The 54,473-nt window shown below is 62.2% G+C and carries 58 protein-coding genes, 2 tRNA genes and 1 pseudogene (1 of these 61 running past the window's edge); 19 read left to right on the top strand and 42 right to left on the bottom strand.

The window, feature by feature from the left end; all coding sequences use genetic code 11:
* Positions 1 to 990, bottom strand: the 5' portion of a protein-coding gene (locus tag KZO25_RS09315) for an enoyl-CoA hydratase/isomerase family protein (RefSeq protein ID WP_223136735.1). The gene continues 165 nt to the left of window position 1, outside the view; 990 of the gene's 1,155 nt are visible here — the first part of the coding sequence; its start codon is at positions 988 to 990; its stop codon lies off the left edge, out of view.
* A 48-nt stretch (positions 991 to 1,038) separates the two neighbouring features.
* Positions 1,039 to 2,205, bottom strand: a complete 1,167-nt coding sequence (locus tag KZO25_RS09310; RefSeq protein WP_223136734.1) for an acyl-CoA dehydrogenase family protein — start codon at positions 2,203 to 2,205, stop codon at positions 1,039 to 1,041.
* Between the two features lie 261 nt (positions 2,206 to 2,466).
* On the opposite strand from KZO25_RS09310, the gene KZO25_RS09305 reads away from it, so the two are divergent.
* Both KZO25_RS09305 and KZO25_RS09300 read left to right on the top strand, forming a co-directional pair.
* Entirely contained in the window at positions 2,467 to 2,907 is a 441-nt protein-coding gene (locus KZO25_RS09305; RefSeq protein ID WP_223136733.1) for a MerR family transcriptional regulator, read from the top strand.
* A 116-nt stretch (positions 2,908 to 3,023) separates the two neighbouring features.
* Positions 3,024 to 4,727 carry an AMP-binding protein gene (locus KZO25_RS09300; RefSeq protein WP_223136732.1) on the top strand — a complete coding sequence of 568 codons (1,704 nt, stop codon included), beginning with the start codon at positions 3,024 to 3,026 and terminating at the stop codon, positions 4,725 to 4,727.
* A 334-nt stretch (positions 4,728 to 5,061) separates the two neighbouring features.
* On the opposite strand, the gene KZO25_RS09295 is transcribed toward KZO25_RS09300, so the two are convergent.
* The 4 genes from KZO25_RS09295 to KZO25_RS09280 form a co-directional block, all read right to left on the bottom strand.
* Positions 5,062 to 5,640, bottom strand: a complete 579-nt coding sequence (locus KZO25_RS09295; protein ID WP_114478911.1) for a hypoxanthine-guanine phosphoribosyltransferase — start codon at positions 5,638 to 5,640, stop codon at positions 5,062 to 5,064.
* Between the two features lie 53 nt (positions 5,641 to 5,693).
* Positions 5,694 to 6,707, bottom strand: coding sequence for a beta-N-acetylhexosaminidase (gene nagZ, locus KZO25_RS09290; RefSeq protein WP_066448435.1), 1,014 nt, complete (start codon positions 6,705 to 6,707; stop codon positions 5,694 to 5,696).
* Positions 6,708 to 6,795: 88 nt separating this feature from the next.
* The gene (locus KZO25_RS09285) at positions 6,796 to 7,314 is read right to left on the bottom strand and encodes a L,D-transpeptidase (RefSeq protein WP_223136731.1); all 519 of its coding nucleotides are present in this window, start codon (positions 7,312 to 7,314) and stop codon (positions 6,796 to 6,798) included.
* Between the two features lies 1 nt (position 7,315).
* The gene (locus KZO25_RS09280; RefSeq protein WP_066448439.1) at positions 7,316 to 7,981 is read right to left on the bottom strand and encodes a TetR/AcrR family transcriptional regulator; all 666 of its coding nucleotides are present in this window, start codon (positions 7,979 to 7,981) and stop codon (positions 7,316 to 7,318) included.
* Positions 7,982 to 8,175: 194 nt separating this feature from the next.
* Between KZO25_RS09280 and lexA the strand changes: the two genes are divergently transcribed.
* On the top strand, positions 8,176 to 8,820 hold the full coding sequence (lexA, locus tag KZO25_RS09275) for a transcriptional repressor LexA (protein WP_066448442.1): 645 nt from the start codon (positions 8,176 to 8,178) through the stop codon (positions 8,818 to 8,820).
* 40 nt (positions 8,821 to 8,860) lie between these two features.
* On the top strand, positions 8,861 to 9,916 hold the full coding sequence (dinB, locus tag KZO25_RS09270; RefSeq protein ID WP_223136730.1) for a DNA polymerase IV: 1,056 nt from the start codon (positions 8,861 to 8,863) through the stop codon (positions 9,914 to 9,916).
* 87 nt (positions 9,917 to 10,003) lie between these two features.
* Here the strand turns inward: dinB and KZO25_RS09265 are convergent, their stop codons facing one another.
* A complete protein-coding gene (locus KZO25_RS09265; RefSeq protein WP_223136729.1) occupies positions 10,004 to 10,675 on the bottom strand; it encodes an energy-coupling factor ABC transporter permease in 672 nt (223 codons plus the stop codon).
* Positions 10,676 to 10,696: 21 nt separating this feature from the next.
* Entirely contained in the window at positions 10,697 to 11,551 is an 855-nt protein-coding gene (gene purU / locus KZO25_RS09260; protein ID WP_066448448.1) for a formyltetrahydrofolate deformylase, read from the bottom strand.
* 248 nt (positions 11,552 to 11,799) lie between these two features.
* On the opposite strand from purU, the gene KZO25_RS09255 reads away from it, so the two are divergent.
* The gene (locus KZO25_RS09255) at positions 11,800 to 13,392 is read left to right on the top strand and encodes a ribonuclease J (RefSeq protein WP_223136728.1); all 1,593 of its coding nucleotides are present in this window, start codon (positions 11,800 to 11,802) and stop codon (positions 13,390 to 13,392) included.
* 116 nt (positions 13,393 to 13,508) lie between these two features.
* Here KZO25_RS09255 and KZO25_RS09250 read toward each other — a convergent pair whose 3' ends face one another.
* The 7 genes from KZO25_RS09250 to mobA form a co-directional block, all read right to left on the bottom strand.
* A complete protein-coding gene (locus KZO25_RS09250; RefSeq protein WP_066448452.1) occupies positions 13,509 to 13,802 on the bottom strand; it encodes an H-NS family nucleoid-associated regulatory protein in 294 nt (97 codons plus the stop codon).
* Between the two features lie 150 nt (positions 13,803 to 13,952).
* Positions 13,953 to 14,951: a GTP 3',8-cyclase MoaA gene (gene moaA, locus KZO25_RS09245; protein ID WP_223136727.1), complete on the bottom strand. Its 999-nt coding sequence runs from the start codon at positions 14,949 to 14,951 to the stop codon at positions 13,953 to 13,955.
* Positions 14,935 to 15,417 (bottom strand): molybdopterin synthase catalytic subunit MoaE, encoded by a 483-nt coding sequence (gene moaE, locus KZO25_RS09240; RefSeq protein WP_223136726.1) that lies wholly within the window; start codon positions 15,415 to 15,417, stop codon positions 14,935 to 14,937. Before moaE ends, moaA begins: the two co-directional genes overlap by 17 nt.
* A 1-nt stretch (position 15,418) precedes the next feature.
* Positions 15,419 to 16,246, bottom strand: coding sequence for a cyclic pyranopterin monophosphate synthase MoaC (gene moaC, locus KZO25_RS09235; RefSeq protein WP_066448457.1), 828 nt, complete (start codon positions 16,244 to 16,246; stop codon positions 15,419 to 15,421).
* Entirely contained in the window at positions 16,243 to 17,514 is a 1,272-nt protein-coding gene (gene glp, locus KZO25_RS09230; RefSeq protein ID WP_223136725.1) for a gephyrin-like molybdotransferase Glp, read from the bottom strand. The genes moaC and glp overlap by 4 nt, the downstream gene beginning before the upstream one ends.
* Positions 17,511 to 18,092, bottom strand: coding sequence for a molybdopterin-guanine dinucleotide biosynthesis protein B (gene mobB, locus KZO25_RS09225; RefSeq protein WP_223136724.1), 582 nt, complete (start codon positions 18,090 to 18,092; stop codon positions 17,511 to 17,513). Before mobB ends, glp begins: the two co-directional genes overlap by 4 nt.
* Positions 18,089 to 18,694, bottom strand: a complete 606-nt coding sequence (gene mobA, locus KZO25_RS09220; protein WP_223136723.1) for a molybdenum cofactor guanylyltransferase MobA — start codon at positions 18,692 to 18,694, stop codon at positions 18,089 to 18,091. Before mobA ends, mobB begins: the two co-directional genes overlap by 4 nt.
* Before the next feature lie 179 nt (positions 18,695 to 18,873).
* On the opposite strand from mobA, the gene KZO25_RS09215 reads away from it, so the two are divergent.
* On the top strand, positions 18,874 to 19,458 hold the full coding sequence (locus tag KZO25_RS09215; RefSeq protein WP_410505383.1) for a cupin domain-containing protein: 585 nt from the start codon (positions 18,874 to 18,876) through the stop codon (positions 19,456 to 19,458).
* On the opposite strand, the gene KZO25_RS09210 is transcribed toward KZO25_RS09215, so the two are convergent.
* The 8 genes from KZO25_RS09210 to KZO25_RS09175 form a co-directional block, all read right to left on the bottom strand.
* On the bottom strand, positions 19,455 to 19,616 hold the full coding sequence (locus KZO25_RS09210; protein WP_223136722.1) for a hypothetical protein: 162 nt from the start codon (positions 19,614 to 19,616) through the stop codon (positions 19,455 to 19,457). The two genes, KZO25_RS09215 and KZO25_RS09210, sit on opposite strands and share 4 nt — an antisense overlap.
* 13 nt (positions 19,617 to 19,629) lie before the next feature.
* Entirely contained in the window at positions 19,630 to 20,874 is a 1,245-nt protein-coding gene (locus KZO25_RS09205; protein ID WP_066448470.1) for a uracil-xanthine permease family protein, read from the bottom strand.
* A gap of 287 nt (positions 20,875 to 21,161) precedes the next feature.
* Positions 21,162 to 21,791, bottom strand: coding sequence for a uracil phosphoribosyltransferase (upp, locus tag KZO25_RS09200; RefSeq protein ID WP_066448473.1), 630 nt, complete (start codon positions 21,789 to 21,791; stop codon positions 21,162 to 21,164).
* 63 nt (positions 21,792 to 21,854) lie between these two features.
* On the bottom strand, positions 21,855 to 22,550 hold the full coding sequence (gene ung / locus KZO25_RS09195; protein ID WP_223136721.1) for a uracil-DNA glycosylase: 696 nt from the start codon (positions 22,548 to 22,550) through the stop codon (positions 21,855 to 21,857).
* 3 nt (positions 22,551 to 22,553) lie between these two features.
* Positions 22,554 to 23,030 (bottom strand): xanthine phosphoribosyltransferase, encoded by a 477-nt coding sequence (gene gpt, locus KZO25_RS09190; protein ID WP_066448477.1) that lies wholly within the window; start codon positions 23,028 to 23,030, stop codon positions 22,554 to 22,556.
* 7 nt (positions 23,031 to 23,037) lie between these two features.
* Positions 23,038 to 23,583, bottom strand: coding sequence for an adenine phosphoribosyltransferase (locus KZO25_RS09185; protein ID WP_066448480.1), 546 nt, complete (start codon positions 23,581 to 23,583; stop codon positions 23,038 to 23,040).
* Between the two features lie 24 nt (positions 23,584 to 23,607).
* Positions 23,608 to 24,912, bottom strand: a complete 1,305-nt coding sequence (locus KZO25_RS09180) for an NCS2 family permease (protein WP_066448483.1) — start codon at positions 24,910 to 24,912, stop codon at positions 23,608 to 23,610.
* Between the two features lie 232 nt (positions 24,913 to 25,144).
* Positions 25,145 to 25,774, bottom strand: coding sequence for a riboflavin synthase subunit alpha (locus KZO25_RS09175; protein ID WP_223136720.1), 630 nt, complete (start codon positions 25,772 to 25,774; stop codon positions 25,145 to 25,147).
* Between the two features lie 425 nt (positions 25,775 to 26,199).
* Between KZO25_RS09175 and KZO25_RS09170 the strand changes: the two genes are divergently transcribed.
* From KZO25_RS09170 to KZO25_RS09155, 4 genes are all read left to right on the top strand, one after another.
* Positions 26,200 to 27,273 carry a methionine ABC transporter ATP-binding protein gene (locus KZO25_RS09170; protein WP_223136719.1) on the top strand — a complete coding sequence of 358 codons (1,074 nt, stop codon included), beginning with the start codon at positions 26,200 to 26,202 and terminating at the stop codon, positions 27,271 to 27,273.
* On the top strand, positions 27,254 to 27,907 hold the full coding sequence (locus tag KZO25_RS09165; protein WP_066448489.1) for a methionine ABC transporter permease: 654 nt from the start codon (positions 27,254 to 27,256) through the stop codon (positions 27,905 to 27,907). Before KZO25_RS09170 ends, KZO25_RS09165 begins: the two co-directional genes overlap by 20 nt.
* A gap of 25 nt (positions 27,908 to 27,932) precedes the next feature.
* The gene (locus tag KZO25_RS09160; RefSeq protein ID WP_223136718.1) at positions 27,933 to 28,748 is read left to right on the top strand and encodes a MetQ/NlpA family ABC transporter substrate-binding protein; all 816 of its coding nucleotides are present in this window, start codon (positions 27,933 to 27,935) and stop codon (positions 28,746 to 28,748) included.
* Positions 28,749 to 28,864: 116 nt separating this feature from the next.
* Positions 28,865 to 29,323 carry a GAF domain-containing protein gene (locus tag KZO25_RS09155; RefSeq protein WP_223136717.1) on the top strand — a complete coding sequence of 153 codons (459 nt, stop codon included), beginning with the start codon at positions 28,865 to 28,867 and terminating at the stop codon, positions 29,321 to 29,323.
* A gap of 382 nt (positions 29,324 to 29,705) precedes the next feature.
* Here the strand turns inward: KZO25_RS09155 and KZO25_RS09150 are convergent.
* The 3 genes from KZO25_RS09150 to glpK all read right to left on the bottom strand — a co-directional run bounded on the left by KZO25_RS09150 (position 29,706) and on the right by glpK (position 31,443).
* A tRNA-Val gene (locus tag KZO25_RS09150) sits at positions 29,706 to 29,782 on the bottom strand.
* Positions 29,783 to 29,806: 24 nt separating this feature from the next.
* Positions 29,807 to 29,883 (bottom strand) — tRNA-Val (locus tag KZO25_RS09145).
* A 72-nt stretch (positions 29,884 to 29,955) separates the two neighbouring features.
* Positions 29,956 to 31,443, bottom strand: coding sequence for a glycerol kinase GlpK (gene glpK, locus KZO25_RS09140; protein ID WP_223136746.1), 1,488 nt, complete (start codon positions 31,441 to 31,443; stop codon positions 29,956 to 29,958).
* A 148-nt stretch (positions 31,444 to 31,591) separates the two neighbouring features.
* Between glpK and KZO25_RS09135 the strand changes: the two genes are divergently transcribed.
* A complete protein-coding gene (locus KZO25_RS09135; RefSeq protein ID WP_223136716.1) occupies positions 31,592 to 32,350 on the top strand; it encodes a DeoR/GlpR family transcriptional regulator in 759 nt (252 codons plus the stop codon).
* A gap of 175 nt (positions 32,351 to 32,525) precedes the next feature.
* Positions 32,526 to 34,028 carry a glycerol-3-phosphate dehydrogenase gene (gene glpD, locus KZO25_RS09130; RefSeq protein ID WP_223136715.1) on the top strand — a complete coding sequence of 501 codons (1,503 nt, stop codon included), beginning with the start codon at positions 32,526 to 32,528 and terminating at the stop codon, positions 34,026 to 34,028.
* A 14-nt stretch (positions 34,029 to 34,042) separates the two neighbouring features.
* Here the strand turns inward: glpD and KZO25_RS09125 are convergent, their stop codons facing one another.
* Positions 34,043 to 35,422 (bottom strand): class II fumarate hydratase, encoded by a 1,380-nt coding sequence (locus KZO25_RS09125; RefSeq protein ID WP_223136714.1) that lies wholly within the window; start codon positions 35,420 to 35,422, stop codon positions 34,043 to 34,045.
* Positions 35,423 to 35,838: 416 nt separating this feature from the next.
* Here KZO25_RS09125 and KZO25_RS09120 point away from each other — a divergent pair, with 416 nt between their 5' ends.
* Entirely contained in the window at positions 35,839 to 36,372 is a 534-nt protein-coding gene (locus KZO25_RS09120; protein WP_223136713.1) for a hypothetical protein, read from the top strand.
* Here KZO25_RS09120 and KZO25_RS09115 read toward each other — a convergent pair.
* On the bottom strand, positions 36,364 to 37,020 hold the full coding sequence (locus tag KZO25_RS09115) for a helix-turn-helix domain-containing protein (protein ID WP_223136712.1): 657 nt from the start codon (positions 37,018 to 37,020) through the stop codon (positions 36,364 to 36,366). The two genes, KZO25_RS09120 and KZO25_RS09115, sit on opposite strands and share 9 nt — an antisense overlap.
* A 194-nt stretch (positions 37,021 to 37,214) precedes the next feature.
* Here KZO25_RS09115 and KZO25_RS09110 point away from each other — a divergent pair, with 194 nt between their 5' ends.
* The 3 genes from KZO25_RS09110 to KZO25_RS09100 all read left to right on the top strand — a co-directional run bounded on the left by KZO25_RS09110 (position 37,215) and on the right by KZO25_RS09100 (position 39,573).
* Positions 37,215 to 38,390: a GGDEF domain-containing protein gene (locus tag KZO25_RS09110; RefSeq protein WP_223136711.1), complete on the top strand. Its 1,176-nt coding sequence runs from the start codon at positions 37,215 to 37,217 to the stop codon at positions 38,388 to 38,390.
* Positions 38,391 to 38,495: 105 nt separating this feature from the next.
* Positions 38,496 to 38,876 carry a phasin family protein gene (locus KZO25_RS09105; protein WP_410505381.1) on the top strand — a complete coding sequence of 127 codons (381 nt, stop codon included), beginning with the start codon at positions 38,496 to 38,498 and terminating at the stop codon, positions 38,874 to 38,876.
* 163 nt (positions 38,877 to 39,039) lie between these two features.
* Positions 39,040 to 39,573 (top strand): carboxypeptidase-like regulatory domain-containing protein, encoded by a 534-nt coding sequence (locus tag KZO25_RS09100; RefSeq protein WP_223136710.1) that lies wholly within the window; start codon positions 39,040 to 39,042, stop codon positions 39,571 to 39,573.
* 12 nt (positions 39,574 to 39,585) lie between these two features.
* On the opposite strand, the gene hda is transcribed toward KZO25_RS09100, so the two are convergent.
* On the bottom strand, positions 39,586 to 40,287 hold the full coding sequence (hda, locus tag KZO25_RS09095; RefSeq protein ID WP_223136709.1) for a DnaA regulatory inactivator Hda: 702 nt from the start codon (positions 40,285 to 40,287) through the stop codon (positions 39,586 to 39,588).
* Positions 40,284 to 41,360 carry an AI-2E family transporter gene (locus tag KZO25_RS09090; protein ID WP_066446669.1) on the bottom strand — a complete coding sequence of 359 codons (1,077 nt, stop codon included), beginning with the start codon at positions 41,358 to 41,360 and terminating at the stop codon, positions 40,284 to 40,286. The genes hda and KZO25_RS09090 overlap by 4 nt, the downstream gene beginning before the upstream one ends.
* Before the next feature lie 176 nt (positions 41,361 to 41,536).
* On the opposite strand from KZO25_RS09090, the gene purM reads away from it, so the two are divergent.
* Together purM and purN are read left to right on the top strand one after the other, a co-directional pair.
* Complete coding sequence (gene purM / locus KZO25_RS09085; RefSeq protein WP_223136708.1) at positions 41,537 to 42,613, top strand: phosphoribosylformylglycinamidine cyclo-ligase; 1,077 nt, start codon at positions 41,537 to 41,539, stop codon at positions 42,611 to 42,613.
* Positions 42,610 to 43,368, top strand: a complete 759-nt coding sequence (purN, locus tag KZO25_RS09080) for a phosphoribosylglycinamide formyltransferase (RefSeq protein ID WP_223136707.1) — start codon at positions 42,610 to 42,612, stop codon at positions 43,366 to 43,368. Before purM ends, purN begins: the two co-directional genes overlap by 4 nt.
* A gap of 197 nt (positions 43,369 to 43,565) precedes the next feature.
* Here the strand turns inward: purN and dcd are convergent, their stop codons facing one another.
* The 7 genes and pseudogenes from dcd to KZO25_RS09045 all read right to left on the bottom strand — a co-directional run bounded on the left by dcd (position 43,566) and on the right by KZO25_RS09045 (position 48,963).
* Complete coding sequence (dcd, locus tag KZO25_RS09075; protein ID WP_223136706.1) at positions 43,566 to 44,132, bottom strand: dCTP deaminase; 567 nt, start codon at positions 44,130 to 44,132, stop codon at positions 43,566 to 43,568.
* Between the two features lie 97 nt (positions 44,133 to 44,229).
* A pseudogene (gene apbC / locus KZO25_RS09070) lies at positions 44,230 to 45,042 on the bottom strand (iron-sulfur cluster carrier protein ApbC); the annotation flags it as partial.
* Positions 45,043 to 45,176: 134 nt separating this feature from the next.
* Complete coding sequence (locus KZO25_RS09065; protein ID WP_223136704.1) at positions 45,177 to 46,271, bottom strand: hypothetical protein; 1,095 nt, start codon at positions 46,269 to 46,271, stop codon at positions 45,177 to 45,179.
* A 113-nt stretch (positions 46,272 to 46,384) separates the two neighbouring features.
* On the bottom strand, positions 46,385 to 47,137 hold the full coding sequence (locus KZO25_RS09060; protein WP_223136703.1) for an RNA pseudouridine synthase: 753 nt from the start codon (positions 47,135 to 47,137) through the stop codon (positions 46,385 to 46,387).
* Between the two features lie 52 nt (positions 47,138 to 47,189).
* Positions 47,190 to 47,603, bottom strand: coding sequence for an alternative ribosome rescue aminoacyl-tRNA hydrolase ArfB (arfB, locus tag KZO25_RS09055; protein ID WP_066446644.1), 414 nt, complete (start codon positions 47,601 to 47,603; stop codon positions 47,190 to 47,192).
* Positions 47,604 to 47,678: 75 nt separating this feature from the next.
* The gene (locus KZO25_RS09050; RefSeq protein ID WP_223136702.1) at positions 47,679 to 48,275 is read right to left on the bottom strand and encodes a hypothetical protein; all 597 of its coding nucleotides are present in this window, start codon (positions 48,273 to 48,275) and stop codon (positions 47,679 to 47,681) included.
* A gap of 13 nt (positions 48,276 to 48,288) precedes the next feature.
* Positions 48,289 to 48,963 carry a hypothetical protein gene (locus tag KZO25_RS09045; RefSeq protein ID WP_223136701.1) on the bottom strand — a complete coding sequence of 225 codons (675 nt, stop codon included), beginning with the start codon at positions 48,961 to 48,963 and terminating at the stop codon, positions 48,289 to 48,291.
* 157 nt (positions 48,964 to 49,120) lie between these two features.
* On the opposite strand from KZO25_RS09045, the gene KZO25_RS09040 reads away from it, so the two are divergent.
* Positions 49,121 to 50,164 carry a serine hydrolase domain-containing protein gene (locus KZO25_RS09040; protein WP_262488925.1) on the top strand — a complete coding sequence of 348 codons (1,044 nt, stop codon included), beginning with the start codon at positions 49,121 to 49,123 and terminating at the stop codon, positions 50,162 to 50,164.
* A 10-nt stretch (positions 50,165 to 50,174) separates the two neighbouring features.
* On the opposite strand, the gene KZO25_RS09035 is transcribed toward KZO25_RS09040, so the two are convergent.
* The 5 genes from KZO25_RS09035 to KZO25_RS09015 are packed head-to-tail and all read right to left on the bottom strand — an operon-like array spanning position 50,175 to position 54,450.
* Positions 50,175 to 51,575 (bottom strand): glycosyltransferase family 2 protein, encoded by a 1,401-nt coding sequence (locus tag KZO25_RS09035; RefSeq protein WP_223136700.1) that lies wholly within the window; start codon positions 51,573 to 51,575, stop codon positions 50,175 to 50,177.
* Positions 51,576 to 51,589: 14 nt separating this feature from the next.
* A complete protein-coding gene (locus KZO25_RS09030) occupies positions 51,590 to 52,765 on the bottom strand; it encodes a HEAT repeat domain-containing protein (protein WP_223136699.1) in 1,176 nt (391 codons plus the stop codon).
* Positions 52,722 to 53,504 carry a YaiO family outer membrane beta-barrel protein gene (locus KZO25_RS09025; protein ID WP_223136698.1) on the bottom strand — a complete coding sequence of 261 codons (783 nt, stop codon included), beginning with the start codon at positions 53,502 to 53,504 and terminating at the stop codon, positions 52,722 to 52,724. The genes KZO25_RS09030 and KZO25_RS09025 overlap by 44 nt, the downstream gene beginning before the upstream one ends.
* The gene (locus KZO25_RS09020) at positions 53,504 to 53,893 is read right to left on the bottom strand and encodes a response regulator transcription factor (protein WP_066446626.1); all 390 of its coding nucleotides are present in this window, start codon (positions 53,891 to 53,893) and stop codon (positions 53,504 to 53,506) included. The genes KZO25_RS09025 and KZO25_RS09020 overlap by 1 nt, the downstream gene beginning before the upstream one ends.
* Positions 53,890 to 54,450 carry a sensor histidine kinase gene (locus KZO25_RS09015; RefSeq protein WP_223136697.1) on the bottom strand — a complete coding sequence of 187 codons (561 nt, stop codon included), beginning with the start codon at positions 54,448 to 54,450 and terminating at the stop codon, positions 53,890 to 53,892. Before KZO25_RS09015 ends, KZO25_RS09020 begins: the two co-directional genes overlap by 4 nt.
* Positions 54,451 to 54,473 lie beyond the last annotated feature (23 nt).

Genomic DNA, 54,473 nt, shown 5'->3' with positions numbered 1-54,473 from the left:
AGCGACATCTCCCTGCCGACAGCACTGAACCGACAAATTCAGCTCGTCGCGGAAGGCGTCGGCCAGGCTGGTATGACGATGGCGATCCAGCATCAGCCAGACCAGATGCGCGGTCAGCGGGCTGCCGGCCTCGAGCCGCGCACGGTTGGCCGCAAGCCAGGCATCGTCACGGGTATCGCGGAGGATCTGCTTCACGGCGGAAGGTGCATCGACCTGCCCTACCAACGTCTGGATATAGTCGAGATGGGGCCATACCTGCGCCTGGGGTGCCTGGGCGCGCTCTTCAATAGCGTCGACTGCCGCTTGCACGCCAGCGCGCAGATCCCGTGGGGTTCGCGCGCCGTAATCGGCTTCGCCCAGGGCTTCGAGCAGAGTTTCCCGCCGTTCGCGGGGAACAAAGTAGTCGGCCATGCCCAGATCCAGCGCGTCACGGGCGTTCAACTGGGCGCCGGTGATACCCAGGTAGGTGCCGACACCGGGTGGCATGCGATTGAGAAACCAGCTGGCGCCGATATCGGGATAGAGGCCGATGGTGATCTCGGGCATGGCGATACGCGTGGTTTCGGTCACGATCCGGTGCGAAGCACCGGCCGTCAGCCCCAGGCCGCCGCCCATGATGATGCCGTCTCCCCAAAGCAGGATCGGCTTGGGATAGGTGTGAATCCGGTAGTCGAGGCGATATTCCGTGGTGAAGTAGGTTTCAGCGAAGACGCTATCGCGCCGTGAACCACGGTTTTCGCCTTCTTCGGTCATGGAGCGATACAGCGCGACCACATCACCGCCGGCGCAGAAGGCCTTCTCACCCGCCCCTTCGAGCCAAACAGCCACGATGCTGCGATCCACCGCCCAGGCGGCGAGCTTGGCCATGAGCTGCTGCGCCATTGTCAGCGTCAGGGCATTGAGTGATTTCGGCGCGTTGAGGGTGGCAACACCAATCCGCCCACCGTCCCTTGTCGGGCGCTCGTCAAAGATGACCGCAAGTTCCGTCATGCAACTGCTCTCCTGATTGTTCTACGTAGCCTTACTCAATGCCTCGTCTTACTGCAGCGCTTCGATGACGCCATCCGCCAGCAGTCGACGGGCCACGATGACCCGCATGATTTCGTTGGTGCCCTCGAGAATCTGATGCACCCGGGTGTCGCGTACCATGCGCTCCAGCGGGAACTCCCTGAGATACCCGTAACCGCCGTGGAGCTGAAGGGCATCATTGCAGACATTGAAACCCATGTCGGTAGCGAACCGCTTGGCCATGGCGCAATGGGCGGTGGCGTCGGGGTCGCTGTTGTCGAGCCGCCATGCCGCCTGACGCACCATCAGCCTCGCCGCCATCAATTCGGTAGCCATGTCGGCAAGCTTGAACTGCAGCGCCTGGAAACTCGACAGCTCACGACCGAACTGCTTGCGATCGGCCATGTAGTCACGCGAGAGAGTCAACGCATGCTGTGCGGCACCCAGTGAACAGCTGGCAATATTGAGCCTTCCTCCGTCAAGCCCCTTCATGGCCAGCTTGAAGCCTTCGCCTTCCTCTCCCAGGCGATTGCCGACCGGCACCCGGACGCCATCGAAACTGACCAGGCGTGTCGGCTGGCTCTTCCAGCCCATCTTCTCTTCGTTCTTGCCGTATTCGATGCCCGCCGCATCGGCCGGAACGAGGATTGCGGAAACACCGCCCGCCCCACTGTCGGGTCCACCGGTCCGCGCCATGACGATGAGGACATCGTTGGCCCCGGCCCCTGATATGAACATCTTGGAGCCGCTGATGACATAGTCATCGCCGTCCCGTACCGCTTTCGTGCGCAGGCTGGCTGCGTCCGAGCCTGACCCCGGTTCAGTGAGGCAGTAGCAGCCCAGGCACTCACCGCTTACCAGTCGGTCCACCCAGCTTTCACGCAGCGCCTCGCTGCCCCAACTGGCAACCATCCAGGCAACCATGTTGTGGATGGTAAGATAGGCGGTAGTCGAGATGCAGCCCTGGGAGAGCTGCTCGAAGATCAGCGAGGCATCCAGGCGGGACAACCCCAATCCGCCCCGCTCTTCGGGGATATAGATACCGAGGAAACCCGCCTCACCGGCGCGTCGAATGACCTCGACCGGGAAGTGCGAAGTGGCGTCCCATTCGGCGGCGTGATCGGCCAGTTCGGCCCTGCTGAAGTCGGCGGCCGCTTGAACGAGCGCCTTCTGGTCATCGGTCAGGGAGAAATCCATCGAGGTGTCCTCATGTATCGACTGAATGGTACGACCGAGATGTTCGATCCAGGTAGTGGTAGCTGATCGATCGCCGGATTGCCATGGGTGGGAAACACCCTGTTGCGCGAGCCTGATGGCAACCAACCTAGCACTTGCTAGGTTTTATCGCATACATCCCTTGGTCTACAAGCACTTTACGTTAACGTCAACGTCGTCTAGTGTTGCGGTTAAGTGGAGGGAAACCGCTAGACGGCCCACCAAGTCACAGGAAAGGTAGCAATGAGCACAGCCGAACCGGAAGCCACCACTGTAATCAATGGCAGTCTGCCGCAGCAGCGCCGCACCTACTCCATCGGTGAACTAGCCCGCATGTTCGAGGTGACGCCGCGCACAATCCGGTTCTACGAGCAGGAAGGCCTGCTGGCCCCTGAGCGCCGGGGGCAGACACGGATCTATCATGAAAAGGATCGCGTGCGACTCAAGCTGACATTGCGAGGCAAGCGGCTTGGATTTTCGCTGGCCGAGATACGCGAAGTCATCGAGATGTATGACGCCATGCCGGATGGAAACGCACGCCAGCTCAAGCGCCTCCTGGAGATACTGGCTGACAAGCGCACCAACATGGAGCGACAGCTCGAGGATATCAGACTGATGCAACGAGAGCTCGATGACGTGGAGATGCGGGCCCGCGACGTCCTCAAGCGCCTGGACCAGCAGTGATTCTGCCCGCCGGTCTTCCGGTGTTGCCCTGCAAACAGGCATCGACACCACCAGGCTGCTGCCAGCTCTTGTGCCAGTTTTACATTTAATCTTGCAACAACAAGACGGGTAACACGATGACACGCCAACACTCACAGAATCGCGTTCAGAACAGCTACGTCAGCGGTATCAGCGATACTCCGCTGAAGGGACAGACCATCGGCGACTGTTTTGACGAGACAGTGGCACGCTTCCCCGATGGCGACGCCCTGCTCAGCCTGCACCAGGGCCTGCGCTATACCTGGACGGAGCTACAGCAAGCGGTGGATGAGGCGGCCCGTGCCCTGCTGGCATTGGGCGTGGTAAAAGGCGACCGTGTGGGCATCTGGTCACCCAACTGCGCCGAGTGGACCATCACTCAGTTCGCCACCGCCAAGATCGGCGCGGTGCTGGTCAACATCAACCCCAGCTATCGTACCCACGAGCTGGAATATGCCCTCAAGCAGTCGGGCGCGTCGACGCTGGTACTGCAGGGGAAATTCAAGTCTTCCGACTACGTGGCAACGCTGGCTGAGCTGGCGCCTGAGATACGAGACGCCGCACCTGACACCTTCAGTTGCGCCAGCCTTCCGGAGCTCAAGCGGGTCGTCTGCCTCGACGCGGACCTCGCCCTGCCCGGCATGCTCACCTGGCAGGGCATGCTTGGTCATGCCGACCAGGTCTCCGCCGAGCGCCTGGCGGAAGTACAAGGCACCCTGCAGTTCGACGACCCGATCAATATCCAATATACCTCCGGCACCACCGGGGCTCCGAAGGGCGCCACCCTCTCCCACCACAACATCCTCAATAACGGTTTCTTTGTTGCTCGCACCATGGGCTTTACCGAGAAGGACCGCCTGGTGATCCCGGTGCCGCTTTACCACTGTTTCGGCATGGTGATGGGCAACCTGGGCTGCGTGACCCATGGTGCCACCATGATCTACCCGGGTGACGGCTTCGACCCCGAGGCGACGCTGAAGGCGGTTTCCGAGGAGAAGGCCACGGCACTCTACGGCGTGCCCACCATGTTCATCGCCGAGTTGGAGCACGCCAACTTTGCTCAGTACGACCTCTCGACGCTGCGCACCGGGATCATGGCCGGGTCCATCTGTCCCATTGAGGTGATGCGCCAGGTCATCGACAAGATGAACATGGAAGACGTCACCATCTGCTATGGCATGACCGAGACCAGCCCGGTCAGCTTCCAGACCCAGACCGATGCGCCGCTGGATAAGCGCGTGACCACCGTGGGCACTATCCACCCGCATCTTGAGGTCAAGCTTGTCAGTCCCGAAACCGGCGCCGTGGTACCTCGCGGTGAGACCGGTGAGCTCTGCACCCGCGGCTATAGCGTGATGCTGGGCTATTGGGAGAACGAGGAAGCCACCGACAAGTCGATCGACGCGGCCGGCTGGATGCACACCGGCGATCTGGCCACCATGGACGAAGAGGGCTATGTGGCCATCGTCGGGCGCATCAAGGACATGATCATACGCGGCGGCGAGAACATCTACCCCCGCGAGATCGAGGACTTCCTCTACACCCACCCGGCTATCTCCGACGTCCAGGTCATCGGCGTGCCCGACGAGAAATACGGCGAGGAAGTAATGGCCTGGGTCAAGTTGAGCGAAGGCCAGCAGCTGACCGGCGACGAGCTGAAGGAATTCTGCAAGGGCAAGATCGCCCACTATAAGGTCCCGCGCTACGTGAAGTTCGTCGATGAGTTCCCGATGACCGTCACCGGCAAAATCCAGAAGTTCAAGATGCGCGAAGAGGCCACCCACGAGCTGGGGCTGGCGTGATCGGATAGTCGCTCTTGGTGCCGATGCTGGCTATTGTTATCAGCGTCGGCAGCCTCCGCCAAGGCGCCTGCCGGCGCCAGTCGCGACGCGGAGTCGGAGCGCCGAACCGAGCGCTCCAACAGCTGTTCTTTCATGCCACGGCGGTCACTGCCGAGGCGCCTGGCGGCGCCAGTCGCGACGCGGAGTCGGAGCGCCGAACCGAGCGCTCCAACAGCTGTTCTTTCATGCCACGGCAGCCTCCGCCAAGGCGCCTCGCGGCGCCAGTCGCGACGCGGAGCCGGAGCGCCGAACCGAGCGCTCCAACAGCGATTCTCTCTATCAACGACCCCCTTCCCTACAGCCCCTTGGGTGCGAAGATTCCCGGGGCGTTGCGCCAGTATCCCTTGTAGTCCATGCCGAAGCCGAAGACGTAGCGGTCAACGACTTCCAGGCCGCAGTAGTCGGCGCGCAGGTCGGGCACGGCCTTGCGGTCGTGGCGCTTGTCGACCAGTACCGCCGTCGAAATGCTCTTGGCGCCGGCCTTGTGGCAGTAATCGAGGATGGCGGCAAGCGTGGTGCCTTCATCGAGGATGTCGTCGACGATCACGACGTGACGGTCGGCCATGGGCACTTCCGGCGAGACGCGCCAGAACAGGTCGCCACCACGGATACCACCGCGATAGCGCGTGGCATGCAGGTAGTCGACTTCCAGCGGAAAGCCCAGGCGAGTCAGAAGATGGCCGGTGGTGATCAAGCCACCGTTCATCACGCAGTAGAAGACCGGCAGCTTGTCGCCCAGATCAGCGGTGATCTGCTCCGCCATGCGATCGAGAGCAACTTCGACCTCCTCTTGCGTGATCAGGCAGTCGGCGCTCTCCATGACATCGCGCATGGTGGTCAGGGACTGGTGGAAATCGGGATCGAGTTTGGGCATTGGGAGCTCATGTCGCTGAAGGGTAATCGGTAATCGGGACGGGACGTGATCGTTCAGTCCTGGGCCATGGCTTCGAGGCGGGCGTGAACACGACGCCAGCGCCCCAGCGCTTCCAGGGCTTCAGGCTCCGGACGAGCCCGGCCATAGCGTAGCCGGGTCGCTGGTCGTATGGTGCGCCCCTGGCAGGCGTCAAGCACCTCCAGGGCGGCAGCGCGGTCGTTGCACACCAGCACCATGTCACAGCCGGCGTCCAGCGCTGCCTGGGCACGCTCATAGGGGCCGCCGGCATATCCGGCCCCGGCCATGCCGAGGTCATCGGAGAAGATCGTGCCCTTGAAGCCGAGCGATTCACGCAGCAGCCCCAGCCAGCTGTTGGAGAAGCCGGCGGGACGGGCATCGAAGGCGCTGTAGATGACATGGGCAGGCATGACGCCGTCGAGCCGACAGGCCAGGTCGGCGAAGGGCACCAGGTCATGGCCGCGGATGACATCGATGGGCCTGTCGTCGACGGGCAGTTCCAGATGCGAATCGGCAGCGACGCCTCCGTGGCCGGGGAAATGCTTGCCGACGGCCGCCATGCCGGCTTCATGCAGGCCGGCGACGAAGGCTTCGGCCATGGCGGAAACCGCGAGCGGATCGCTGGAAAAGCTGCGGTCCCCGATCACACTGGAGATGCCACCGTCGACATCGAGTACCGGTGCAAAACTGAGGTCGAGTCCACAGGCGGCCATCTCCATGCCCAGGAGCCAACCGGTATCGAGGCACAGTCTCAGGGTGACTTCCGGTGCTGCAACATAGTCGCGGCCAATCCGTCCCATGGAGGGAATCCGGGTAACGCCTTGACGCAGACGTTGCACCCGCCCCCCTTCCTGGTCGACGGTCAACAGCAACTCAGGGCGCAACTGTCGTATGGTGTTACAGAGGGAGCGAACCTGGCGGGCATCCTCGATATTGCGAGAAAAGAGAATCACCCCGCCCACCTCGGGACGAAGCAGTAGCCTGCGCTCGTCGTCGCTCAGCTGCGTGCCTTCCAGATCCAGCATCACCGGGCCGAGGGTCTGCGTCATGATCGGATTCCTTGGGCTAGAAGGAGGCTGATTCTAGACCAAAGTTGGTCGAGGTGACAGCCATGCGCAAGGGCTTGATGCTCAGCCTTCAGTCATGCAGCCACACGGGCGTCCCGGGAGGGGCCAGGGAAAAGAGATGCAGCAGCGACGACGTGCTCAGGCGGATGCATCCATGGGAGCGCGGCACGCCCATTGGCTGGTCGGGTGGCGTGCCGTGAAAGTAGATATAGCGCCGCTGGCTGTCGACCTCGCCCCCGCGGTTGAACCCCCGCTCCAGCCCGCAGAGCCAGATGATGCGGGTGAGAATCCAGTCGCGATGGGGGTGTGCTTCGGCCAGTGCCGGGGAAAATCGCTCCCCGGTGGGCCGCCGACCTCTGAAGACCGTGCCCGTGGGCAGCCCATCACCGATGGCAGCTCGCACATAGTGCCACCCCAGCGGAGTGCAGCCGCTGCCCTCCTGCTGACCGGTTCCAGCCAGGGCGGTAGAGACGGCCCACTCTGCCTGAGGCCTTGATCCCTGCCAGTGGACCAGACACTGATTCGCGACATCGACTTCCAGCCAGGTGCCCGTTGCCGGTGGCAGCTCGGTCAGGCGCGGTGTCCGCATATCAGCTCGCCTCGGCCTTCGGCATGGGGGGTGGCGGAAGCGGTGCGTTCATGGCAGCCACCACCACCGGCCGCAAGCGGCGGATGAGGTCGCGCACGGAAACATGTTCCTGATAATCCTTTTCAGCGATATCACGCAGCGCATCCAGCCCTGAGAGGGTGAAGATCACGGTGCCAAGCACGAAGTGCAGGCGCCAGAAACGCTCGGAATCGGGCAGGTCGGGTGTTGCCAGCCGGACAAGGTCAGTGAAACGCGAGAACACGCTGCCGTACTCATCCTGAATGTAGCGTCGCAGATGCCCCTGGGCCTGGCTATAGGCAAGCCCCAGCAGCTTCATGAACACCTTGAGGCTGTGGCGTTCGCCAGGCACCTCAAGGACGGTACGCGCCATGGTTTCCAGCAGGACTTCCAGTGGAATGACGCCACCGGCATGCTGCGCTTCCAGCTCATCCAGGGCATGGTGGAAGCGCACGGTGAAAGGATCCAGATAGCGGGCGAACACCGCCTGAATCAGCGATTTCTTCGAGCCGAAATGGTAGTTCACAGCGGCCAGGTTGACTCGCGCCTTGCTGGTGATGGTCCTCAAGGAAGTTTCTGCAAAGCCACGTTCTGCGAACAGGACTTCGGCAGTATCGAGGATGCGTGTGACGGTGTCGGTTTGAGCCATTATCTTGATCCCGCTGGAAACGCGTGTTTAAAACATTACAAAAGTCTACGTGATTTCAGCGTTTCGCTCAAATTAATTGACAAGCATCTGTTTGAAACGTGCCATACCACTCGCTAGCCACAGGCCTTTTTACTGGATAGACTTCCATGCTGTATACTTGAACAATACTCAAGGCACCGCTACCCGGAGGTCGCATGTCACGCCCCCTCACCTCACGCCAGCAGAACGTCTACGACTTCATTGTCAAGACAATGAACGAGTTCGGCTACCCGCCGACCCGTGCCGAAATCGCCCGCGCCCTGGGCTTCCGTTCCCCCAACGCGGCCGAGGAGCACCTGCGGGCCCTGGAGCGCAAGGGCGTCATCCGGGTCATCCGTGGTACGTCCCGGGGTATTCGCCTGCCGGCGCAGGACGCCGAGCCGGTCGGGGGCGAACCTGCCGTGGAGGGCTTGCCGATCATTGGCGAGGTAGCAGCCGGCAGCCCTATCCTTGCCGCGGAGCACATCGATCGCTACTGCCCCCTGCCCCCTGAATTCTTCACTCCCCGTGCCGACTATCTGCTGAAGGTCCGCGGCCTCTCCATGAAAGATGCCGGCATCCTCGAGGGCGACCTGCTGGCTGTGCATCGCACGGATCGCGTTCGCGACGGTCAGATCGTCGTTGCCAGGCTCGAGGATGAAGTCACCGTCAAGCGCTTTCATCGCAATGGCCACCAGGTCATCCTCGAGGCCGAAAATGCCGATTTCGCACCTATCGAGGTGGATTTACGCCACCAACCCCTGGAAATAGAGGGCGTAGGCGTTGGCGTGATTCGCGGCGGCAGCGGCCAGGCGCTCTGATGAATTCGCTCACCCTCGGCTAGCTGTCGAACGGTTGCCCATGGATTCCGTTCGCAAGATTCTGCATGCCGACTGCGATTGCTTCTATGCCGCGGTGGAAATGCGCGACAACCCGGCGCTGCGCGAGATTCCGCTGGCCATCGGCGGCAGCGCCGAAGGTCGCGGCGTCATTGCCACATGCAACTACCCGGCTCGCCGCTATGGCATCCACTCCGCCATGCCCACGGCGCGAGCCTTGCGGCTGTGCCCGCAGCTAACCCTCCTCCACGGCGACTTCGACCGCTACCGCGAGGCATCGCGCCAGATTCAGGCTATTTTCCATGAGCTGACGCCGCTGGTTGAGCCTCTGTCCCTGGACGAGGCCTTTCTCGACGTCACCGCGGTAACGCGCTTTTCGGGCAGCGCCACCTGGATGGCACGCTGGCTGAAGGAGGAGTGTCAGCGACGTGTGGGCATTACCGTCTCGGTGGGTGCCGCACCGTCGAAATTCCTGGCAAAGATCGCCAGCGACTGGGAGAAGCCTGACGGCCTGACGGTGATTACCCCGGACCGGGTCGCTACCTTCATCAAGACTCTTCCGGTGACCAAGCTGAATGGCGTGGGTCCGGCTACCGCCAGGCGGCTGAAATCACTGGATATCGATACCTGTGACGATCTGCAACGCCTGCCCCAGGATCGATTGATCCACGAGTTCGGCAAGTTTGGTCATCGCTTGTTCGAGCTGGCGCGCGGTATCGACACCCGCCCGGTAAGGGTGGAGCGTGAACGCAAGTCGGTCAGCGTGGAGACCACTTTCGCAACAGACCTTCCCGGCTTGCCCGACTGTCACAGGGAGCTGGCAGCGCTGTGCGACAGGTTGGAATCCCGGCTGGCAAGGCATGGCCACCCGCCGCTGGCGGGGCTGTTCGTCAAGGTGCGCTTCGACGATTTCAGTCTGACGACCATGGAGGGGCGCGGCAGCACGCTCTGCAACCAAACCTTCAACGCCTTGCTGGCACAGGCCTGGGCGCGCAAGAAGCGGCCGGTACGCCTGCTGGGTGTCGGGGCAAGGCTGGTGCCGGAGGATGCCAGGCGACAGCTGACGCTTCCTCTGTAGCACCCACCCCATGCCACCTGCCCTACAAGATATGCCCCCGGTCTACAGCACTCTCACCAGAGGGCCGTCAGGTAGCGAAACCCTGCCCTACTTGGTGTCGATATAGCGATGATCATTGAAAGTGGCCACCCAGCCGGGATGGTAGACCATCAGGATGCTGAGCAGCATGCCGGTCAGGAACGCCTCGGAGGGCATCAGCAGGGGTAGAAAGAGCGCGTATTCCTGCGCCAGGTAGATCGCTTCCGGATCGGTCGCGCCCAGCATGACCAGCCCCAGGCCGGTGAGCCCTGTGCCGAGCGTGGCCAGCGCTGCGCCGAAGAAGCCGCAGAGAAAGAGAAAGACCATCAGATTGTCCGGCAGGCGGCGATCCACCAGGCGCCACACCAGCACGGTGATACCAACGGGTATCACACCGGTAATCAGAACGTTGACACCCAATAGCGGCCAGGCAGCCTTGCCGAGCAGGACCAGGGCCAGGTTGGCGAGCAGGTTGGTGACCAGCGCCAGGGGCGCCTTGAAGATCAGCGTCAGCAGCGCCGTGAACATCAGGTGCAGGGTCAGCCAGTCCACGGCCTGGGCGCGCAGCTGCCACAGCAGCACTACGGCGACGGTTGCCGCCAGCCAGCGGTGCTGTAGCGCCCTGTCTGCGATCAGGGTTTCCCAGGGCCTCTGTGCCAGGACAAGGCCGACGACACCCAGGGACAACACGCCGCAGGCGATCAGCAGCCAGGGAGCCAGCATGGGCTCGGAAAACGACATGTCCGCCTCCAGCGTTAAAGCTCAGGCAAAAACGACCGTCTTGTTGCCGTGGATGAGCACTCGATCCTCCAGGTGCCAGCGCAGCCCCCGTGCCAGAACGGCTTTCTCCACATCGCGGCCGAATCGAACCAGATCCCCGGGAGTATGACAGTGACTGACCCGATGGATATCCTGTTCGATGATGGGGCCCGCATCCAGTTCCTCAGTCACATAGTGGCAGGTGGCACCGATCAGCTTGACCCCCCTGTCGTGGGCCTGGTGATAAGGGCGCGCACCGACAAAGGATGGCAGGAAGCTGTGATGGATATTGATAACCCGCCCGGCGTATCGCCGGCAAAGGCCGGGTGGCAGGATCTGCATGTAGCGCGCCAACACTACTGTGTCGGCATCCAGTGCCTCCACCTGGGCCTCTATTTCGGCAAACGCAGCAGCCTTGTCGGCGGCATCCACAGGCACATGGAAATAGGGCAGCCCATGCCACTCGACCATGCCCCGCATGTCCGGATGGTTAGAGATCACACCGACAATATCACCCTCCATTTCCCCCGCGGTCCAGCGATAGAGCAGATCCACCAGGCAGTGTGATTCCCGGGAGACCATGACCACCACACGCTGGCGTCGCCGCGTATCGCGCAGTGCCCACTCCATCTCGAACTCGCGCGCCACCGGCTCAAAGGCTTTGCGCAATTCGTCACCGGTCATGTCAATGGAATCGGAGAGGATTTCATAGCGCATGAAGAAGCGGCCCGACGCCAGGTCGGAGTGCTGACTCGCCTCGGTAATAGACCCACCATGGCCGGAAATGAAGCCGGAGACACGAGCCACGATGCCGCGGCGATCAGGGCAGGAAACAACCAGACGGTAGTAATGGGACATGGGCAACCATCGACTTGCTGAGCGTGGATCGGAGAGCGCGCATTGTAGCGAACTCGCGGACGCGAGACACGTCGAAATGGTAGCCGGCGCCTTGGGGTCTACATTGTGGAAGCCCGCGGCGATCCCGTATAGTGAAGACTCCATTGCCTGACCATGATGTGCCGATGATTGCATCCAGCGCCACCATTCGCCCACGCCGTAGAAAACCACTTCATTTCTTGCCGCTGGGCGGTTGTGGTGAGATAGGCATGAACCTGGGGCTCTATGGTCACGACGGCGAATGGATCGCCGTCGATTGCGGCATGATGATCCGCCAGGACCTCCCCGACAGCCCGCTTCAGGTTCCCAGCCTGGATACCGCCGTGGCCCTGGGCATTGAGCCCTCCGCCCTGATCATCACTCACGGCCATGAAGATCATATCGGTGCCGCCGCCTGGCTCTGGCCGAAATGGCAGTGCCCGGTGCATGCCACCCCACTGGCGGCTGGCCTGCTCCGCGCGAAGTTCACCGAACGCGGGCTTGCCACCGATGCGATTCAGGTGATCGACCCGGGCGAGGCGCTGGAAACGGGCCCCTTCACCCTGCGCTACCTCCCGCTGACACATTCCATACCGGAAAGCTGCGCCCTGTTGATCGCCGTGGGTGGCTATCGGGTACTTCATACCGGCGACTGGAAACTCGACCCCGAACCCTTGATCGGCCCGCCGGTGAAGGGGTCTCTGTTCCGGGCCCTGGCACCGGTGGACCTCGTCGTGGGAGATTCCACCAATGCCCCCCTTCCCGGCCACTCACGCAGCGAAGGCGAAGTGGCGCGCGCGCTGGAGCATCGACTGAGCCAATGCACTGGACGGGTGGTGGTTTCCTGCTTTGCCAGCAACCTGGCCAGGGTGCTGGCGATTGCGCTGGCCGCTGAGCGCTGCGGACGACGGGTGAGCCTGATGGGACGGGCCATGGAACGCATGGTGGGGGTGGCTCGCGGGCTTGGCTATCTGGACGACATGCCGCCGCTGGTTCCGGCAAGCGACCTGGGGTATCTGCCACCGGAAGAGGTATTGGTCATCGCCACCGGCAGCCAGGGCGAGCCTCGCGCCGCACTGAGCCGCCTGGCCAACGGCAGGCACCACAGCCTCGAGTTGAGTCCGGGCGATACCGTCATCTTTTCGGCAAAGGCGATTCCGGGTAACGAACCACAGATCGAGCGCCTCAAGCATGGATTGAGACGCCTCGATGTCGCCATCTGGGATGAATTCAACCATCCGGAACTACACGCCTCCGGACACCCGGCCCAGGAAGAGCTGCGTATATTCTATGGCTGGATCAAACCCAAGCATCTGCTGCCGGTACATGGAGAACCCCAGCATCAGCGCGCCCATCGCGCTCTTGCCGATACCCTGGGAATCCAGGCACCGGTGAGCCCGGTCAACGGCGACCTGATTCGACTGGACGTCGATGGCCTGACCCTGGAAGCTCGCCACCCCCAGCGCCCTTGCATCGTCAGCCAGAACGCCGTCACCCCGCTGCCGGGATTGGCCGCCGAGCGGGGCTCGTCGCGTCATGGCATTCTGCATCTTGCGCTGCCCATCGCCTCCACCGGCCCGGGGTGGACGCGAATCGGTCGCTTGATGCTGGATGCGCACCGTGTCAGCGCGCTGGACGAAGATGCCCTTGCCGACTGGCTGGATGAACGGCTGGAGGAATTACACGCTGAAAGCCTGGCGGAACTACGAGTGGCACTACAGCCCATGCTGACTGCCTGGCTGGCTGATCATCTTCGCCAGCTGCCTGACATACATCTGCAATTACTGGCGGTGGAAGCCCCGGCCTTTGGTGACAAAGACTGACCGCGTGTTCAGGCCGGATGCAAGTTCAGTTCAGGTTGAAAAGGGTACGGGGGTTATGCCGTGAAAATCCCCCGCACCTGAGGCATCAATCCTGATAAGCAGCAGTCACTGAGCCATCATGAGCCCCCTGCGTTCTTCTTCGGTGGACGCCCACGACGACGGCGCGGCGGCTCACCCACGAGATCTTCCACAGAAAGACCGGCATCACTCATGGCCTCGCGGATCTCGGCCAACTTCCGCTCCTTGTCCGCCTCCTCCTTTTCGCGGAGTTTGTCTTCTTCTTTTTTCTGCTCGATTACCTCGCCAATGACATCGGAGAGCTTGTTCAGCTGCTCCATGCTCAGCTGTCGAGCGGCGGCACGAGCCACGTTCTTGTTGCGGGCGATGCGCTCCAGGGTTTCGCTGGACATGGGCCTCCTCCATACAGAAATCGACGAGCAAGCCGAAAGGCTTACTCGTCAAAAGTATATGTGGTGATGACCAGTTGGCAAGAAATGAACGAACAGAGTTACGACATGTTTCTTGAAATAAGCAGCGCAAATGGAGAGGCAAGCGGGTGCTTATCCACCCGTCATGTTCATGAAGCGCACAACCTGCACATCACCGTCAGTAGTAAAGTGGTGACGCTCGGGCTTGAGTGGCAGAGCCTCGACGATAGCCGTCTTCAAGGCGTCGATATCGCCGGGATGACGACGCAGTACGGCACGTAGATCAACGGAATGTTCATTGCCCAGGCAGAGCAGCAGGCGCCCCTCGACGGTCACCCTTACCCGATTGCAGCTCGCGCAGAAGTTGTGGCTATGCGGTGATATGAAACCCACTCTCGAATCGCTGTCGCCCATGCGGAAGTAACGCGACGGCCCCAGCGTGGACTCAGTGGTCGGAATCAGGGGATAGCGGTTTTCGATGAGCGTTTGCACTTCATCGCTGGAACAGAAGGTTTCGGCACGAGAATGATCGGAGACGTCGCCCAGCGGCATTTCCTCGATAAAGCTGATATCGAGTCCTTCGGCACGAGCGAAGTCGACCAGGTCCACCACTTCGTCATCATTGCGGCCCTTGAGCACCACCGCATTGAGCTTGATGCGCTCGAAGCCTGCTTCCCTTGCCGCTCGGATGCCCTCCAGCACACGAGCCAGATCTCCGGTTCGTGTCAACTGACGAAAGCGGTCGGCATCAAGGGTATCGAGGCTGATATTCAAGCGCTCGAGCCCTGCATCTCGCAGGCGTTGGGCATGTTTTACCAGACCGGCGCCATTGGTGGTCATGGCGAAATCCCTTAGCCCGGGCAAGCCCCCGATCTCCTCGACGAGGCGGTCAATATCCCGCCTGACCAGGGGTTCGCCGCCCGTCAGGCGAACCTTTTCAACGCCCATTTCCACGAAGGCTCGGGCCACCATCCCGAGTTCTTCCAGTGTGAGTACCTGGGCCCGTGGAAGGAAGGTCATCTCTTCGCTCATGCAATAGACGCAGCGAAAATCGCAGCGATCCGTCACGGATATACGCACATAGCGAACCCGTCTACCGAAATCATCGATCAGCTCAGAGGCTGCTGTCATTGTCGCCCTCCCAGCGGCTGGCATCCTGGTGGTCGGAGTCGCGTTCAGCAACCCAGTATTCACCCGAAGCACTGTGCTCCTTTTTCCAGAACGGCGCACGGGTCTTGAGATAATCCATGATGAAGTCGCAAGCCTCGAAGGCCTCGCGACGATGCGCGCTGGCCACGACTACCAGTACGATAGGATCTCCAGGGGTCATGCGTCCAACGCGATGAATGAGTCGGACCCCTTGAAGCGGCCAACGCATCTCGGCCTCGGCGACGATCTCGCCCAGCGCCGCTTCCGTCATGCCCGGGTAGTGTTCCAGGGTCAGCGCCGTGACCTCGGGACGCTCATTGAAGTCGCGAACCAGACCGGTGAAACTCACGACAGCACCGACATCGGAGCGCCCTGCCAACAATAACCGCTGCTCTACCCCCGCGTCGAAAGGCTCATGCCGCACCTCAACCTTGGCTGCCTGCACCATATCAGCCCCCCGTGACCGGTGGGAAGAAGGCGATTTCATCTTCATTGGTGATAGGCGTGCTATCCAACGCCATCACCTGGTTGACCGCACACAGCACCCGTCCTTCGGAGAGGCGCGCGAAGCGCTTGTCACGTGCAACCAGGGCTGCCTTCAAGCCACCCACATCAGCGCTGGCGAGGCTATCCAACGGCAGGGAGAGCTCGCTGACGCCGAGTCGCTCACGCAGCTCGGCCAGGAACTTGACCCGCAGACAGGGATCCTCGATATCGCAGCGCGTGCCCACGGAAACCTGACCCACCACACCTTCACCGGTGACGATTGGTGCCGGTGCGGCGGTCATGTCGCGGTGCGTCGTCAAGTCACGGCGATAATCCCCCGACTTGCCGCCGGTCTTGGTGTCGAGATGGATACCGCCTATCTCCATGTCCTTGTCCACCGCCTTGCACATGTCATAGAGGGTCAGGCAGGCAACGGAAACCGCCGTCAAGGCCTCCATTTCGACTCCGGTGCGGCCATTGAGCCGGCAGGTGGCATTCACCTCCACCCGGGACGCCGCCTCGTCGAGACGGAACTCGATGCTGACCTTGGACAGGGCCAGCGCATGGCACAGTGGAATCAGCTCATGGGTACGCTTGGCGGCCTGGATGCCGGCGATTCTTGCCGTTGCAAGCACGTCACCCTTGGGCAGCCCACCTTCGCTGAGTAGCGCCAGTGTTTCCGGCTTCATCTGGATGTACCCTGATGCACACGCCTCCCGGCGGCTTTCCGGCTTGTCGGCGACATCCACCATATGGGCTTCGCCGCGTTGGTTGAGATGGGTCAGTGTCATGAAGGCATGCCTCGGCAGAAATCAGCAAACGGTTGTATGGTGGCGGCCTCGCCTTGCGAAATGGCCTCGCAGTCGGCGGGAATCTCGATCAGACAGTTGGCGGCCACCATGGAAGAGAGAATACCGGAACCCTGGTGACCAGTACTGCGTACATGGAGCTGCCCCCAGGCATCGCAGTGAAAGACGCCGCGCAGGAAATCGACGCGCCCCGCCCGGCTTGGCATGTCGTGCTCAGTCCGGGCAGTCAGCCGACAGGGTTCCAGTGTGGGGCAGCCCTGCAGCCGCCTGAGCAGCGGTGCCACAAACTGCAGGAAGGTGACCATGGCCGCCACCGGATTCCCCGGCAGGCCAAAGAACGGGGTGCCTTGCGCCCCGAGTCGCCCACAGGCCAGCGGGCGGCCGGGACGAATGGCAATTTTCCAGAACCCCAGCTCTCCCACCTCCGCCAGTGCCGCTCGTACCTGATCGGCCTCGCCTACCGACACCCCTCCGCTGGTGATGACCAGGTCGGCATCACGTGCGGCATCGGCAAGCGCGGTGATAATGGCACCTCGATCATCGGGAAGGATGCCGAGATCGCATACCTCTCCGCCATGCTCGGCAATCAGCCCCGCCAACGAAAACCGATTGGCATCGAAAATTCCTGCTGAAGGCAGTGGCTTGCCCGGCGCGGTAACCTCGTCCCCCGTGGAGAAAACGGCCACCCTGGGGCGCCGACGAACGAGGGCCTGTGCCATGCCCAGTGATGCCAACAGCCCCAGTTCGGCGGCGCCCAGCCGTGTGCCCGCGGCAAGTGCGACGGCACCCCGGGCGATATCCTCACCGGCAAGGCGTACGTTCTGCCCCCTGCGCACCGCGTCGGGATGCGCGACCCACACCCGGCCTTCCTGATGCTCGATCTGCTCGCGCATGATGACCGTATCGGCCCCCGGCGGCAGTGGCGCACCCGTGGTGATACGCACGCACTCACCGGAAGCCAGCGCTGGCTCATGTCGATGCCCGGCCAGAACCTCTCCTGCCAATATCCAGCTGTCAGGCAGTGCCGTGCCGGTTTGCGGCCAGCCCAGGGCAATCCCGTCCATGGCACTGTTGGTGTTCTGCGGCACATCGATGGGCGAGACAAGGGACTCGGCTAGCACACGGCCATGCAGGCACGCGAGAGGCTGCCACTCTTCCGCCAATGGGTGCGGCACCAGGTCGAGAACGGCGGCTCTTGCCTCGTCCACCGTCAACATGCGCTCACCGAAGTCGAAACAGGAGAGGCTCATGGCGCAAGCTCCCGTGGCGAGCGCTCGGACGGCCACCGCGCCGGCCAGGCTGCCACCCAGTCGACCAGCGAATCCAGGTCATCGAGGGGCAGTGCTTCGACCCCCTTCGGTAGTACAAGCGGTGTGGCGCTGGCCACCGCCTTGACCCAGGGGTCCTCGGCAACCCTCAGGGATTTGCCGACCTCCTCGCGATACAGTTCCAGCTTGGGCAGCGGCCAGGCCTTGAACCCCTCCACCAGCACCAGGTCGGGATGCTGGGGGCGCATCATTTCGATCAGGGTCGCAAGATCGGCCTCTTCCTGCTGCGGCGTCTCCATCATCAGCGCCAGGCGCGCCCGGGAAGCGACCAGCATCGGTGATGCCCCAGCCATGCGCAGGCGGTAGCTGTCCTTTCCCGGCTGGTCGACCTCGAAGCCGTGATGGGCATGCTTGATCACGGCGACACGCAGGCCACGCTGGGTCAACGACGGCAGGATCTGCTCCAGCAGCGTGGTCTTGCCGGTACCGCTCCAGGCCGCAATGCCCAGCAGGGGCAAGCTGGCATCGAGCGGTAGACTGGCGTGAATCACGGCACTCATCCGGTCGGGGCCTCCTGGTTCAGGCGCAATTCGAGACGCTGCTTGTCATCCTCGGTATTCAGGTTGGCGAAGCTATCCGGACAGTCGCTGAAATCGACGCGATACCAGTCATGGCGCGCATACCAGCGGTCGATCTTGCGTTCGCCACCGGCAAGGGCAGCCTCGAGGTCATCGGCCAGCGATACCCGCAGCAGTGCCACGACCGGATGCAGCCGCTCACCGTCATGGGCCACGGCGATATCGCCCTCACCGATGCCTGCCACCATTCGCTCGACGAGATCCATGGGCAGCGCGGGGGTATCGCAGGGCACAACGAGTAGCCAAGGCGTCTGGACGGAACGCAGCCCGGTGTAGATCCCCATCAGCGGCCCCTGATAGTCGCCCTCAAGGTCGCCGATCACCCGGTCGGCCAGGCTGCGGTAGATCTCGTGATGGCGATTGGCATTGATCCAGACACTGGCTAGCCTGCCTTGGAGACGCTCACGCACATGGGCCACCAGCGAGCGGCCGGCGAAAGGTTCCAGGCCCTTGTCTCGCCCCCCCATGCGGCGCCCTTGTCCACCGGCCAGGATCAGTCCGGTCACGTCGTGCCTAGGGTTCATCATCGCTCCTGCTGCGCTTTTATCGAATGATTCCCATGATGCACTAGCCGGCCCCACGGTGCCACGGCGAGGCGCCCTGGAGGGGCTTGACCATGATGCGTATCACGCGCAGAGCTTATACAAGGCACCGTCAAGGGGTATGATGTGTCAAGCAAATCGAACGGACCCGACGGAAATTGATGATGGAATCATTGAATGTAGGAACCCGGCTACGCGAACTGCGCAAGGCACGCAAGCTTTCACAGCGCGAACTGGCCAAACGGGCTGGCGTCACCAACAGCACTATCTCACTCATCGAACAGAACAGCGTCAGCCCCTCGGTGAGTTCGCTCAAGAAGATTCTCGACGCCCTGCCGGTATCGATCAGCGCCTTCTTCGCCGGTGACGAACCCGCCCCGCCCCGCGCCTTCTATTCCGCCGACGAACTCACCGAGATCGGCGACGGCAATCTCTCCTGGCGGCTCGTGGCGGCTCGCCGTCCGGATCGCAGCATATCGATCATCCACGAGCGCTACCCCCCGGGGGCCGATACCGGTACGGACATGCTGGAGCACGAAGGCGAAGAAGGTGGCGTGGTGATCTCGGGTGAGATCGAGATCACCGTTGCCGGAGAAGCCCGGGTACTCGGCGCCGGAGACGCCTACTACTTTGACTCGCGACTACCCCATCGCTTCCGTAATACCGGGGACGTGGAGTGCGTCATCGTCAGCGCCAACTCCCCGCCTACCTTTGCAGAGGGCGGCAGGGAGATTCACCACGCCTAAGCTTTGGCCGAAATCCGAGCTTTACCAGAAAACCAAGCTTTGCCAGAAAACCAAGCTTTGCCAGAAAACCAAGCTTTGCCAGAAAACCAAGCTTTGCCAGAAAACCAAGCTTGGCCTGAAAACCAAGCTTGGCCTGAAAACTGGCTGCGCTTGGCCATACCGCGCGTCACCTTACTCGTCCTCGTCGGCACCAGGCAGCACCCAGTTCAGCACAATGCCGACCAGGGCAGCGAGGCTGACGCCCTGCAGGGTGAACTGCCCGCCGCCGAACTGCATGCCGCCGATGCCGAAGACCAGAATCAGCGATACCACCACCAGGTTGCGCGGCGCGGTCAGCGAGTGCCCGGCGCGCACCAGGGTATTCATGCCCACCACGGCAATGGAACCGAACAGCAGAGTCATGATTCCGCCCATCACCGGGCCGGGAATGGTCTGCAGCAAGGCCCCCAGCTTGGCGACGAAAGCCAGCAGAATGGCGATGAAGGCGGCGACCACCATGATCCTGGGATCGAAGGCCCGGGTCAGTGTCACCGCCCCGGTCACTTCGGAATAGGTGGTATTGGGCGGGCCGCCGAAGAGTGCCGCCGTGGATGTGGCCAGACCATCACCCAGCAGGGTGCGGTGCAGCCCCGGCTTCTCCAGGTAGTTCTTCTTCGTTACCGAACCGATGGCTACCATGTCGCCGATATGTTCGACGGCCGGCGCAATGGCCACTGGGATCATGAACAGGATCGCCGCCCAGTGGAAGCTGGGTGCGGTGAAGCTGGGAATCGCCAGCCAGGCGGCATCACCCACCGGTGAGAAGTCGACTACACCCATCAGCAGCGCCAGCACGTAGCCGCTGACGATACCACCCATGATAGGGATCAGCCGCAGCAAGCCGCGTCCGAACACCGCCAGCACCAGGGTCACCAGCAGGCTGGCCATGGATAGGAAGATGGCTGGGCCGTAGCCGATATTGTCACTGGTCTCGCCGGTGGCCATGCTCACCGCGACCGGAGCCAGGGCCAGGCCAATCACCATGATCACCGGCCCCACCACGACCGGCGGCAGCAGGCGATGCAGCCAGCCGGTACCCTTGAGCCGTACCGCCTGGGAGATAGCCACGTAAACGACACCTGCCGCCATCAGGCCACCCAGGGTTGCCGAGACGCCGAAGCTGGCGACAGAGCCCTGGATCGGCGCAATGAAGGCAAACGAAGACGCCAGGAAGACCGGAACCGTCATGCGGGTCACGCCATGGAAGATCAGCGTACCGACACCCGCGGTGAACAGCGCCACGCTGGGATCGAGGCCGGTCAACAGCGGCACCAGCACCAGTGCGCCGAAGGCCACGAAGAGCATCTGGGCCCCGGTCAACAGGGTCTTGGGCAGGGAGTCGACCGGCGTCTGCGCGGCTGCCGCTTGTTCGTTCATGGGGTGTATTCCTTCTTGTATATCGTTGCTATTGGTCGAAGGCGTCCTGCCAGAAAAACGCCCCCGGATGGCGATCTCAGGGGCGGCTTGTATCCAGGTTTTTGCCGAGTAACCTCGGCTAGCGCAGCCAGGTTAATGACAAAACCAGGCACTGTCTGAAAAGTTGGCGAGCGATGGTCAGACAAGGCAAAAATCAGCGAAAAGACGGAGTTTACGGGGTGTAAATGAGTACTTTGAGCTGTTTTTTAACGACGTATGACCGAGCGCAGCCAGTTTTCGGGCAGTGCCTAACGGGTGCCGAAGATCTTGTCCCCAGCATCACCAAGGCCGGGGACGATATAGCCATTCTCGTCGAGATGATCGTCGATGCCTGCGGTGTAGATCTCGATATCCGGGTAGGCATCCTGGACGCGCTTGATGCCCTCGGGTGCCGCCACCAGCACGATGACCTTCATGTGCTTGCAGCCACGATCCCGCAGCATGTCGAGGGTCGCCACCATGGTGCCGCCGGTAGCCAGCATCGGGTCGATGACCAATGCCATGCGCTCGTCGAGGTCGCCGGCGAACTTGGCGAAGTACGGCACCGGCTCGAGCGTCTCCTCGTCGCGGTAGAGTCCGACCACGCTGATGCGTGCGCTGGGTATCAGGTCGGTCACGCCGTCGAGCATGCCGAGCCCGGCACGCAGGATCGGCACGATGGTGACTTTCTTGCCCTTGAGCAGCTTCACCGGTATAGGCTTGCCGCTCCATCCATCGATCTCCTGGGTCTCGAGCTCGAGATCCTGGGTCGCCTCATAGGTGAGCAGCTTGGCCAGCTCACCGGCAAGCTCGCGAAAGCTCTTGGTGCTGATGCCCGCTTCGCGCATCAGTCCCAGCTTGTGCTGGACCAGCGGATGATTGATGGCATGAACGCTCATGGGCAGACCTCTCAGGCGACGGGTGGGCGGGCGGAGGCATTCTACCTGCATCCGCCGTTGAGGTTAAGGCGCGGATTCGGGCGAGTCGGGTAGCTGCCAGTGAATCGGTTCACGCCCGTTTTGATCGAGGAAGGCGTTGGCCCGGGAAAAGTGGTGGTTGCCGAAGAACCCCCGATGGGCCGAAAGCGGTGAAGGATGCGGCGACTCCAGCACCAGGTGACGCCCGGTATCGACCAGCGCCTTCTTCTGGCGGGCGTAACTCCCCCAAAGCAGGAAGACACTCGGCTCGGCATGGGCGCTGACCGTGGCGATGGCACGGTCGGTAAAGGTTTCCCAACCGCGGCCGCGGTGAGAGCCGGCACTGCCCTGCTCCACCGTCAGCGAGGTATTGAGCAGGAGCACTCCCTGCCTGGCCCAGGACTCGAGCGTGCCATGGGCAACGGACCGGAAGCCCACATCGTCGGCCAGCTCCTTGTAGATGTTCTTCAACGAAGGCGGCACCGGCACGCCGGGGCGGACCGAGAAGCAGAGCCCGTGCGCCTGGTCAGGGCCGTGATAGGGATCCTGGCCCAGGATCACCACCTTTACCCGGTCCAGCGGAGTCAGCTCGAAGGCGCGAAACCAGTTCGACGAATGCGGGTAGATGACTTTCCTGGCCGCTTTCTCGGCGGCCAGGAAATCACGCAGCGACTGCATGTAGCTCGCCTGGAACTCGTCACCGAGCCACCGGCACCAGCTGTCGGGTAGCGGGCAGCTCATGGCTTAGCGCTTGACCTGGTCAACGAGGGGTTCCACATAGGCGATGCCCATGTCCCAGGGAAACTGGATCCAGCAGTCCTGCGCCACTTCGGTCAGATATTGATCCACCAGCGGACGGCCTTCCGGCTTGGCGTAGACGGTGACGAAATGCGCCTTGGGAAGCATCTCGCGCACCTTGCGCGCCGTCTTGCCGGTATCGACCAGGTCGTCGACCAGCAGCCAGCCTTCTCCGTCATGATCGACACCCTTCAGCACGTCGAGGCCACCCTGGTTCATGTGGTCGTAGCTGCTGATGCAAACGGTATCGATCAGCCTGACATTGAGTTCGCGGGCAATCAGTGCCGCCGGAATGAGCCCACCCCGGGTGATGGCAACAATACCCTTGAAGTCACGCTCGACCAGCCGATGGCAGAGCTCGCGCACGTCGCGATGGAGCTGATCCCAGGAGACGGTGAAGTGCTGGTGATACCGGTTGGCCATGTCGTCCTCACTCGTCTTCATTGAAGGTGCAGACCGCAAAGACACCAAAGCCGGCGTCGCGAATCCTGCTCGACCCGCCGATCTCGGGCAGGTCGATGATGGTGGCAGTCTCGACCACCTGCCCGCCGGAACGGGTGATCAGCTTGGCGGCGGCCAGCATGGTGCCGCCGGTCGCGATCAGATCGTCCATGAGCAGGATCCGATCCCCCTGGCGGAATGCATCCGAGTGCAGTTCCACTTCGCTCTTGCCATATTCCAGGGTATAGGTCTCGCTGATGGTCTTGAAGGGCAGCTTGCCCTTCTTGCGAACCGGTACGAAGCTGCAGCCGAGCTCGTAGGCCAACGGCGCCCCGATGATGAAGCCCCGCGCGTCGATGGCGGCGATGGCATCGAGTTCCATGTCCTGGTAGCGATGCACGAAGCTGTCGATCAGCTTGCGAAAGGCCGAACTGTTCTGCAGCAGCGGGGTGATATCGCGGAAGTTGATCCCCGGCTGAGGCCAGTCGGGGACGGTGCGGATCACGGACTTGATATAGTCGCCGTAGATACTCATTGCAGCTCTCGGTGAGGAGGGAAATCAGTCAAGAAACAGGAATTTCAGCACAAACAGGATTGCCAGGATGACTACGGCGGGATTGAGATCCCGGAAGCGCCCCGACAGCGCCTTGATGGCGGCATAGCTGATGAAGCCCAAGGCAATCCCTTCGGCGATGGAAAACGTCAGCGGCATCGCCAAGGCGGCGATCAACACCGGCGCGGCATCGGTGGGATCTTCCCAGTTGGCATGTGCCAGGCTGCCGGCCATCAATACGGCCACGTAGAGCAGTGCCCCGGCCGTGGCGTAGGCCGGAATCGATCCCGCCAGCGGCGCGAAGAACAGGCTGATCAGGAACAGCACCGCCACGACCACGGCGGTAAGGCCGGTACGCCCGCCGGAAGCGATGCCTGCCGTGGATTCAATGTAGCTCGTGGTGGTCGAGGTGCCCAGCGCGGCACCGGCCATGGAGGCGCCACTGTCGGCCATCATGGCACGGTTCAGCCGAGGCAGCTTGCCGTCCTTGTCCAGCAGGCCACCGCGATGCGCCACGCCCACCAGGGTACCTGAGGTGTCGAAGAGATCGACGAACAGGAAGGCGAAGATCACGCTGAGCATGGCGATATCCAGCGCACCCATCAGGTCCATGGCCATGAAGGTCGGCGCAATGGAAGGCGGCATGGAGACCATCCCGCCGTACTCGTTATGGCCCAATACGATAGCCAGCACGGTGATGCCCAGGATACCGATCATCACGGCACCGGTGATCTTCAGGTACGCCATGGCGGTGATCACGAAGAACCCCAGCAGTGCATAGATGGCCGCCGGCTCGGAGAGATCGCCAAGAGCGACGTAGGTGGCCGGATTGGAGACCACGATGCCGGCGTTCTTCAATGCGATCATCGCCAGGAACAGGCCGATGCCCGCGGCAATACCCAGACGCAGCGAGAGCGGAATGGAGTTGATGATCCATTCACGGACCTTGAAGATACTGAGCAGGAAGAAGCAGAAGCCCGAGAAGAACACGGCGCCCAGTGCCGCCTCCCAGGTGTAGCCCATGCCCAGCACCACGCCGTAGGTGAAAAAGGCGTTGAGGCCCATGCCGGGCGCCTGGGCAATGGGGTAGTTGGCCCAAAGCCCCATGATAAGACAGCCGACGGCGGCCGCCAGGCAGGTCGCCACGAAGACGGCGCCATAGTCCATGCCCGCTTCGGAGAGAATACTGGGGTTGACGAAGATGATGTAGGCCATGGTCAGGAAGGTGGTAATCCCGGCGATGACCTCGGTCTTCACGCTGGTATTGTGCTCGGTCAGCTTGAAGTGGTTTTCGATCAGTTTATTCAGCATTGGAGGCATTCCTGCGCACTTGTTCTGGTTATGGTCCAGGGGGGGCGAGAAAAGCGGCACATGTTACCCAAAGGTGGCCTTCGATGCGAGACGATCCTCTCCAAAATGGGATGGCACGCCCCGCTCTTCTCTTCTTTCGCATTTCGCTTGTCTCTTTTTAAGCAAACCCCAGGCCATGTACCAGCATGCTCGCCAACGGAAACTTGACGAAACGGTCAATCCAACGCTGTCATCAAGCCCCGCGGGCGGCCAGCACGCGCTCCACGGTTTCAACGATCGCCTGCGTCTGGGGATCAACCTCGATATTGACTCGATCCCCGGGCACACGATCCACCAGAATGGTGCGTGCCAGCGTCTCAGGTATCAGATCGACGCAGAACCGTGGGCCATGATCGACGTTGGCAGCCCTCACCTCACCGATGGTCAGGCTGATGCCGTCGACACCGATGTAGCCCTTGGCGAAGAGGAAGCGGCCCAGCGCATGGGGAACCTCGAACCAGAGCCGGCGATTGTTCGGTGCCTCGTCCAGCTCCACCAGTTCGGCCATGGCCATGACGTGACCGGACATGGCATGCCCACCGATTTCATCTCCGAAGCGCGCCGCTCGCTCGATGTTGACCCGGTCCCCCACCCCGAGCGCGCCCAGGTTGGTCACTTTCAGTGTCTCGCGCATCAGGTCGAATCGGACCTGCTGGCCCTCGATGGCCGTCACGGTCAGGCAGACGCCGTTGTGAGAGACGGAGGCGCCGGGCTCCAGCCCCTGGCGCAGCTCATCGGAAAGAACCACGACATGGGTGCGGAAGGCCTCGGCCTCCTCGATCGCCACAATTTCCGCCGTGCCCTGGACGATACCTGTGAACATGGAATTTCCTCGTGCAGCTCCCGGGCGGGAGGTTGAAATAGGGGTTGAGACAGGGCTGGCAGTGTAGGAAGTCGCGGAGCGCACGTCTATCCGGCGTCTTTCCACCTACCGGATTCTGGCCAGAAAAAGGCAGGCAATTCCAACCCACCACAGCGAATCTTGCTGCTTTATGGCCAACTCCTGCACAAGATACACCACCCCGATTGACAGCTTACGTCTTTGGTCGTAACATTGGCCGCCACATTTAAAGGCGCCGATTTGTACCCGGATTGCGGGCGCCCATGCCGTCGAGTGCGTTGAGCATTCATCGACATGAAGTGCAGCTAAAAGGGTGTGTCCAGCGTTGATGGCCACCCGTCAGGGTGGCCTTTTTTTTGGTACCCACTGCCCGCCCCGCAACGACACGGCCCGTCAGTGGAAGCCAGATGATCACGTTACGCAACGTCTCCAAGACCTATCCTATCAAGGGCGGCCACAAGGATGGCGCTCGAGGCGACGTCAAGGTCGTCGAAGCCCTGAAGAACGCGAACCTCCATGTGCCCCAGGGCAGCATTCACGGTGTGATCGGCCTGTCCGGCGCCGGCAAGTCGACCCTGATTCGCTGTGTCAACCTGCTTGAGCGCCCCACCAGCGGCAGCGTGACGGTGGACGGCCAGGAGATGACGCGCCTCTCCTCCGCGGCCCTGAACCAGGCTCGACACCGCATCGGCATGATCTTTCAGCATTTCAACCTGCTGACCACGCGCAACGTGTACGACAACATCGCCCTGCCCCTCGAGCTGATGGGCATGAAGCGCGCCGCCATCCGCGAGCGCGTGATGCCGCTGCTCGAGCTCACCGGGCTGACGGACAAGATCAGCCAGTATCCCGCCCAGCTCTCCGGCGGTCAGAAGCAGCGTGTCGCCATCGCCAGGGCATTGGCCAGCGAGCCCCGGGTATTGCTGTGTGACGAAGCGACCTCCGCCCTCGACCCCCAGACCACGGGCTCGATCCTGGAGCTGCTGCGCGATATCAATCAGAAACTGGGCCTGACCATCCTGCTGATCACCCACGAGATGGAGGTGGTCAAGTCGATTTGCCATCGGGTCAGCCTGATTTCCGACGGCGAACTGGTCGAAGAAGCCGATGTCGGTGACTTCTTCACCGCCCCCGGCACGCAGCTGGGCCGCGAGTTTCTCAACGATTTCCTGCAGCTGGAGCCACCCAAGGGGCTGGTCGAACGCCTGGAAGCCGAGCCCGGCGAGCATACCCACCCGGTGGTGCGGCTGGCGTTCTCCGGCGATGCCGTCTCCACCCCGCTGATCTCTCGACTGGCACGGGATTGCGAGGTCGATGTCAGCATTCTCCAGGCCAAGGTGGAGTCAATCCAGGAGCGCACCCTGGGGCTGATGATCGCCGAGTTGCTGGGGCCGGCCGAAAAGACGCGCCAGGCCATCGACTATCTCGAATCCCATGATCTTCACGTGGAGGTGCTCGGCCATGTCCAGCGCGATGATTGACCTCATCATCAAGGCCACCCTGGATACGTTGTACATGGTGGGTGTCTCCGGCTTCCTTGCGGCGCTGTTCGGCGTACCGCTGGGGGTAATGCTGTATGTCACGCGGCCACGGCAGATACTCGCCCGCCCTGCCCTGAACCAGGCGCTGGGCATCGTCACCAACGTCGGCCGCTCCATCCCCTTCATCATCCTGATGGTGGCCATCATTCCCTTCACCCGCATGGTGGTCGGCACCTCCATCGGCACCAATGCCGCCATCGTGCCGTTGACCATCGCCGCCATTCCCTTCGTGGCCAGGCTGGTGGAGGGCGCGCTCAACGAAATACCGCCAGGCCTGGTCGAAGCCGCCCAGTCCATGGGCGCCACGCCGGGGCAGATCATCACCAAGGTGCTGCTGCCCGAGGCCCGCGGCGGCATCATCACCGGACTGACGATCACCATCGTTACCCTCGTGAGCTACTCGGCCATGGCCGGCGCCGTGGGCGGCGGCGGCCTGGGCGACCTGGGCATTCGGTACGGCTACAACCGCTTCAACCCCACCGTCATGCTAATCACCGTGGCGATCCTGGTGGTCATGGTCCAGGGCTTTCAAAGCCTGGGGGATTATCTGGTACGCAAGTCGGATCGCAAGTGACGCAACACCCAAGGAGAACGACCCAATGCAAACAACCCTGACCCGCCTGCTCGGCGCCGCCACACTGGCCAGCGCCACCCTGCTCGCCGGCTGCGGCGGAGACGACGCCGACACCGAGACACGCTCGATCAAGGTCGGCACCATGTCCGGCCCCGAATCCGAGGTGATGGAAGTGGCGGTCCAGATCGCCCGCGAGCGCTACGACCTCCAGGTGGAGATCATCGAGTTCACCGACTACGTATCGCCCAACGCGGCCCTGGCCGACGGCAGCCTGGATGCCAACGCCTTCCAGCACGAGCCCTACCTGCAGAGCATGGTGGATGATCGTGGCTATGACCTGACGGTTGCCGGCTACACCTTCGTCTATCCCATCGGCGCCTATTCGGAAAGACACACCGATATCGCAGACCTGCCGGAGCGTGCCCTCATCGCGCTGCCCAACGACCCCACCAACGGTGGCCGTGCGATGATCCTGATGCACAACGCCGGCCTTATCGAGCTGGATGACCCGGAAAACCTGGAGGCGACGCCGGTCAACGTGGTCGACAACCCGAACGACTTCCGTTTCCGCGAGATCGAAGCCGCCCAGCTCCCGCGGGTCCTGCCCGACGTGGACCTGGCCTTCATCAATAACACCTTCGCCCAGCCTGCCGGCCTGAGCCTGGATGATGCCCTGATCAAGGAAGGACCCGATTCGCCCTACGTCAACCTGATTGCCGTGCGCACCGGTGACGAGCAGCGCGAGGAGATCCAGCAGCTGGTCTCGGCCTACCAGAGCGACGAGGTTGCCGCCAAGGCACTGGAGCTGTTCGACGGCGGCGCGGTGCCCGGCTGGGAGTGACGAAAACACTCAGCGCCATGGATCGGTACCCCCCATGGGCTAATCTACTGCCAGTATCACCGGGGCCGGCCTTGAGCCGGCCTCCTTCATTCAAGACATGGCATTCAGGAGCGAAGATGACGCCCGATTACGCCCTACTCGCCCGACAACTAGAAGCCCTGCTCGACAGCCGTGACTGGCTAACCAACAGCGCCCAGACGAGCGCCTTCATCATGCAGGAAATACCGGAACTCAATTGGGTGGGCTTCTACCTGCAGCGCGAACCCGAGCTGCTTAGCCTCGGCCCCTTCCAGGGCAAACCCGCCTGCAATCCGATTCCGTTCACCAAGGGCGTATGCGGTGCTGCGGCCCGCACGCAACAGACCCAGCGCATCGACGACGTTCATGCGGTTGCCGACCATATCGCCTGCGACGCCGCCTCCCGCTCCGAACTGGTCGTACCCATCATGACCAGGGACCGTCTATGGGGCGTTCTTGATCTGGACAGCCCTCGACACGCACGCTTCGACACCACCGACCAGGCGGGCATCGAAGCCTTGGTTGCGGTGTTCATGGCGAGCACTGATCTGGATTGACCCCTGGGACAGCGTCGGCCGCTATCACTGTGCAGGAGTATCTTCGATCCGGTCCGACGCATCGGCGACTGAAGGCCGAAGGACTCCCGGCGGGGTTGCCAACATTCGCGGTCATCACCGGCGTTTCAGCCTCCGCCGGGCGCCTGACGGCGCCAGTCGCGACGCGGAGCGGCGCTCCAACAGCTGCTTTCTCCACCAACGGTGCCACGCCGCTGTAGGAGTAGCTTTAGCTCACGACTGGAGGCCGCAGGACTCCCGGCGGTGTTGCCGATCGTCCCGGATGTTGCGAGCGCGGCAGCCTCCGCCAGGCGCCTGCTGGGCCTTATGCGTGACCAGGAAAGCGAAACGCCCCGCAGCAGGGCTGCGAGGCGTTTCGGGAATCTGGTAGGACCAGGCGGATTTGAACCGCCGACCTCCACGATGTCAACGTGGCGCTCTAACCAACTGAGCTATGGTCCTGAAGGGGACATTGCCTCGGAATGCTGGTAGGACCAGGCGGATTTGAACCGCCGACCTCCACGATGTCAACGTGGCGCTCTAACCAACTGAGCTATGGTCCTTCATCCCGCGGGGCGAAAAAGCGCCTCGGCAACGGATGCATATCTTACCGATATCGCTGGATTTTGCAAGCTTCAGGGCGCGCTTTTTACTCGCTCCACCGCTGCCAGCCAGCCCTGATAGAGCCGCTCCCGCTCCGCCTCTGGCATCTGCGGCAGGAAACTCTGCTCACAGCGCCAGAGGTCGGCGATTTCGTCCAGGTCCCGATACCAGCCGAGATGCAGGCCTGCCATGTAGGCGGCACCTAGCGCCGTGGTCTCGAGCACTGTTGGCCGGTCGACCTGTACGTCCAGCGTGTCAGCCAGGAACTGAACCAGCCAGCTATTGCTGACCATCCCGCCATCGACACGAAGCTTGCCCGGGGTTGCCTCCATGTCGTCGCGCATGCAGGCCTGTAGATCTCGGGTCTGGTAGCAGACGGCCTGCAGGCCGGCGGCAACGATCTCGGCAATGCCGGTATCCCGAGTCAGGCCGAAGATTGCTCCGCGCGCTTTCGGATCCCAGTGCGGCGCTCCAAGGCCGGTAAAGGCCGGCACCAGATAGACGCTGTGACCATCCCGGGTCTCGCGAGCCAGCGCCTCGGTCTCGGCGGCATTGTCGAACAGCTTGAGACCGTCGCGCAGCCACTGAACGGCGGCCCCGGCCACGAAGATGCTGCCTTCCATGGCATAGGTCGTCTTGCCATCGATACGATAGGCCACGGTGGTCAGCAACCGATTCCGCGAGACGGCGGCCTTGTCTCCCGTATTGACGATCATGAAGCAGCCGGTGCCGTAGGTGCTCTTGCCCATGCCCGGCTGGAAGCAGGCCTGCCCGACCAGGGCGGCCTGCTGGTCGCCGATGACACCACCGATCGGCAGCGCCTCTCCCAGCAGGTCCGCCTCGGTATGACCGAAGTCGGCGCTACTGTCGCGGACCTCGGGCAACAGCGCCGCAGGAATATCAAACAACGCAAGGAGTTCGTCATCCCACTGCTGGGTATGGATATTGAACAGCATGGTTCGGGACGCATTGGTGGCATCGGTGGCATGCACCTGGCCGCCGGTAAGACGCCAGAGCAGGAAAGTATCCACGGTGCCGAAGGCCAGCTCGCCCTGCTCGGCACGCTTGCGAGCACCCTCGACGTTGTCCAGCAACCAGGAAAGCTTGGTCGCCGAAAAATAGGGATCGATCAACAGTCCGGTACGCGCCTGCACCAGCTCCGAATGGCCCTGGTCCCGTAGCCTCTGGCAAGCGTCTGCCGTGCGGCGGTCCTGCCAGACGATGGCGTTGTAGATCGGCTCACCGGTGTGCCGGTCCCATAGCAGGGTGGTTTCACGCTGGTTGGTGATGCCGATGCCAGCAATGCATGACAGTGGCGCATCGCTCTTCTTGACCACCTCTCTACACGTGGCCAGCACCGTATTCCAGATCGCCTCGGGGTCGTGCTCGATCCAGCCGTCGTGAGGAAATAGCTGGGGAAACTCTTGCTGAGCGACGTGAGCCACGTTGCCGGTGCGGTCGAAGAGGATGGCCCGGGAGCTGGTTGTCCCCTGGTCGATGGCAAGCAGGTAGTCGGCCATGATATGTCCTGTCATTGTATGTTCGTTTATGATCACCAAGGGTACTGCAGTGTGTTCGCATTGCTCTACGACTTTCGACGCAGCCCCCACCGCCTCTGCCGCTAACTCGCCGAATGGCTTACAATCTCGGGATCGCTAGGGAGCCGACATGAATCAACAACAACGCCAGGATGCCATCGTCGATCTGGTCCGCCGTCAGGGCTATGCCAGCATCGAACAGCTTACGGAACACTTCGCCGTCACCCCGCAGACGGTGCGACGCGACCTCAATGCCCTGGCAGAAGAAGGTATGATACGCCGCGTTCACGGTGGAGCTGGCCTGGAGTCGAGCACCGTCAATACCGCCTACAGCACCCGCAAGAACCTCAACCTCGAGGCCAAGCGACGGATTGCCAGCCTGGTGGCCAGCCACATCCCTGACCACTCTTCGCTCTTCATCAACATCGGTACCAGTAATGAAGTGGTGGCCGAAGCCCTGCTCGATCATCAGGGGTTGGAGGTGATCACCAACAATCTCAATGTCGCGGCCATCCTTCAGCACAAGGAAGACTTCAACGTCATCATAGCCGGGGGGCAGGTGCGCTCCCGCGACGGCGGCATCATCGGCGAAGCCACCATCGACTTCATCAACCAGTTCAAGGTCGATTACGGCATCATCGGTATCAGCGGTGTTGACGAGGATGGCTCACTGCTTGAATTCGACTACCAGGAAGCCCGGGTAGCGCAGGCCATCATTCGGAACTCACGCCAGGTCTATCTCACCGCCGACCATTCCAAGTTCCATCGCAATCCGGTGGTACGCCAGGGCAATATCGCCCAGCTCGACGCCCTGTTCACCGATCGCCAGCCTCCCGAAGCGATCGTACATTTGATGAAGGCCCACGACGTGGCCCTGCACCTCGCCTGATAGCACTGCGTTCGGCCAACCGCATGACTGCCCCACCCGCTTCTCTCCGGCGCCCCCTTGGAGCCGGCGTACTACACTTTTCCCCTTGATGTTCGCTTTCGATTCATCTATGTTCGTTTTCAAACACGACATGATGCCTGGCGGTGTGACGCCAGCTTGACGGAGCTTGTATTCCATGGCGGATACCCCACGCGACCTGCTCGACATGTACATCATCGGTGGCGGCATCAACGGCACGGGCATCGCCAACGATGCCGCCGGTCGCGGTCTTGCCGTCGGGCTCTGTGAGCAGGGCGACCTGGCAGGCGCCACTTCTTCAGCAAGCAGCAAGCTGATCCACGGCGGGCTTCGCTACCTGGAGCACCACGAGTTTCGCCTGGTAGGTGAAGCACTGCGTGAGCGGGAAACGCTGCTTAAGAAAGCGCCTCACATCATCTGGCCACTACGCTTCATTCTTCCCCATCGCTCGCACTTGCGCCCAGCCTGGATGATCCGCGCCGGCCTGTTCCTGTACGACCATCTGGGCAAGCGCGAACAGCTTCCCGGCTCGCGAGGCGTTCGCTTCGGCTCGGATTCGCCACTGAAACCCGAAATCATGCGCGGTTTCGAATATTCGGACTGCTGGGTGGATGATGCCCGGCTGGTAGTCCTCAATGCCATACAGGCCCGCGAAAGTGGAGCCGAGGTTCTCGTTCGCACACGTTGCACTGCGGCCTACGAGGAGCAGGGCCACTGGTGCATCGAGCTCGAGGACGTACGAACCGGCAAGAGCTTGCGGCGCTACGCTCGCACCCTGGTCAATGCCGCTGGCCCCTGGGTGGAAAGCGTGATTCGGGAACAGACCCATCGCAGGTCACGCTATGCCATCCGCATGATTCAGGGTAGCCACCTGATCGTGCCAAGACTCAACGCGGATGACCGCGCCTATATCCTTCAGAACAGCGATAGGCGCATCGTATTCGTACTGCCCTATGAAGATGACTTCAGTCTGGTGGGTACCACCGATCGCCACTACGAGGGCGACCCCGGCAAGGTGGCTATCGTCGAGGAGGAAGTGGATTACCTGCTCGGGGTGATTAATGGCAACTTCCGCCGCCAACTGACCCGAAGCGACATCATCCACTCCTTTTCCGGGGTGCGCCCCCTCTGCGACGACGAATCGGCCGACCCTTCGGCAATGACCCGTGACTATACGCTGGCTTTCGATGAGCAAGGCGCCCCGCTGCTGTCGGTTTTCGGCGGCAAGATCACCACGTATCGCAAGCTGGCCGAGTCGGCACTCGAGATGCTCGCGCCTCGTTTTCCTGACATGGGCCGCCCCTGGACTGCAACCGCCGCGCTGCCTGGCGGAGACATCGCGAATCAGGTGGACTTCATCCAACGTCTGCTCGATACCTACCCCTGGCTAGGTGACGAGCGTGCCAGGCGCTTCGCCCGTAGCTACGGCAGCCTCTGCCTGCGCTTCCTGCGCGGGGCCACTTCGGAAGCCGATCTTGGCGAAGCGTTCGGCGCCGGGCTGACAGCCGCTGAAGTCGACTACCTGATCGACCATGAGTGGGCAACGTGCATTGAGGATATCCTGTGGCGGCGCACCAAGCTGGGATTGCGCTTGACCCCTCGGCAGCAAAAAGCCTTGCTGCAGCATGTCGAGGCCCACTGCCAGGCGCTGGCGGCCTGAGCAACGATACCGCCCTACTCGGGGATCCCTCCACGGGTCAGGCTGTCGGGATTCAGCAATCGCTCCAGCTCCTCGCGACTCAGGTCAGTCTGCTCCTCAGCCACATCGATGATAGGTCGGCCCGCCTGGTAGGCTTGCTTGGCGATGGCCGCCGCGGCATCGTAGCCGAGGACACCGTTGAGCGCGGTAACCAGGATCGGGTTGCGCGCCAGCGGCGCGGCCAGGCTCTCCTCTCGAACCTTGAAGGTGGCAATGGCGCGGTCGGCCAGCAAGCGTGCTGTGTTGCTCATCAAGGTAATCGACGTCAGCAGATTGTAGGCCACGAGGGGCAGCATGACGTTCAACTGGAAGTTGCCACTCTGGCCAGCCACGGTCACCGCGGCGTCCAGGCCGATCACCTGTGCCGCTGCCTGAGCAGCCGACTCGGGGATAACCGGGTTGACCTTGCCCGGCATGATGGAGCTTCCGGGCTGCAGGGCTTCCAGCTCGATCTCACCCAGGCCGGCAAGCGGCCCCGAGTTCATCCAGCGCAGATCATTGGCAATCTTCATCACCACGCACGCCAGCCCCTTTAGCTGCCCGGAGAGCTCAACGGCACTATCCTGTGATGCGATGCTGGCGAAGAAACTGTCGTTGGGTTCCAGGGAGAGCCCCGTCTGCTCACTGAGTTCACGAGCAATGCGCTCGGCAAACTCGGGGTGTGCATTGATGCCGGTACCCACTGCCGTACCGCCCTGGGCGATCCGGCAGAGGCGCAGCATGGCGCTGTCGAGTCGTTCGATGGCCTGGCCCAACTGGCTCGACCAACCGCCCAGCTCCTGGCTCAGGCGCAGCGGCATGGCATCCATCAGGTGGGTACGCCCGGTCTTCACGACCCCATCGAGCTCCAAGGCCCTCTCATCGATGATCGCCCGCAGATGCACCAGCGCGGGTCGCAGTCGCGTCGTCACCTCCAGTGCAGCAGAGAGATGGATGGCCGTGGGGATGACGTCATTGCTCGACTGGCCCATGTTGACATGATCGTTGGAGCCAACCGTCAATTCATCACGACTTGCCAGATGGGCGATCACCTCGTTGACGTTCATGTTACTCGAGGTACCGGAGCCGGTCTGGAAGACATCCACCGGAAACTGGCTGTCGTGATTGCCTTCGATGATCGCTTCGGCTGCATCGATAATAGCCTCGGCTCGCTCGGCATCGAGCAGTTGCAGGTCTCGATTGACCCGGGCCGCCGCCAGCTTGATTCGCGCAATGGCGTAGATGAAGGCTAGTGGCATCTCTTGCCCGGAGACCGGAAAGTTATTGATCGCCCGCTGTGTCTGGGGGCCATACAGGGCGTCCTGCGGCACCTTCAGCTCACCCATGCTGTCACGTTCGATACGATGATCGCTCATCTACCCTCCTTGCCGTCGATACTGCACTCGCCCAGGGCTCTCACCAAAGGCGCTCATGAACGACTCTCATCATAGCCTTCTCTGTGCTGGCCGCTAGGGACACGACACCCTTGGCGCTACAAAAAGATGCTGCATGGAGCTGATCCAGCACACCATGAATCAAGTATCACGCAAACCGGAGCGGCTATTCAGGCATGACCATTACAATCAACAAACAATACTACCGGACGAGATCACCAAATAATTACATATCTAATAACCATGACTGAGCAACAACCGAATCATCTATCAAAATTCTACTTTTGACCCGTAAGTTGATAACTATCATGGAAGTGAAGGTTCAGTCTAACTAGGATAGCCAAAATCAATTTTACCCCAGCTAATGACTATCAGATAACGACAACGGAACAGGCTCCATGGATCAAATGACAGCACTCACCCTTCTACCGCAGGAACAGCTCAGCATAGCCCACACCCACGAAACGGCTGAGCTGAACCGTTATCGGCGGCTGGCGCTCAGCTTTCTTCCTAGCGCTCCCCATATCAGCCGTCTGATGGCCGCACTTGGCATGGAATGCGAGCAGCGCATCCAGATGCTGCAGGGCGTGGCCGAGCAGCTCGAACTCGACGCCTGCATCTCGTTGCCCCCGCCTCAGGAATCGCCATTCCTTGCCCGGACCAGCCGGCACCTCTTCGTAGTGGATGACGCCATGGGCCTTGATGTCCTGAGGGAGGCAGAAGAAGCCGCCGAAACCACATGCCGGCTTTTTGCCTGGCTGCTGGAGACCAATGCGACGCCCGAATTGCACCGCCCCTTGCTGGCTTTCGTTACCCAGAAGGACAACGAGTATCGGGTCATACAGGAGTGCCGTGAGCACAGAGGAACGATCCAGCTCCATGAGCACCATTCGCGACAGCCGACCCCGTTGCAGCCCAGCCTCTCACTGTGAGACGCGCTGCCTGTGGCGCCGGCCGTTGGCTTCCGCGAGTCGCTTCAGTTGCTCGAGGTCCAGAATACGAAACTCGCGGCCGCGCGCTAACATCACGTTCTGGCGCTGGTAGTTCACCAGCGTTCGCCCCACGGTTTCCGGGGTCAGGCCCAGGTAACTGGCAATATCGCTTCGCGTCATGGCCAGCCGGAAGTGGTGTGATGAATAGCCACGAAGCCGGAAACGCTCGGAAATGGCCAGGAAAAAGCAGGCCAACCGAGCTTCGGCGGTCCTGTGCAGAAGCAGGTGAAGCTTCAAGCGCTCATCATGTATATCGTGACTTTGGCAACGCTGAATAAGCCAGCGAGCCTCCCGGGAACGGTCACAGAGCGCATCAAGTTTTTCATAAGGAATTTCGCATACACCGCTGGTTTCCAAGGCGATGAGCGAGCCCGGAAAGACACCCTTGTCGATCGCGTCCAGTCCAACCATATCGCCAGGCAGGCAAAGCGCCGTGACGAGGGTTTCACCATTGTCGGTAACGTTGACCTGCTTGAGACTGCCCGTGTGAACGGCAAACAGGCTGCAAAGAGCTGCTCCCTGCCTAGCAAGGATCGCCCCCTTTTCCAGCGTCACGGCAGGCCGGGTGATTTCACCGAGCAGCGCCATCTTATGGCAGGACAGACAGCTGCAGCTCTTAGGGGTACGGATATATCGCTTGACTCCTCTCATCATCGCAGCCCCCCATCCTTAGGGTTTCTTCATTCAAGTGTAGAAAAGGGCTGGCGTGGCGAAAGGTGAAAACCGTCATACCTCCGTCTAACGAGCATTCAGAAAAACAAGCTTGAGGAATGAATAAAACCATGCAGCAGAGCATGACACACAAAACTAGCATTATTGCTGCATCGCGTTACCAGCAGGGAGCTCGTGCCAGGGCAAGAAGGCACGAAAGAAATGAAAGGCACCAGAATGGAGGGGGCACGACAATGCTATCGTCGAAATGGCTTACACCGGCTTGTCTATCCAGCCTCGGCAGCAATGCTGGCACAGTGGTGATGAGCCTTTGGGAGTTTTTCCCCGAACAGATGTTTCTCGCGCGAATCGAAGGTGGCGAAGCCTTTGTCATCGAGGCAGTCAATCCCGCACAGCAAGCCCAGTTGGGCAGCAAGCTGACTTGGGTAGGCAAACATTTGGCCCACCTGCTCCCTTCACCCTTCGGCGATGATGTGATAGCCCACTGCATACGTTGCATGGAAGACGCGATGCCGGTTCGCTATGAGGCAACCTGCTGCTTGCTGGACCAGGAAGGCAAACAACGCCAGGTCCGCCGACAGCTCCTCTTGGTCCCGATCGCCAATCCACTGGGTGTTTTGACGCACCTGCTCGGCATCATCCATGACTCACCCTCGAATACCTGCACACAGCACGATTCACAGGCGCTGGAAGGGGAACTGGAGCGCCGAGTCATGGAGCGCACGAGCGAGCTGATGGCCGCCAACCTCCGACTGACCTATCAGGCCACCCATGACTGCCTCACGGAAACCTACAATCGACGCCATCTCCTCGAGCTGGCCGACAATGAGTTCCGCAGGTCCGTGCGTTACGATCTATCGCTGTGCCTGATGATGCTCGACATCGACAATTTCAAGACAATCAATGACCAGCGGGGCCACCTGGCCGGGGACCAGGCATTGCGAACCGTGGCCCAGGCAACGCTGGCCATGGTCCGCGATTGCGATCTGGTGGGTCGGTACGGCGGCGACGAGTTCATTATCGTGTTGCCCGAGACGGATATCGTGGGCGCAAGAGCCATCGCCGAGCGCTTGAGCACAACCCTGATGGCTAACGGCAAGCTCTCCATCAGCATCGGGATTGCCTCGCGTGACCATGAGGATCAGTCCATGGACGAGCTTATCCACCGGGCCGACTCCCTGTTGCTGCTGGCGAAGCGAAACGGCCGTAACCGGGTCGAGTCCACCCCTTACTTCCCTACAACACCGCGGAGAGCAGCCGGCGCAGGAAGTGTGCCGTTACGCTAAATTGCAAAATCGATGTTGCAGCGCACAAAACGCTTTGTTATGGTGCATTGCAACAGAGCGGGATCTCCCGTTCGACGTCACACCAAGAACCCGGAGGTTCCTATCATGATGAACGCATTCAACTTCGATACGAAGCAGTTCGACACCAAGCAGTTCGAGTCAATGTTCTTCGCCCCGGCCCGCGCTTTTGCCGCGCTGAGCGTCGACTACACCGAAAAGCTGGTCAACGCCCAACTGGATGCCACCAAGGCCTATTCCGATACCAGCCTGGCCCAGGTGCGCAGCCTGATGAACGTCAAGGACGCAGAAGGTCTGCGTGCTTACATGGAAGGCCAGCAGCAGGTCGCCAAGGACCTGACCGAGCGCCTGAAGGGCGACGCCGAGAAGGTCGTCTCCCTGCAGCAGGACTTCGTGCAGAAGAGCCAGAAGCTGGCCGAGACCAACGTCAAGCAGGCCCAGGAAACTGCCACCAAGGCTAGCAAGTAAAGCCGGTGGCCGGCCCCTGAGGCCGGCATGACGACAAGGCCCGCCGATCGATGATCGGCGGGCCTTTTCTGTTATGGACCTATGATGGGAATACGAGACTGTCGCCGGACCGGTGACATCGTTTATTCTCGTATAGCACGGGCGAATCACAAGGAAGCAACACATGAAAGCGTGGATTCCGGTAGCTCTGCTCGGTCTCATCCTTGCCGGCTGCCAGATGATGGAACCCGGGCCACCGCCCGAGCGCATCGAGGTCATCGACATCGGCGACGAGCACCCGCCGGAAACCGAACCGGCTGACCCGGACAGGGTCGTCCGCCAGGTCGCCTTTCCCGAGCGGGAGTACGCCGGCCTTGAACGATCGGGCTCTGCCGCAATCAGTGGGCGCCTGGCGTTGAACGGCATGCCTGGTACGGGTGAAACCGTAGCCGTGGCACCGGTTACCACCTATTCTGCCGAGGCCGCCGAACACGCGCTGGCAGGCCGCGCGGTAGAGCCAGCCGATCCCCGCGCACAGGCCTTCACCCATACGACCCGCACCGACGGCAACGGGCAGTTCAGCCTGCAGGGGCTGCCTGCCGGTGAGTTCTATGTGATGGGAAGCGTAGTGAATCCCGCCAACGGACAGCGGCAGGCCATCATTCGGCAGGTATCGCTGCGCAATGGCCAGAGCATGGAGGTCAACCTGAGTCGCTAGCTCGCCCCAGGCCTACCAGCCCAGCGCCTGCTTGACGAACGGTATGGTCAGCTTGCGCTGGGCGGTGAGAGAGGCCTGGTCGAGCACCGCCAGCGCTTCGCACAGCTCACCCAAGCCACGCGGTCCGCGGTGCAGGATATAGCGGGCGACTTCGTCTGGCAGCTGCATGCCGCGAACCCGTGCACGCAGCTGCAATGCCTGCAAGCGCTCGGTATCGTCGAGGCCCTGTAGGTGGAAGGTAACGCCCCATGTCAGACGTGACGCCAGGTCCGGAAGCTTCACAGGCAGCTGCCGCGGCGACACCGCCGAGGCCATGAGCAGGTGCTTGCCGGCATCGCGTAGACGATTGAAGGCATGGAAGAGTCCCTCCTCCCAGCGCTTCCGACCCACGACTGCATCCAGGTCGTCGATGGCTATCAGGTCGAGTCGCTCGACCTCCTCCAGCATCAGCGGCGGAAAGTGTCCCAGCTCCTCCAGTGGCAGATAGAGCGCACGCAGGTCCCGGCTTGATGCCGCATGGCAGGCCGCCTGCAGAAGATGGGTACGGCCGGTGCCCGTCGCTCCCCATAGATAGACGAAGGGCTCACCGTTCTCGTCAAGCTGATGTGTCAGTGTCTCCAGCAGGGTGGCGTTGGCGCCCGGCAGAAAGCTGTCGAAGGTGGCATCGTCACGCAGACTCACTCCCAGCGGCAGCTGCGCCGGTGCTCGGCTCATGGAGAATCCTCGTCGTGTCTTTTGCGTAGGCCGGCATCGTACAAGCTGCTGCGCTTGTAGCGATCCTTCAATTCACGCAAGAGTACCATGATCACCGCCGCTGCCGGCAGCGCCAGCAGGACGCCGGTAAAACCGAATAGCGTTCCCCCTGCCAGCACGGCAAAGATCACGGCCACCGGGTGAAGGCCGATCTTGTCGCCCAGCAGCTTGGGTTGCAGCACGGTGCTTTCGATGACCTGTCCCAGCGAAAACACGCCCACGACGCCAACCAGCGCCAGCCAGCTACCGAACTGAAAGAAGGCCACGATCAGCGCCACGCTGATGCCGACGATGAAGCCCAGGAACGGCACGATACTGGCCAGCCCCGCCACCATGCCGATCAAGAGACCGAAACGCACCCCCATCAAGGTCAGCCCGATGGAGTAGATCGCCCCGAGGGTCAGCATGACCAGCAGCTGGCCACGCAGGAAGGCCGATAGCACATCGTCACAGCGGGAAACCAAACGCACCGCCTCCGGCTCCCATTGACGTGGTACCAGGTTACGCAGGTTCGCGAGCAACCGCCCCCAGTCCAGCAGCAGGTAGAAGGTCACCACGGGAATCAGGGCCACATAGGTCACCCAGGTGACGAAGGCCATGCCTGATCGTCCGATCTGACCGAGGAACTGGGCAAGATAGCCGCCGGCGTCCTGCCAGTGCTCGGCGAGGGTCTCCTGCACGTTTGCGAGATCCGACGCCACGTCGAGCCCCGTCCAGCCCCGGATCTGAGGCGCCAATACCGTTTCCACCCAGTCGAAGATGCCGGGCACCAGCTGGCCGAACTGTCTTATTTGCTGAACCGCCAGCGGAATCAGAACCAGCAGCGCCAGGCCCAGGATCAGCGACAGTAACAGGAAGACGACACAGACCGCCAGCGTGCGGGACAACCCAAAGCGCTGCAGCCGCGTGGCAAGCGGGTCGGCCAGGTACGCCAGGATCATGCCGGCGATGAACGGCATCAGCATCGCTTCCAACTGAAACAGCAGCCACAACATCGCGACTGCAGCTATCAGAACCCACCACTCTCTGCGCATCCCACACTCCCTGCGTTGGACGACCACGACAATGCGGGCCGTGCGCCGTGATGCTACAATTCCCGCCCGATCTTGCCCACTGCTCGTCGATTCGCTTCGGGCAATCGACGCGCCATGCCGATATTTGAGCGGCAGCGCTACACTAACCGCATCCGCGACTTTATACAGGACAGGCCATGACCGACTCCACTTCCGCCCAGCCGTCCAAGGCACCGCTCAGCTACAAGGATGCCGGTGTCGACATCGACGCCGGAAACGCCCTGGTCGATCGTATCAAGGGCGTTGCCAAACGCACCACGCGCCCGGAGGTACTGGGCGGGCTAGGCGGGTTCGGCGCCCTATGCGAACTGCCGGCAGGTTACCGCGAGCCGGTGCTGGTGTCCGGCACCGATGGTGTCGGCACCAAGCTGCGTCTCGCCATGGACCTTGGCAAGCATGACACCATTGGCATCGACCTCGTCGCCATGTGCGTCAACGACCTGGTGGTCGCCGGTGCCGAACCGCTGTTCTTCCTCGACTACTATGCCACGGGCAAGCTGGATGTGGACATCGCAGCGGACGTGGTCACCGGTATCGGCGAGGGCTGCGAGCGCTCGGGATGCGCGCTGGTGGGCGGCGAAACCGCCGAGATGCCCGGCATGTACGAAGGCAGCGACTACGACCTGGCCGGTTTCTGTGTCGGCGTGGTCGAGAAGTCCGAGATCCTGGACGGCAGCAAGGTGGCCGAGGGCGACGTACTGCTTGGCATCGCTTCCTCGGGCCCCCACTCCAACGGCTATTCGCTGATTCGCAAGATTCTCGAGGTGAGCGGCGCTTCCCTCGATATCGCCGTGGATGGCCGGTCCCTGGGCGATGCCCTGCTCGCCCCCACCCGCATCTACGTCAAGCCGCTGCTGTCACTGATTAAGGAGAGTGGCGTGGCGGTCCATGCGCTGTCCCACATCACCGGTGGCGGCCTGCTGGAGAATATCCCGCGGGTATTGCCCGAGACCCTCGGCGCCCGTATCGACGTCGCCAGTTGGACGCGCCCTAAGGTATTTGACTGGCTGCAGGAGCAAGGCAACGTCGATGAGCACGAGATGCACCGGGTGCTGAACTGCGGTATCGGCATGGTAGTCGTGGTTCCCGCCGACCAGGCCGACAAGGCACGTGCCCACCTTCAGGCCCAGGGCGAGACGGTCTATCGCATCGGCGAAATCACGGCACGCCCAGAGGACGAGGAAGCCGTGAGGCTGGAGAACCTCAAGGCATGAGCGATCCCGACTTCACCCCCGACGCACCCCAGAGCGACACCCTGAACGACTTCACCCCCGAGCCCAGCGAGGTTCGGCGGGTAGTGGTACTGATCTCGGGCAGTGGCAGCAACCTGCAGGCGCTGATCGATGCCCAGAGTCATGATGAACTCGGCGGCGAGATCGTGGCAGTCGTTTCCAATGTGGCGGATGCCCATGGCCTGGTGAGGGCGCGTGATGCCGGCATCGATGCGGTGGCCCTGCCACACCGGGAGTACGACAGCCGCGAGGCCTACGACGGCGCCCTGATCAAGGTCATCGATCGCCATCAACCCGACCTGATCGTACTGGCCGGCTTCATGCGCATCCTGACCCCGCGCTTCGTGCAGCGCTACCTGGGGCGGATGCTCAATATCCACCCTTCGCTGCTGCCCGCATACCAGGGGCTGAATACCCATGCCAAGGCGCTCGCCGACGGTATCGCCGAGCACGGCTGCAGCGTGCACTTCGTCACCGAGGAACTCGACAGCGGGCCGGTGGTGATCCAGGCCGTCGTGGACATCGTCGATGGGGAAACCGAGGCCAGCCTCCAGCAGAAGGTGCATAGCCGGGAGCACCTGATCTACCCCATCGCCGTGAAGTGGTTCCTGGAAGGCCGCCTGCAACTGGAGGGCGACGGCGCAACCCTGGACGGCACCCGGTTGCCGCCCCAGGGGCTACGTCTCTCCCATGCCGATGCGGCGGAAGAGCTCGACGAGGAACTGGACGAAGAGTAGACACCCAGGAGCCTGGCGGAGGCCGCCGCGCTGGCGCTGATCGTTGGCGTCGGCAACACCGCCAGGAGGCCTGCGGCCTCCAGTCGTGATCTGAAGATACTCCAACAGCGACGTGGCACCGTCGGTGGAAAAGGCAGCTGTTGGAGCGCTCGGTTCGGCGCCCCGAGTTTCCATCGCGACTGGCGCCGCCAGGCGCCTCAGGTGCGCGGCAAAGTAACGCCCCGCTGCCCCATATATTTGCCGCCCCGGTCCTTGTAGGACGTCTCGCAGATCTCGTCCGACTCCAGGAACAGCATCTGGGCCACGCCTTCGTTGGCGTAGATCTTGGCCGGCAGATTGGTGGTGTTGGAAAACTCCAGGGTCACGTGCCCTTCCCACTCCGGCTCCAGCGGCGTCACGTTGACGATGATGCCACAGCGGGCATAGGTGGACTTGCCCAGGCAGATGGTCAGCACACTTCGCGGGATGCGGAAGTATTCGACGGTGCGAGCCAGGGCAAAGGAGTTGGGCGGAATGACGCAGACATCTCCCTTGATGTCGACGAAGCTTTTCTCATCGAATGCCTTGGGATCGACGACCGCCGAATGGATATTGGTGAATACCTTGAACTCGTCGGCACAGCGCACATCGTAGCCGTAGCTGGACGTACCGTAGGAGATCACCCGCTGGTCGTTGACGTAGCGAACCTGATCGGGCTCGAATGGCTCGATCATGCCATCCCGCTCGGCCATGCGGCGGATCCAACTGTCGGCTTTGATGCTCATTGGGTCGTCCTGATGATGTCAAATCACGAATCGGGGCCGCCATGATAGCGGCCCCTGCGTCAGGCGTCACGGGTGCGTGCCACGCCCAGTCACTGTATCAGTCGCTGAACGAGATGCTTGGCCCTTCATCGGCCTGCAGCCCTTCGACCTGCTCGGCGATCTGGCGAGCCATGGCACGGAAGGTGGCAGTCACATCGCCGTCCGGGTCAGCTACCACCGTCGGGCGCCCACCGTCGACCTGCTCCCGAATCGACAGGGCCAGCGGCAGGCGGCCCAACAGACGGGTCTCGTATTCCGCCGAGATGCGCTCACCGCCTCCTTCGCCGAAGATCGGCTCGGCATGGCCGCACTGGGTGCAGACATGCAGACTCATGTTCTCGACGACGCCCAGCACCGGCACGTTGACCTTGCGGAACATCTCGATGCCCTTGCGTGCGTCGAGCAGGGCGATGTCCTGTGGCGTGGTCACAATCACGGCACCGTCGACGGGCACTTTCTGTGCCAGGGTCAGCTGGATGTCACCGGTCCCCGGCGGCATATCGATGAACAGCACATCGAGATTATCCCACGCCGTCTGGGTCAGTAACTGCTGGAAGGCACCGGACACCATGGGGCCACGCCATACCATGGGCTCGCGGGTATCCACCATGAAGGCCATGGACATGGCCTGAAGACCGTAAGCTTCCAGCGGTCGCATGCGATTCTCACCGGCCTGCTGCGGTCGAGCGCCCTCCGCCACGCCGAGCATCTGAGCCTGGCTCGGCCCGTAGATATCGGCGTCAAGGATACCGGTACGATACCCCTCGGCGGCCATAGCGAGTGCCAGGTTGACGGCAACGGTGGATTTGCCCACCCCGCCCTTGCCGGATGCCACGGCGACGATATGCTTGACCCCTTCGATCACGACTCGCTCCTTGTGCTGATGGGTGTCTCTCCGCTCGAACTGAGCAAATACTGTTCAGTATAACGCGCAGGAAGCCTGCCAAACGACAAGCGGCGAGCCTGGCTCGCCGCTTTTCCGCTTCCTGATGGCTAGCGCCAGATTCAAGACTGCTCGGCTTCCTCTTCCTCGGCTTCGTCCTGCTCCTCGTCCTCGTCCTCGTCCTGCTCCTGCTCAGGCTCCTGCTGCTGGGCTCGCTCCTGATCGGACGTACGGAGCTGGAGGTCCTCCAATTCAATACGCCATTCAGAGAGCTGTGCTTCCAGTCGCTGCAGCTGTTGCTGGCGACGCTCGATCTGATCATCGAGCTGGGCCAGGGCACCGCGCCCATCCTCGATCTCCTCCATCAGAGCCTCACGCTCGGCACGCGCCTCTTCAACCTCGGACAGGGTTTCCTCGCGCAGCTCCCTTGCCTCGCCGATTTCGCGTTCCACCTCGTCACGCCAGGCCTCCAGGGCTTCGACGTCGTTCTCTAGGGCGTCGATGGCGGATTCTCGCTCAGCGATCTCGGCGCCCAGCGTATCCAGTTGCTCGTCTGCCGCAGCGATATCCTCTTCGATTACTGCCAGCTCATTATCGGCCAGATCGCGGGCGACCTCGGCCTCCTGGCGCTCATCGACGGCAATCTGGCGCAGCTCTTCGGCTTCCTGGCGAGCCGCCTCGGCCTCCTGGCGTGCTTCTTCGGCTTCCTGACGAGCGGCTTCGGCATCACTGCGAGCCTGTTCCACCGCCTCATACTCGCCACGCACTTCGACCAGCGCCTCTTGTGCCTCGGCCTGCTCAGCCTGGTTGGCTTCGATATCGGCTTCAAGAGCGGCACGCTCCTCCTGAAGCTCACCCAGTTGCCCCTCGACCTCAGCCACTTCGGCCTCAAGGCGCGCAGTTTCGTCGCGGGCGGCTTCCTGCTCCTCGGCCAATGCCGCCTCGGCAGCCTGCTGCTCCTCATTGAGCTCCGCCAGGCGGGCCTCCAGGGCCTCGATGTCCTCACCTGCATCATCACGCGCCTGAAGCTGAGTAGCCAATTGCTGATGATCGTCCTGTAGCGCGGCCAGCTGTTCCTCTAGGGCTTGGCCGCGGTCGCGATGATTACCGGCGCTGTTGTGGGCAAAGATCGCCCAGATCACCGCAAGCAGCGCCACGGCCACCAGGGCCTTGACTCGGTTGTCCTTGTAAAGTGGGCTCTGGGTATTTTCCGACATTGGCAAGACCCTCTCTCTGGTAAAAGATGCCTGGCATCGAGCGATGACAGACGCGTACCGTCATGAATCAGCATACATATGCATCAACCATGGTGAAAGGGAACCAGAAAAGCTCAGAAGCGCTCTCCAGGCTTCAGGTACCGCCACTGGCCCGGCGGCACGCGCCCCAGCGACACCCCGCCGATACGCAGGCGCTTGAGGCTCAGCACCGTCAGCCCGACGCTCGAGCACATCGCTTCAATCTGCCCTGGCACCATCCCCTTCACAGCAAAGCGTAGATGGGTTTCGCTCTGCCGGCTGACTTTGCAGGGTGCCAACTTCCGGCCTGGCTCGCTGTTGCCACCGCGTAGCGCTTCCAACTGCTCGTCGCTGAAGGTGCCATCGACCTCGACAACCACCTCTTGCTCAAGTCGCGCCGTATCCTCATCTAACCGCCTCACCACACGCCTGTCCTGGGTAACGACCAGCAAACCAGAACTGCCTTTCTCCAGCGGCAGCATCGGCTGCAGCCCTCGGAAATGCGCCTTCAGCGGGCTCAGCCCGGCGGGGTCGTCAAGCCAGTGCGTTCCCGGCGCGATACTATCCCGCATCCACTCTCGCTCCTCGCCGGCAGCAAGGCCGGGAGGCGCGTTCAGCAGCAGGGTGACGGGGGGGATCTCATTCGGCCGGGCCCCGGGACGAAGCTCGACACGCTCCTCGCCCACCTTGAACTGCGGCTCCTCCACGATGTCGCCATCGACCATCACCCAGCCCCCGGCAATGTAGAGCTCGGCCTCGCGGCGTGAGCAGGGCAGCTGTCGCGCCAGCCGCTTGGAGAGCCGTTCAGTGGTGGATGGCATGGGTGCAGCGTTATCAACAGCGGTCATGAGATGTCTCGAATGGTGTGAGGGTAAGGCAACAGCGCCGCCTGACGGATGCTCAGGTTTCCACCTTGCCACGCATGGCCTTGTGCTTGCCGCGCTTCTTCTTGCTGTCCAGCCGGCGCTGCTTGGCCCCCTTGCTCGGACGGGTCGCGACCCGCTTCTTGGGTGCGTACATCACGCTCTTGATCAGGGCCTTGAGTCGACCGAGTGCTTCGGTACGGTTCCGCTCCTGGGTACGGTGCGACTGGGCCTTGATGATCACCACCCCGTCACGGGTGATGCGCTGGTCGTTGAGCGCCAGCAGCTTCTCCTTGAAACCTTCCGGAAGACTGGACGCGCGAATGTCGAAGCGCAGGTGAATCGCCGTCGACACCTTGTTGACGTTCTGGCCGCCCGCGCCCTGGGCACGTACCGCCTGCATGTCGATTTCGTGGTCGGCAAGCATGACCTGACGAGAAAGTTCCAGCATGTTGTCTGCCTTATGGCGCGTCACGCCGAAGCGCGGGGCAACGTGAATTTTGACCGGACGAATGTGCAGCGGCGATCAGCGGGCGTCCTGCGGCGATTCGATCCGCCAGCGGGAGTACCAGGGAATGCCCTGGATATCGATATCCAGCTGGCGAAGCCATCCCGCCACCACCAGGTTCGACTGGTGGGCGGCCCAGTAGGCTCGAGGGTGCGGCACGAAATGAAGGCCGAACTCTTCACTGTATACCGGCTCGACCTCACCTTCGAAATGCGCATCGAGTCGGCGCTGTAGTGCCCTGACCCGGGCTGCCTCTGCCTGGAGTGGATAGGTCCGGACCAGGCCTTCCGGCGCCAGCCTCGAAAAGTCGCCGGGCCCCGTCACGTCCTCGTGAATGCCACGTCCCAGTGCACTGGTGGTCGGCACCAGCATTGCCGCGGCGCCTGCCAGGAAGTGGCGGCGTCCTTCCACATACCACCGCCATTCCCCGTAACTGTAACGAACCATGCCGCCCTCCTCCCGGGGCAGGACCAGGCTGGCATGACGACCGTGATCGATCAGGTAGACATCCAGCGGCTGAGCAAGCTCCGCCGGGGCAGGTGGCATGACACGACCGGTACAGCCGGAAAGCAGCAGGACAATCAGCAGAAGGCATACCCAGCGCAGTGTGACCACGAAAGAATTCATATCAACAAGCAAGCCATATCCTGTGTTTGGCCCCTTTGCCCGGCCGATGGGCACGTACCGTGACCTCTTCCACCAGGAGTCCGACCCGGCGCAGGCGCTCGGTGAATGCGGGGTCCTGCCCCGCCGACCAGATCGCCAGGACGCCCTCCGGACGCAGCGCCTCCTGGGCGGCGGCGAGTCCTTGAGGTGAGTATAGCCAGTCATTTTCCTTGCGCGTCAGCCCCTCGGGACCATTGTCGACGTCGAGCATGATGGCGTCGAAGCCGCCAGGCTCCCGACGCAGCAGCTCGCCGACATCGCCCAGGCTGACGACGGTACGAGGGTCGTTCAGGGGATAGCCGGCAGCGGCACCCAGCGGCCCCCGGTTCCAGTCGACGACGCCGGGCACCAGCTCCGCGACGACCACCTCGGCGCTGTCGGGAAGCGAGCGTAGCGCGGCCGCCAGCGTAAACCCCATGCCAAGGCCACCGATCAATACCCGGATACCGGCACGATTGGCAATACGCTCGCAGGCGAGCTCGGCCAAGGCATCCTCGGAGCCGTGCAGGCGGGTATTCATCAGCTCACCTGGACTGCCCGCGATGCGAATGGAGAATTCGTCATTGCGCTGCAACAGGCGCAGCTCACTGCCCTTCCCAGGAATACTGGCAGTACCGATCACTTCGAATTTAGCCATGGTGCCTCATTGGCGAGAGGGAACGCGTAAATGCCCGCAGCCATGCCAGGGCCCCTGCTGCTGTACAGCACCCGGCAGGGGAACCAATCATCCCGTCCCGGCTCGAAACTCGGACCGCAAGTGCATCGACACCTGGACGGATAGCGAGGAGGGAACCATGACAGCGGCGACACTGCGAAGGCGGCTACCCAAACGGTATCCGATACTTCTCACTATTATGCTGGCCTTGGCGGCGACTTGCCATTCACTTGCCAGCGAAGCCGGCTCCCAGCGGCTGAGCGAGAGTGCTCTCCAGCACCTGGAATCCGAAGCCGGCGACATCTCACGCCTGCACACTCTCGTTGTCGCCCAGAACGGAGAGATCGTGCTCGAACGTACCTATGCCGGCCCCGGGAGCGATCAGCCGGCCAATATCAAGTCTCTCTCCAAGACCGTGCTCGCCGCTCTGGTAGGCGCCGCCATCGAGCAAGGCGTGATCGAGGGCGTCGACCAGCCCGTCGTGGACCTGCTCGGCCCCCTGGTGCCCAATGACATCGATCCCCGGGTGGGAGATATCACCGTCGGTCATCTGCTCTCGTTGCAGGCCGGGCTCGAACGCACCTCCGGCGCCAACTATGGCGCCTGGGTAGCAAGCGACAACTGGGTCGCGAATGCCCTCATGCGTCCTTTCGTCGACCACCCCGGCGGACGGATGCTCTACTCTACCGGCTCGAGCCACCTGCTCTCTGCCGCATTAACCCAAGCCAGTGGCGACAGCACGCTTTCCCTGGCCAGGCAACTTCTCGGCGACCCGCTGAACATCGCCATTCCCGCCTGGCTCCGCGATCCACAAGGCATTTTTTTCGGTGGCAATGACATGCAGCTGTCACCTCTGGCGCTGATACAGGTTGGCGAGCTCTACCGGCTCGATGGCGTGATCGATGGCACCCGTGTATTGCCTGAAGGCTGGGTGGAAGCTTCGTGGACGCCCCGAGGCACCTCGGCCTGGACCAGCGACGGCTATGGATACGGCTGGTTCGTCACCCGCCTGGGCGGCGAACAGGCCTACTATGGCCGTGGCTACGGTGGCCAGGCACTCTATGTGATTCCCGAACGAGCACTGACCGTAGCCATCACCTCTGACCCGATGCCACCGTCACCCGGCGGGCAATTCCAGCAACGGCTGCACGCCCTGGTTGAGACTCTGCTGGCACCCGAGTGAGACAGCTGGTTCATTGCCCCCACTGGCCGCTACGCCTCATCGCGCCCCACTGGTGCTTGCGTCGCGTAAACCATTGCCAGAGCCCGCGACAGCGCCAAAGGGTATTGAGCTGGCGATAGCCGAAGTTCTCCAGTATCGCCACCAGGAACAGCCGCAGCATGTCTCGGCGCCGGGCATATACACGAAACGACAGGGTCTCGAGCAACAAACCATTGACCGACAGCAGTATACCCATGCCAATAGCCACCAGGAGGAATACCGTGAGCGCCACCGGCGAGATCACCCCGAAGGAAAATCCGCCAATCATAAATGCATAGCCGGCCAATTCGATCAGTGGACCCAGCCATTCGAACAGTGCCATGAAGGGCCAGGCGAGGTGCCCCGGAGCTCCACCCCGAGGGCTTGTCGCGAGCCTCACATGGCGACTCAGGCTCTCAGCCAGGCCACGCTGCCAGCGGCTGCGTTGGCGGCCCAGGGTACCGAGATCCTCTGGTGCCTCAGTCCAGCAAATCGGATCGGGCAGGTAGCTGATGCGATAGGGAATGCGCCGCTGGCGGTGATGGCGATGCAGGCGCACTACCAGCTCCATGTCCTCCCCCACCGTCGAAGTCGAATAACCACCCACCGCCATCACCCGCTCACGATCGAACAGCCCGAAGGCTCCCGAGATGATCAGCACCGCATTCATCGGCGACCAGCCCAAGCGCCCGAACAGGAAGGCACGCAGATATTCGACGATCTGGAAACGCGCCAGCAGGCTGGTGGGGATCCCCGCCTCGAGCAGGAAGCCACCGCGCACCGTGGAACCATTGGCAATCCTCACCGTGCCCCCGGCGGCTACGGTCCGTTCATCTTCGAGGAATGGCTGGACGACCCGCAGCAGGCTGTCGCGCTGAAGGATTGAGTCGGCGTCTACGGCACAGAACAGGCCATGCCGCGAGGCGTTGATACCGGCGTTGAGCGCATCCGCCTTGCCACCATTCTCCTTGTCCAGCACCTTGAGGTTGGCGTAACGCCGCGACCGATAGATCCCCCGCACCTCCTGATGGGGCACCGCACGGCGCAACGGCTCGGGATGAGGCTCCATCTCGAAGGCCTCAAGCATCACCGCCAGGGTGTCATCCTTTGAACCATCATTGATTACTACCACCTCGAACTCGGGATACTGCAACTGCAGCAGCGACAGCACCGAGGTGCGAATGGTCTCCGCCTCATTGTAGGCCGGCACCAGTACCGAGACTGCGGGTTCAACCCCCAGGTAGGGAGCCTCTTCGCCGAGTTCGGCACGCTGGCGCATGTAACGCCGCAGGCTGACCATAGACAGCAGGTTAAGCGACAGGTAGCCCCCATTTAGCAACAGGAAGTAGCCGATGAAACCTACTTGCCCCCACCACAGCCAATTGATGCTCATGCCACCACCCGACATCAGCGCACCCCCTCGGCCATGGCCCGACGCAGTGCGTCGCGCCCGTAGCGATCCTCGACACGCTCCAACAGCTCAGTGAGTCGCTCGGGCTCTATTCCAGGCAATGCCACCAGACAGTCCGCCGCGGCCTGGCGTACCCACCAGCTGCTATCGGCGAGCCGGGCTTCCAGCAGAGTGATGTCCTCGGTGCCGGCCTGCCGACGAAGCGCCTGTACCGCTGCCAGGCGCACCTCAGGCGAGGGACTGTCCAACTGCGAGGCGAGCAGCATCCGGTCACGCGGGTCGCGTAGCTCACCCAGGCAACGCAGCGCTGCACAGCGGGTGGCGTCGATCGCCTCGCGGTCCTCCTCTACGCTGCTCCAGGTCAAGCAACGCCTCGCCCAGGGCGCCGCTCGCGAAGGGGGAGCCCAGTCGATCAGTGCTACCACCCGGAGCGACCAGGTCGATGCGCTTTCGAGCTCTGCCAGCAGCGGCGTGCCGACGGCGTCGCGACCGGCCTGCTGGCAGAGGGCACGAAGCCGCGGCATAGCCCAGTCCCGCCGCTCGCCAACCAGCGGTATCAAACGCTGCATGGCACGCGCCGGGTCCATGGCCACCAGCGCCTGGGCTGCTGCCATACCCACTACCGGGTTGCGCACCTCTAGCAGCGGCGAAACCGCCGACCAGTGGCGCACGTCAGCCAGGTAACGCAGACAGTTCAGCGCCACAAGCTGGCGGTGAACCGCCCGGGTCCTGAGCATGGCAAGCACCCAGTCGGTCATGCCCAGGGCATCGAACATGGTATTGAGACGCTCACGGGCCGAACCACGTAGCTGTCGCTGCACGCGGCTCCACAGCAACAGGAACCATAGCTGTTCTTGCTTGCTGCGTGGCGTCCCGCCCACCGCCACCGAACCCGGCTCACTGAGACTCCACATCGCCAGTTGCGGCCGCCATATATTCACGAAGGCCCTTCGACGACGCTCGCGGCGGCCCGCCAGCTCGGACAGCACCAGCACCTGGACCATCACCAGCAGGGTCAAGGCAACCAGAGCCAGCGCGCTGTATATCGCAAGCCGCAGCACCGGGTCATCGGGCATGAGCGACATCCAAGCCAGGGTATCGACAGCCTGATGCCACACCGCGGCCGGCTCAAAAGGCATGGCGAAGGCCCAGTTGCATGCCATAGCGATCATGAATATCGCCCTGACTCAAGGCCCCAAGCTCCCAGTTAATCGCCCACTCCGGGTGAAACCAGTGGCGGCCACGCACAGCAAAGGCGGCAACCGAGGAGACGGTCACCTCGCCATCACGAACGACCTCCTCTTCACGACCCAGACCAGCGCGCAGACCCACCACGCTGCGTTCGCCATAGTAATGGTCCAGCGCCACGGCATGGCCTACCGGCGTACCCGCCCCCTGCACATCGCTGACGTTGAGGGTATAGGCCATTCGCCACGCACCCCAGTACCGCTCGATACCCAGCGCCAGGCGGTCGACCCGCGAGTCGACGTACTCGGTATGTCGCAGGCTTGTACTGCCGACGAAACCCGCCGTCAAACGACTCTGCAAACGCAGATCGGCGTACCAGTCGGGAAGAAAGTCGGGGCTGAAAGCGCTGCCCACTTCGGGCTGCAGCACCCAATCATCACCGAGGGGAACAGCTGCCCCGAGCTCGACACCCTGGTCCCATAGCGCATAGCGGCGCTCGCGCAGCGCCGCTCCATACCAGGTAATGGCCCCCGGCTGCCCTGTCTGCCAATCCAGCCGCTGGGCCTGCCAGTCGGCAAACCCGCTGTCGACCCATTCATAACGCTGGGAGATTTCGACTTCGGTCCGTCGCTCCTCGGCAAAAGCCGGCGCAGCGGAGAGGCAGGCAGCAAGCCAGCTGCCGACAAGCCAGCCGCAACCCTGGCAGAAACAACAGCGACGCATCAACGCCTCCTCATGAAGCGACGCATCCGCGCCAGCAACTCGTCGGGTTGGAAGGGTTTGGTCACGAAGTCGTCGGCGCCCAACTCGAGGGCGCGCACGATGTCCGCTTCACGGGCCTTGGCGGTAAGCATCAGCACAGGAACATCCTGCCAGGCCGGCAAACCACGCAAACGCTCGAGCACCTCGAGGCCATCATGGTAGGGCAGCATGATATCGAGCAACACCAGCCCCACCGGCGGCGATGAGGCGAGGGCCTCCAATGCCTGACGACCGTCAGCTGCGTGGGAGACCTGATAACCGTTACGTTCGAGCAGGAAGCGGATCAGAAAGGCGATGTCCTCTTCGTCTTCAATCATCAAGATACGGGGAGCAGAATCGGACGCACTCATATCGCCTCCTGGTCGACGTCATCATATATTGGCGCGAGGCATGGCAGGCGCACCCGAAAACAGGTTCCTTCACCCGGCACCGAGGTGAAGTCGATTTCCCCACCCATCGCATGAACCAGGCTGCGAGTGATGGCAAGCCCGAGCCCACTACCACCAACACGTCGCCGATCAGAGCCATCGGCCTGGGCAAATCGCTCGAAGACCCGAGGCTGGAAGGCCAGCGGGATCCCCTCACCTCGGTCGCTGACTGTGATTTCAAGCCAGTCCTTCCCGCCACGCCGCAGGTGCATCAGTGACACCGAAACTGTGTCACCGGCCGGTGAATGCTTGCTGGCATTGGAGAGCAGGTTGGCCATCACCTGGGCGAAGCGATCGGGATCGAGTAACACCTCTCCGTTTGCCGCAGGTGACACCAGCGACAGGGCGACCCCAAAGCTCTCGGCATACAGGGCGTTGTCTTCCAGTGCCTGCTCAATCAGCGGACGCAGTGTAAAACGCTGTTCATGCAGCTTGAGCTGGCCGGCTGCAAGTTGAAGTGGTCCAATTGGAGCGGACACCCCGATAAGCCTCATAATGGAGG

The sequence above is a fragment of the Halomonas sp. ANAO-440 genome (genome assembly GCF_019915905.1).
Lineage (GTDB): Bacteria > Pseudomonadota > Gammaproteobacteria > Pseudomonadales > Halomonadaceae > Halomonas > Halomonas chromatireducens.
This window is presented reverse-complemented; position numbering and strand designations above follow the sequence as displayed.

Excerpts from the sequence above, each read along its gene's own strand:
- KZO25_RS09175 (WP_223136720.1), bottom strand. The coding sequence starts at position 25,774 with ATGTTCACAGGTATCGTCCAGGGCACGGCGGAAATTGTGGCGATCGAG.
- arfB (WP_066446644.1), bottom strand. The coding sequence starts at position 47,603 with ATGCTGGAACTTTCTCGTCAGGTCATGCTTGCCGACCACGAAATCGAC.
- KZO25_RS09025 (WP_223136698.1), bottom strand. The coding sequence starts at position 53,504 with ATGCGTCGCTGTTGTTTCTGCCAGGGTTGCGGCTGGCTTGTCGGCAGC.
- lexA (WP_066448442.1), top strand. The coding sequence starts at position 8,176 with ATGTCACGCCCCCTCACCTCACGCCAGCAGAACGTCTACGACTTCATT.
- KZO25_RS09180 (WP_066448483.1), bottom strand. The coding sequence starts at position 24,912 with ATGCTGAATAAACTGATCGAAAACCACTTCAAGCTGACCGAGCACAAT.
- dinB (WP_223136730.1), top strand. The coding sequence starts at position 8,861 with ATGGATTCCGTTCGCAAGATTCTGCATGCCGACTGCGATTGCTTCTAT.
- KZO25_RS09125 (WP_223136714.1), bottom strand. The coding sequence starts at position 35,422 with ATGAGCGATCATCGTATCGAACGTGACAGCATGGGTGAGCTGAAGGTG.
- KZO25_RS09185 (WP_066448480.1), bottom strand. The coding sequence starts at position 23,583 with ATGAGTATCTACGGCGACTATATCAAGTCCGTGATCCGCACCGTCCCC.
- KZO25_RS09120 (WP_223136713.1), top strand. The coding sequence starts at position 35,839 with ATGGATCAAATGACAGCACTCACCCTTCTACCGCAGGAACAGCTCAGC.
- KZO25_RS09280 (WP_066448439.1), bottom strand. The coding sequence starts at position 7,981 with ATGGCTCAAACCGACACCGTCACACGCATCCTCGATACTGCCGAAGTC.
- KZO25_RS09165 (WP_066448489.1), top strand. The coding sequence starts at position 27,254 with ATGTCCAGCGCGATGATTGACCTCATCATCAAGGCCACCCTGGATACG.
- KZO25_RS09110 (WP_223136711.1), top strand. The coding sequence starts at position 37,215 with ATGCAGCAGAGCATGACACACAAAACTAGCATTATTGCTGCATCGCGT.
- KZO25_RS09115 (WP_223136712.1), bottom strand. The coding sequence starts at position 37,020 with ATGGCGCTGCTCGGTGAAATCACCCGGCCTGCCGTGACGCTGGAAAAG.
- nagZ (WP_066448435.1), bottom strand. The coding sequence starts at position 6,707 with ATGACGCAGACCCTCGGCCCGGTGATGCTGGATCTGGAAGGCACGCAG.
- KZO25_RS09285 (WP_223136731.1), bottom strand. The coding sequence starts at position 7,314 with ATGCGGACACCGCGCCTGACCGAGCTGCCACCGGCAACGGGCACCTGG.
- hda (WP_223136709.1), bottom strand. The coding sequence starts at position 40,287 with ATGAGCCGAGCACCGGCGCAGCTGCCGCTGGGAGTGAGTCTGCGTGAC.
- KZO25_RS09135 (WP_223136716.1), top strand. The coding sequence starts at position 31,592 with ATGAATCAACAACAACGCCAGGATGCCATCGTCGATCTGGTCCGCCGT.
- KZO25_RS09300 (WP_223136732.1), top strand. The coding sequence starts at position 3,024 with ATGACACGCCAACACTCACAGAATCGCGTTCAGAACAGCTACGTCAGC.
- glpK (WP_223136746.1), bottom strand. The coding sequence starts at position 31,443 with ATGGCCGACTACCTGCTTGCCATCGACCAGGGGACAACCAGCTCCCGG.
- ung (WP_223136721.1), bottom strand. The coding sequence starts at position 22,550 with ATGAGCTGCCCGCTACCCGACAGCTGGTGCCGGTGGCTCGGTGACGAG.
- KZO25_RS09100 (WP_223136710.1), top strand. The coding sequence starts at position 39,040 with ATGAAAGCGTGGATTCCGGTAGCTCTGCTCGGTCTCATCCTTGCCGGC.
- purN (WP_223136707.1), top strand. The coding sequence starts at position 42,610 with ATGAGCGATCCCGACTTCACCCCCGACGCACCCCAGAGCGACACCCTG.
- KZO25_RS09090 (WP_066446669.1), bottom strand. The coding sequence starts at position 41,360 with ATGCGCAGAGAGTGGTGGGTTCTGATAGCTGCAGTCGCGATGTTGTGG.
- KZO25_RS09030 (WP_223136699.1), bottom strand. The coding sequence starts at position 52,765 with ATGATCGCTATGGCATGCAACTGGGCCTTCGCCATGCCTTTTGAGCCG.
- KZO25_RS09105 (WP_410505381.1), top strand. The coding sequence starts at position 38,496 with ATGATGAACGCATTCAACTTCGATACGAAGCAGTTCGACACCAAGCAG.
- KZO25_RS09020 (WP_066446626.1), bottom strand. The coding sequence starts at position 53,893 with ATGAGTGCGTCCGATTCTGCTCCCCGTATCTTGATGATTGAAGACGAA.
- moaE (WP_223136726.1), bottom strand. The coding sequence starts at position 15,417 with ATGGTGCAGGCAGCCAAGGTTGAGGTGCGGCATGAGCCTTTCGACGCG.
- upp (WP_066448473.1), bottom strand. The coding sequence starts at position 21,791 with ATGAGCGTTCATGCCATCAATCATCCGCTGGTCCAGCACAAGCTGGGA.
- KZO25_RS09060 (WP_223136703.1), bottom strand. The coding sequence starts at position 47,137 with ATGACCGCTGTTGATAACGCTGCACCCATGCCATCCACCACTGAACGG.
- KZO25_RS09295 (WP_114478911.1), bottom strand. The coding sequence starts at position 5,640 with ATGCCCAAACTCGATCCCGATTTCCACCAGTCCCTGACCACCATGCGC.
- mobB (WP_223136724.1), bottom strand. The coding sequence starts at position 18,092 with ATGAGTGCCGTGATTCACGCCAGTCTACCGCTCGATGCCAGCTTGCCC.
- KZO25_RS09065 (WP_223136704.1), bottom strand. The coding sequence starts at position 46,271 with ATGTCGGAAAATACCCAGAGCCCACTTTACAAGGACAACCGAGTCAAG.
- mobA (WP_223136723.1), bottom strand. The coding sequence starts at position 18,694 with ATGAACCCTAGGCACGACGTGACCGGACTGATCCTGGCCGGTGGACAA.
- KZO25_RS09255 (WP_223136728.1), top strand. The coding sequence starts at position 11,800 with ATGAACCTGGGGCTCTATGGTCACGACGGCGAATGGATCGCCGTCGAT.
- KZO25_RS09205 (WP_066448470.1), bottom strand. The coding sequence starts at position 20,874 with ATGAACGAACAAGCGGCAGCCGCGCAGACGCCGGTCGACTCCCTGCCC.
- purM (WP_223136708.1), top strand. The coding sequence starts at position 41,537 with ATGACCGACTCCACTTCCGCCCAGCCGTCCAAGGCACCGCTCAGCTAC.
- purU (WP_066448448.1), bottom strand. The coding sequence starts at position 11,551 with ATGTCCCATTACTACCGTCTGGTTGTTTCCTGCCCTGATCGCCGCGGC.
- glpD (WP_223136715.1), top strand. The coding sequence starts at position 32,526 with ATGGCGGATACCCCACGCGACCTGCTCGACATGTACATCATCGGTGGC.
- KZO25_RS09215 (WP_410505383.1), top strand. The coding sequence starts at position 18,874 with ATGATGGAATCATTGAATGTAGGAACCCGGCTACGCGAACTGCGCAAG.
- dcd (WP_223136706.1), bottom strand. The coding sequence starts at position 44,132 with ATGAGCATCAAAGCCGACAGTTGGATCCGCCGCATGGCCGAGCGGGAT.
- KZO25_RS09155 (WP_223136717.1), top strand. The coding sequence starts at position 28,865 with ATGACGCCCGATTACGCCCTACTCGCCCGACAACTAGAAGCCCTGCTC.
- KZO25_RS09250 (WP_066448452.1), bottom strand. The coding sequence starts at position 13,802 with ATGTCCAGCGAAACCCTGGAGCGCATCGCCCGCAACAAGAACGTGGCT.
- moaC (WP_066448457.1), bottom strand. The coding sequence starts at position 16,246 with ATGACACTGACCCATCTCAACCAACGCGGCGAAGCCCATATGGTGGAT.
- KZO25_RS09045 (WP_223136701.1), bottom strand. The coding sequence starts at position 48,963 with ATGGCTAAATTCGAAGTGATCGGTACTGCCAGTATTCCTGGGAAGGGC.
- KZO25_RS09170 (WP_223136719.1), top strand. The coding sequence starts at position 26,200 with ATGATCACGTTACGCAACGTCTCCAAGACCTATCCTATCAAGGGCGGC.
- KZO25_RS09305 (WP_223136733.1), top strand. The coding sequence starts at position 2,467 with ATGAGCACAGCCGAACCGGAAGCCACCACTGTAATCAATGGCAGTCTG.
- KZO25_RS09210 (WP_223136722.1), bottom strand. The coding sequence starts at position 19,616 with ATGGCCAAGCGCAGCCAGTTTTCAGGCCAAGCTTGGTTTTCAGGCCAA.
- KZO25_RS09265 (WP_223136729.1), bottom strand. The coding sequence starts at position 10,675 with ATGTCGTTTTCCGAGCCCATGCTGGCTCCCTGGCTGCTGATCGCCTGC.
- moaA (WP_223136727.1), bottom strand. The coding sequence starts at position 14,951 with ATGACAGCAGCCTCTGAGCTGATCGATGATTTCGGTAGACGGGTTCGC.
- KZO25_RS09035 (WP_223136700.1), bottom strand. The coding sequence starts at position 51,575 with ATGAGCATCAATTGGCTGTGGTGGGGGCAAGTAGGTTTCATCGGCTAC.
- KZO25_RS09160 (WP_223136718.1), top strand. The coding sequence starts at position 27,933 with ATGCAAACAACCCTGACCCGCCTGCTCGGCGCCGCCACACTGGCCAGC.
- KZO25_RS09040 (WP_262488925.1), top strand. The coding sequence starts at position 49,121 with ATGACAGCGGCGACACTGCGAAGGCGGCTACCCAAACGGTATCCGATA.
- gpt (WP_066448477.1), bottom strand. The coding sequence starts at position 23,030 with ATGGCCAACCGGTATCACCAGCACTTCACCGTCTCCTGGGATCAGCTC.
- KZO25_RS09310 (WP_223136734.1), bottom strand. The coding sequence starts at position 2,205 with ATGGATTTCTCCCTGACCGATGACCAGAAGGCGCTCGTTCAAGCGGCC.
- glp (WP_223136725.1), bottom strand. The coding sequence starts at position 17,514 with ATGAGCCTCTCCTGTTTCGACTTCGGTGAGCGCATGTTGACGGTGGAC.